The 55,266-nt window shown below is 64.8% G+C and carries 58 protein-coding genes (2 of these 58 running past the window's edge); 25 read left to right on the forward strand and 33 right to left on the reverse strand.

All coding sequences use genetic code 11. The features are described from left to right. On the reverse strand, positions 1-120 hold the 5' portion of the coding sequence (locus tag NKH37_RS04615; RefSeq protein WP_353004012.1) for an ABC transporter ATP-binding protein. The gene continues 1,011 nt to the left of window position 1, outside the view; 120 of the gene's 1,131 nt are visible here — the first part of the coding sequence; its start codon is at positions 118-120; its stop codon lies beyond the left edge, outside the window. 114 nt (positions 121-234) lie between these two features. Here NKH37_RS04615 and NKH37_RS04620 point away from each other — a divergent pair, with 114 nt between their 5' ends. Continuing rightward, positions 235-1,047, forward strand: coding sequence for a response regulator transcription factor (locus tag NKH37_RS04620; protein ID WP_352481005.1), 813 nt, complete (start codon positions 235-237; stop codon positions 1,045-1,047). A gap of 8 nt (positions 1,048-1,055) precedes the next feature. On the opposite strand, the gene NKH37_RS04625 is transcribed toward NKH37_RS04620, so the two are convergent. The 5 genes from NKH37_RS04625 to NKH37_RS04645 all read right to left on the reverse strand — a co-directional run bounded on the left by NKH37_RS04625 (position 1,056) and on the right by NKH37_RS04645 (position 7,750). Continuing rightward, entirely contained in the window at positions 1,056-3,122 is a 2,067-nt protein-coding gene (locus tag NKH37_RS04625) for a 3-hydroxyacyl-CoA dehydrogenase NAD-binding domain-containing protein (RefSeq protein WP_353004014.1), read from the reverse strand. 120 nt (positions 3,123-3,242) lie between these two features. Next, positions 3,243-4,190: an ABC transporter permease gene (locus NKH37_RS04630; protein ID WP_353004016.1), complete on the reverse strand. Its 948-nt coding sequence runs from the start codon at positions 4,188-4,190 to the stop codon at positions 3,243-3,245. A 2-nt stretch (positions 4,191-4,192) separates the two neighbouring features. Further along, positions 4,193-5,167, reverse strand: coding sequence for an ABC transporter permease (locus NKH37_RS04635; RefSeq protein WP_353004019.1), 975 nt, complete (start codon positions 5,165-5,167; stop codon positions 4,193-4,195). A gap of 1 nt (position 5,168) precedes the next feature. Beyond that, entirely contained in the window at positions 5,169-6,623 is a 1,455-nt protein-coding gene (locus tag NKH37_RS04640; RefSeq protein ID WP_352961968.1) for a sugar ABC transporter ATP-binding protein, read from the reverse strand. Between the two features lie 113 nt (positions 6,624-6,736). Beyond that, positions 6,737-7,750, reverse strand: a complete 1,014-nt coding sequence (locus NKH37_RS04645) for an ABC transporter substrate-binding protein (protein ID WP_023721363.1) — start codon at positions 7,748-7,750, stop codon at positions 6,737-6,739. 218 nt (positions 7,751-7,968) lie between these two features. On the opposite strand from NKH37_RS04645, the gene NKH37_RS04650 reads away from it, so the two are divergent. The 6 genes from NKH37_RS04650 to NKH37_RS04675 all read left to right on the forward strand — a co-directional run bounded on the left by NKH37_RS04650 (position 7,969) and on the right by NKH37_RS04675 (position 15,602). Further along, the gene (locus NKH37_RS04650; protein ID WP_353040818.1) at positions 7,969-10,395 is read left to right on the forward strand and encodes a glucan 1,4-alpha-glucosidase; all 2,427 of its coding nucleotides are present in this window, start codon (positions 7,969-7,971) and stop codon (positions 10,393-10,395) included. Between the two features lie 14 nt (positions 10,396-10,409). Continuing rightward, the gene (gnd, locus tag NKH37_RS04655; protein WP_023721366.1) at positions 10,410-11,426 is read left to right on the forward strand and encodes a phosphogluconate dehydrogenase (NAD(+)-dependent, decarboxylating); all 1,017 of its coding nucleotides are present in this window, start codon (positions 10,410-10,412) and stop codon (positions 11,424-11,426) included. Between the two features lie 22 nt (positions 11,427-11,448). Then, entirely contained in the window at positions 11,449-12,825 is a 1,377-nt protein-coding gene (zwf, locus tag NKH37_RS04660) for a glucose-6-phosphate dehydrogenase (protein WP_352857119.1), read from the forward strand. Positions 12,826-12,844: 19 nt separating this feature from the next. After that, positions 12,845-13,549: an ROK family protein gene (locus tag NKH37_RS04665; RefSeq protein WP_023721368.1), complete on the forward strand. Its 705-nt coding sequence runs from the start codon at positions 12,845-12,847 to the stop codon at positions 13,547-13,549. 164 nt (positions 13,550-13,713) lie between these two features. Further along, positions 13,714-14,178, forward strand: a complete 465-nt coding sequence (locus tag NKH37_RS04670) for a Ros/MucR family transcriptional regulator (RefSeq protein WP_023721369.1) — start codon at positions 13,714-13,716, stop codon at positions 14,176-14,178. Between the two features lie 182 nt (positions 14,179-14,360). Continuing rightward, positions 14,361-15,602: an MFS transporter gene (locus NKH37_RS04675; protein ID WP_023721370.1), complete on the forward strand. Its 1,242-nt coding sequence runs from the start codon at positions 14,361-14,363 to the stop codon at positions 15,600-15,602. Between the two features lie 82 nt (positions 15,603-15,684). Here NKH37_RS04675 and NKH37_RS04680 read toward each other — a convergent pair whose 3' ends face one another. The 6 genes from NKH37_RS04680 to hemC form a co-directional block, all read right to left on the reverse strand. Further along, a complete protein-coding gene (locus NKH37_RS04680; protein WP_353040820.1) occupies positions 15,685-16,398 on the reverse strand; it encodes a glutamine amidotransferase in 714 nt (237 codons plus the stop codon). Positions 16,399-16,417: 19 nt separating this feature from the next. Beyond that, positions 16,418-16,897 (reverse strand): tellurite resistance TerB family protein, encoded by a 480-nt coding sequence (locus NKH37_RS04685; RefSeq protein ID WP_352481012.1) that lies wholly within the window; start codon positions 16,895-16,897, stop codon positions 16,418-16,420. Between the two features lie 39 nt (positions 16,898-16,936). After that, positions 16,937-18,553 carry a heme biosynthesis protein HemY gene (locus tag NKH37_RS04690; RefSeq protein WP_352845309.1) on the reverse strand — a complete coding sequence of 539 codons (1,617 nt, stop codon included), beginning with the start codon at positions 18,551-18,553 and terminating at the stop codon, positions 16,937-16,939. 8 nt (positions 18,554-18,561) lie between these two features. Beyond that, entirely contained in the window at positions 18,562-20,067 is a 1,506-nt protein-coding gene (locus tag NKH37_RS04695) for a COG4223 family protein (RefSeq protein WP_353004024.1), read from the reverse strand. Positions 20,068-20,621: 554 nt separating this feature from the next. Then, complete coding sequence (locus NKH37_RS04700; protein WP_353004026.1) at positions 20,622-21,338, reverse strand: uroporphyrinogen-III synthase; 717 nt, start codon at positions 21,336-21,338, stop codon at positions 20,622-20,624. Between the two features lies 1 nt (position 21,339). Beyond that, positions 21,340-22,266: a hydroxymethylbilane synthase gene (gene hemC / locus NKH37_RS04705; protein ID WP_023721376.1), complete on the reverse strand. Its 927-nt coding sequence runs from the start codon at positions 22,264-22,266 to the stop codon at positions 21,340-21,342. A 106-nt stretch (positions 22,267-22,372) separates the two neighbouring features. Between hemC and tsaD the strand changes: the two genes are divergently transcribed. The 6 genes from tsaD to NKH37_RS04735 all read left to right on the forward strand — a co-directional run bounded on the left by tsaD (position 22,373) and on the right by NKH37_RS04735 (position 26,475). After that, positions 22,373-23,458, forward strand: a complete 1,086-nt coding sequence (gene tsaD, locus NKH37_RS04710; protein WP_352588416.1) for a tRNA (adenosine(37)-N6)-threonylcarbamoyltransferase complex transferase subunit TsaD — start codon at positions 22,373-22,375, stop codon at positions 23,456-23,458. Between the two features lie 11 nt (positions 23,459-23,469). Then, on the forward strand, positions 23,470-24,471 hold the full coding sequence (locus NKH37_RS04715; RefSeq protein WP_353004027.1) for an NAD(P)H-dependent glycerol-3-phosphate dehydrogenase: 1,002 nt from the start codon (positions 23,470-23,472) through the stop codon (positions 24,469-24,471). 26 nt (positions 24,472-24,497) lie between these two features. Next, on the forward strand, positions 24,498-24,794 hold the full coding sequence (locus NKH37_RS04720) for a YciI-like protein (RefSeq protein WP_023721379.1): 297 nt from the start codon (positions 24,498-24,500) through the stop codon (positions 24,792-24,794). Positions 24,795-24,928: 134 nt separating this feature from the next. Then, entirely contained in the window at positions 24,929-25,354 is a 426-nt protein-coding gene (locus NKH37_RS04725) for an EVE domain-containing protein (protein WP_352494080.1), read from the forward strand. Beyond that, a complete protein-coding gene (locus NKH37_RS04730; RefSeq protein ID WP_352588413.1) occupies positions 25,351-26,007 on the forward strand; it encodes a class I SAM-dependent methyltransferase in 657 nt (218 codons plus the stop codon). Before NKH37_RS04725 ends, NKH37_RS04730 begins: the two co-directional genes overlap by 4 nt. A 48-nt stretch (positions 26,008-26,055) precedes the next feature. Further along, on the forward strand, positions 26,056-26,475 hold the full coding sequence (locus tag NKH37_RS04735) for a DUF1761 domain-containing protein (RefSeq protein WP_023721382.1): 420 nt from the start codon (positions 26,056-26,058) through the stop codon (positions 26,473-26,475). A 3-nt stretch (positions 26,476-26,478) separates the two neighbouring features. Here the strand turns inward: NKH37_RS04735 and gcvA are convergent, their stop codons facing one another. Beyond that, on the reverse strand, positions 26,479-27,399 hold the full coding sequence (gene gcvA, locus NKH37_RS04740) for a transcriptional regulator GcvA (protein ID WP_353004029.1): 921 nt from the start codon (positions 27,397-27,399) through the stop codon (positions 26,479-26,481). A 162-nt stretch (positions 27,400-27,561) separates the two neighbouring features. Here gcvA and NKH37_RS04745 point away from each other — a divergent pair, with 162 nt between their 5' ends. Next, positions 27,562-27,807: a hypothetical protein gene (locus NKH37_RS04745; RefSeq protein WP_023721384.1), complete on the forward strand. Its 246-nt coding sequence runs from the start codon at positions 27,562-27,564 to the stop codon at positions 27,805-27,807. Positions 27,808-27,907: 100 nt separating this feature from the next. On the opposite strand, the gene NKH37_RS04750 is transcribed toward NKH37_RS04745, so the two are convergent. Further along, positions 27,908-28,444: a L,D-transpeptidase family protein gene (locus NKH37_RS04750; RefSeq protein WP_245278686.1), complete on the reverse strand. Its 537-nt coding sequence runs from the start codon at positions 28,442-28,444 to the stop codon at positions 27,908-27,910. Between the two features lie 144 nt (positions 28,445-28,588). On the opposite strand from NKH37_RS04750, the gene NKH37_RS04755 reads away from it, so the two are divergent. Beyond that, the gene (locus NKH37_RS04755) at positions 28,589-29,272 is read left to right on the forward strand and encodes a response regulator transcription factor (RefSeq protein WP_023721386.1); all 684 of its coding nucleotides are present in this window, start codon (positions 28,589-28,591) and stop codon (positions 29,270-29,272) included. 195 nt (positions 29,273-29,467) lie between these two features. Next, positions 29,468-29,923 (forward strand): Crp/Fnr family transcriptional regulator, encoded by a 456-nt coding sequence (locus NKH37_RS04760; RefSeq protein WP_023680480.1) that lies wholly within the window; start codon positions 29,468-29,470, stop codon positions 29,921-29,923. Between the two features lie 43 nt (positions 29,924-29,966). Here the strand turns inward: NKH37_RS04760 and NKH37_RS04765 are convergent, their stop codons facing one another. The 6 genes from NKH37_RS04765 to NKH37_RS04790 all read right to left on the reverse strand — a co-directional run bounded on the left by NKH37_RS04765 (position 29,967) and on the right by NKH37_RS04790 (position 36,699). Further along, a complete protein-coding gene (locus tag NKH37_RS04765; RefSeq protein ID WP_023721387.1) occupies positions 29,967-30,860 on the reverse strand; it encodes a sugar phosphate isomerase/epimerase family protein in 894 nt (297 codons plus the stop codon). A 117-nt stretch (positions 30,861-30,977) separates the two neighbouring features. Next, complete coding sequence (locus NKH37_RS04770; protein ID WP_023721388.1) at positions 30,978-31,916, reverse strand: ABC transporter substrate-binding protein; 939 nt, start codon at positions 31,914-31,916, stop codon at positions 30,978-30,980. 85 nt (positions 31,917-32,001) lie between these two features. Further along, positions 32,002-32,979: an ABC transporter permease subunit gene (locus NKH37_RS04775; protein ID WP_502895841.1), complete on the reverse strand. Its 978-nt coding sequence runs from the start codon at positions 32,977-32,979 to the stop codon at positions 32,002-32,004. A gap of 20 nt (positions 32,980-32,999) precedes the next feature. Then, the gene (locus NKH37_RS04780; protein ID WP_352643719.1) at positions 33,000-34,544 is read right to left on the reverse strand and encodes a sugar ABC transporter ATP-binding protein; all 1,545 of its coding nucleotides are present in this window, start codon (positions 34,542-34,544) and stop codon (positions 33,000-33,002) included. Beyond that, positions 34,541-35,920 carry an FGGY-family carbohydrate kinase gene (locus NKH37_RS04785; protein WP_352961994.1) on the reverse strand — a complete coding sequence of 460 codons (1,380 nt, stop codon included), beginning with the start codon at positions 35,918-35,920 and terminating at the stop codon, positions 34,541-34,543. Before NKH37_RS04785 ends, NKH37_RS04780 begins: the two co-directional genes overlap by 4 nt. Next, entirely contained in the window at positions 35,917-36,699 is a 783-nt protein-coding gene (locus NKH37_RS04790) for a DeoR/GlpR family DNA-binding transcription regulator (protein WP_023721392.1), read from the reverse strand. Before NKH37_RS04790 ends, NKH37_RS04785 begins: the two co-directional genes overlap by 4 nt. Before the next feature lie 229 nt (positions 36,700-36,928). Between NKH37_RS04790 and NKH37_RS04795 the strand changes: the two genes are divergently transcribed. From NKH37_RS04795 to NKH37_RS04805, 3 genes are read left to right on the forward strand one after another with little or no spacing between them, the layout of a single operon-like run. Further along, positions 36,929-37,972, forward strand: a complete 1,044-nt coding sequence (locus NKH37_RS04795; protein WP_353004034.1) for a class II aldolase/adducin family protein — start codon at positions 36,929-36,931, stop codon at positions 37,970-37,972. A gap of 1 nt (position 37,973) precedes the next feature. Beyond that, on the forward strand, positions 37,974-39,275 hold the full coding sequence (locus tag NKH37_RS04800) for an FGGY-family carbohydrate kinase (RefSeq protein ID WP_353040822.1): 1,302 nt from the start codon (positions 37,974-37,976) through the stop codon (positions 39,273-39,275). Beyond that, positions 39,272-40,123: a TIGR01459 family HAD-type hydrolase gene (locus NKH37_RS04805; RefSeq protein ID WP_023721395.1), complete on the forward strand. Its 852-nt coding sequence runs from the start codon at positions 39,272-39,274 to the stop codon at positions 40,121-40,123. The genes NKH37_RS04800 and NKH37_RS04805 overlap by 4 nt, the downstream gene beginning before the upstream one ends. Before the next feature lie 20 nt (positions 40,124-40,143). Here the strand turns inward: NKH37_RS04805 and NKH37_RS04810 are convergent, their stop codons facing one another. The 6 genes from NKH37_RS04810 to tesB form a co-directional block, all read right to left on the reverse strand. Beyond that, the gene (locus tag NKH37_RS04810) at positions 40,144-40,950 is read right to left on the reverse strand and encodes an exodeoxyribonuclease III (protein WP_353004035.1); all 807 of its coding nucleotides are present in this window, start codon (positions 40,948-40,950) and stop codon (positions 40,144-40,146) included. Positions 40,951-41,336: 386 nt separating this feature from the next. After that, positions 41,337-42,020 (reverse strand): outer membrane lipoprotein carrier protein LolA, encoded by a 684-nt coding sequence (locus NKH37_RS04815; RefSeq protein ID WP_352481025.1) that lies wholly within the window; start codon positions 42,018-42,020, stop codon positions 41,337-41,339. A gap of 133 nt (positions 42,021-42,153) precedes the next feature. After that, positions 42,154-44,811: an FtsK/SpoIIIE family DNA translocase gene (locus tag NKH37_RS04820; protein ID WP_353040824.1), complete on the reverse strand. Its 2,658-nt coding sequence runs from the start codon at positions 44,809-44,811 to the stop codon at positions 42,154-42,156. A gap of 416 nt (positions 44,812-45,227) precedes the next feature. Continuing rightward, the gene (locus NKH37_RS04825; RefSeq protein WP_353004039.1) at positions 45,228-46,649 is read right to left on the reverse strand and encodes an ammonium transporter; all 1,422 of its coding nucleotides are present in this window, start codon (positions 46,647-46,649) and stop codon (positions 45,228-45,230) included. A gap of 31 nt (positions 46,650-46,680) precedes the next feature. Continuing rightward, positions 46,681-47,019 (reverse strand): P-II family nitrogen regulator, encoded by a 339-nt coding sequence (locus tag NKH37_RS04830; RefSeq protein ID WP_023679755.1) that lies wholly within the window; start codon positions 47,017-47,019, stop codon positions 46,681-46,683. Between the two features lie 219 nt (positions 47,020-47,238). After that, a complete protein-coding gene (gene tesB / locus NKH37_RS04835; RefSeq protein ID WP_023722686.1) occupies positions 47,239-48,114 on the reverse strand; it encodes an acyl-CoA thioesterase II in 876 nt (291 codons plus the stop codon). A 64-nt stretch (positions 48,115-48,178) separates the two neighbouring features. Between tesB and NKH37_RS04840 the strand changes: the two genes are divergently transcribed. Further along, a complete protein-coding gene (locus NKH37_RS04840) occupies positions 48,179-49,459 on the forward strand; it encodes a ubiquinone biosynthesis hydroxylase (RefSeq protein ID WP_353004162.1) in 1,281 nt (426 codons plus the stop codon). 187 nt (positions 49,460-49,646) lie between these two features. Here the strand turns inward: NKH37_RS04840 and NKH37_RS04845 are convergent, their stop codons facing one another. The 3 genes from NKH37_RS04845 to NKH37_RS04855 all read right to left on the reverse strand — a co-directional run bounded on the left by NKH37_RS04845 (position 49,647) and on the right by NKH37_RS04855 (position 51,012). Then, positions 49,647-50,174, reverse strand: a complete 528-nt coding sequence (locus NKH37_RS04845; RefSeq protein WP_023722688.1) for a hypothetical protein — start codon at positions 50,172-50,174, stop codon at positions 49,647-49,649. A gap of 116 nt (positions 50,175-50,290) precedes the next feature. Then, positions 50,291-50,647, reverse strand: a complete 357-nt coding sequence (locus NKH37_RS04850) for a YciI family protein (protein WP_353004040.1) — start codon at positions 50,645-50,647, stop codon at positions 50,291-50,293. Positions 50,648-50,649: 2 nt separating this feature from the next. Next, positions 50,650-51,012: a hypothetical protein gene (locus NKH37_RS04855; protein WP_352845337.1), complete on the reverse strand. Its 363-nt coding sequence runs from the start codon at positions 51,010-51,012 to the stop codon at positions 50,650-50,652. 112 nt (positions 51,013-51,124) lie between these two features. Between NKH37_RS04855 and NKH37_RS04860 the strand changes: the two genes are divergently transcribed. Further along, entirely contained in the window at positions 51,125-51,550 is a 426-nt protein-coding gene (locus NKH37_RS04860; protein ID WP_352643715.1) for an OsmC family protein, read from the forward strand. 312 nt (positions 51,551-51,862) lie between these two features. Here NKH37_RS04860 and NKH37_RS04865 read toward each other — a convergent pair whose 3' ends face one another. Together NKH37_RS04865 and NKH37_RS04870 are read right to left on the reverse strand one after the other, a co-directional pair. After that, a complete protein-coding gene (locus NKH37_RS04865) occupies positions 51,863-52,357 on the reverse strand; it encodes a helix-turn-helix transcriptional regulator (RefSeq protein ID WP_353004042.1) in 495 nt (164 codons plus the stop codon). A gap of 24 nt (positions 52,358-52,381) precedes the next feature. Next, entirely contained in the window at positions 52,382-52,504 is a 123-nt protein-coding gene (locus tag NKH37_RS04870) for a hypothetical protein (RefSeq protein ID WP_353004044.1), read from the reverse strand. A gap of 16 nt (positions 52,505-52,520) precedes the next feature. On the opposite strand from NKH37_RS04870, the gene NKH37_RS04875 reads away from it, so the two are divergent. The 4 genes from NKH37_RS04875 to NKH37_RS04890 all read left to right on the forward strand — a co-directional run bounded on the left by NKH37_RS04875 (position 52,521) and on the right by NKH37_RS04890 (position 54,042). Next, positions 52,521-52,901 (forward strand): hypothetical protein, encoded by a 381-nt coding sequence (locus NKH37_RS04875; RefSeq protein WP_353004047.1) that lies wholly within the window; start codon positions 52,521-52,523, stop codon positions 52,899-52,901. Between the two features lie 99 nt (positions 52,902-53,000). After that, on the forward strand, positions 53,001-53,153 hold the full coding sequence (locus tag NKH37_RS04880) for a hypothetical protein (protein WP_352494070.1): 153 nt from the start codon (positions 53,001-53,003) through the stop codon (positions 53,151-53,153). Then, complete coding sequence (locus NKH37_RS04885; RefSeq protein ID WP_353040826.1) at positions 53,150-53,503, forward strand: hypothetical protein; 354 nt, start codon at positions 53,150-53,152, stop codon at positions 53,501-53,503. Before NKH37_RS04880 ends, NKH37_RS04885 begins: the two co-directional genes overlap by 4 nt. Further along, entirely contained in the window at positions 53,497-54,042 is a 546-nt protein-coding gene (locus NKH37_RS04890) for a hypothetical protein (protein ID WP_353004050.1), read from the forward strand. Before NKH37_RS04885 ends, NKH37_RS04890 begins: the two co-directional genes overlap by 7 nt. 9 nt (positions 54,043-54,051) lie before the next feature. On the opposite strand, the gene NKH37_RS04895 is transcribed toward NKH37_RS04890, so the two are convergent. Both NKH37_RS04895 and NKH37_RS04900 read right to left on the reverse strand, forming a co-directional pair. After that, positions 54,052-54,690: a YceH family protein gene (locus tag NKH37_RS04895; protein WP_353004053.1), complete on the reverse strand. Its 639-nt coding sequence runs from the start codon at positions 54,688-54,690 to the stop codon at positions 54,052-54,054. A 237-nt stretch (positions 54,691-54,927) separates the two neighbouring features. After that, on the reverse strand, positions 54,928-55,266 hold the end of the coding sequence (locus tag NKH37_RS04900; protein ID WP_023722699.1) for a succinate dehydrogenase iron-sulfur subunit. It continues 441 nt past the right edge of the window; only the last 339 of its 780 coding nucleotides appear in the window; its start codon lies off the right edge, out of view; it ends in the stop codon at positions 54,928-54,930.

Below are 55,266 nucleotides of genomic sequence, written 5' to 3' on the forward strand. Positions count from 1 at the left end.
CGGCCCGAGCAAGGCGACAAAGGCAGACGGCGGGATGGCAAGATCGATGCCGCTGACCGCGATCACGCTGCCGTAGCGTTTGGTGACCCCGCGAAACTCGATGTCGGGCACTGCGGTCAAAGCTGCGGGCTCCAGCGGCTAGTTGATCTCGAAACGCTATCAGAGCCAATGGCGGCTAGTATATACCTCCCAGGTGGTATATTTTGTCTATTTTCTCGTCTGGAGGGGTATGAATTGGGCGTTTCGCGCAGCGATGAATACAGCCGGCTCGCTGCGCTCATCGCAGCGACGCGGGAGACCAGCGGCGAGCTTTTCGGCAAGGCAATGGTGGCCTGGCTCCGGCAGCATGTCAGCTTCGATCATTGCGTGATCTTCGGCTATCGCGGCGCCTTACGCCCGCCGCTGCTGTTCGAGACATTCTCGCCGGCCGACAGCCACGTCTTCGTCGCGCTCTATCAGGAAGGGCCTTATCTGCTCGATCCGTTCCACCATGCTGCGGTCGAGCGCAAGGAAGGCTTTTGGCGCATGCGCGAATTGGCGCCGGATCGCTTCTATGCCAGCGAATATTACCGCTCCTATTACAGCCAGACCAGACTTGCGGAGGAGGTCGGCTTTTTTGTGCCGCTGCCGGGAAAGGACGCACTGGTGCTCTCGCTGATGCGATTGCGCGCTTCGGGACCTTTCGGAACCGCCGATGCGAGGTTGCTGCGCGACATGGCGCCTGCGGTGATCAATCTCATCAGGCTGCGCTGGCATGATCTTCCGGCCGACAAACCGGCAGAGACGAAGCAGGACGAAACGATTGCTCCAGTCAGCGAGTTCGAACGTGCTCACATCTGGAAGAGCCTCTCGCTCACGCCGCGCGAGCAGCATGTCGTCGATCTGGTGCTTCAGGGCCATTCCACGGAATCAATCGCCAGGGCGATGCGCATCGTGCCGGGAACCGTAAAAGTCCATCGCCGCAACATCTACCGCAAGCTCAAGATAAAGTCGCAGGCGGGTCTGTTCGCGCGTTTTGTCGAGATCATGGACGCACGGATTCGGTAGTCCCAAGTTCAGCCGGCAGCGTCCCAGGAACCGGTTTCGGCCATTTGCCTGAGCAGAGGTGCCGCCCGGAAGACGTCCTCGCCGGTCTGCTGGTGCCAGTGATCCAGCCGCCGGATGATCTTGTCCACGCCTTCGCGGCTTGCCCAGAACATCGGCCCGCCCTTGCCGACCGGGAAGCCATAGCCGTTGACCCAGACGACGTCGATATCGGACGCGCGGGCGGCAATCTGTTCCTCGAGGATTTTGGCGCCCTCGTTGATCATCGGATAGAGCGTGCGCTCGATGATCTCCTCGGCGCCGATTGCCCGCGGTGCAATGCCGCCTTCAGCAGCCTTGTTGTGGATGAGCGCTTCGACCTCCGGATCGGGCAGCGGCGTGCGCGAACCGTTCTCATAGCGATAGAAGCCGCTGCCGGTCTTCTGGCCGAAATGGCCCTGTTCGCACAACGTGTCGGCGATGTCAGCCGTCTGGCCACGCGCCTTGCGGTTGCGCCAGCCTATGTCGAGGCCGGCGAGATCGCTCATCTGGAACGGCCCCATCGGCCAGCCGAAATCGGTGAACACCTGGTCGACCTGGCGCGGCATTGCACCCTCGAGCAGAAGCGCCTCCAGTTCCGCACCCCGCGCCGCCAGCATGCGGTTGCCGACGAAGCCGTGGCAGACGCCGACGACGACCGGCACCTTGCCGATCCGCCGCGCCAGATCGACGATGGTCGTCAGCACGTCCGGCGAGGTCTTGTCGGCGCGGACGATTTCCAGAAGCTTCATGACGTTAGCCGGCGAAAAGAAATGCATGCCAAGGAGATCTTGCGGCCGCGACGTCGAAGCGGCGATCTCGTTGACGTCGAGATAAGAGGTGTTGGTGGCAAGGATCGCGCCCGGTTTGGCCACCGCATCGAGCCTGCCGAATACCTCCTTCTTGACCGCCATTTCCTCGAACACAGCCTCGACGATCAGGTCGCAATCGGCGAGGTCTGCATAGTCGGTGCTGCCCCTGAACAAAGCCAGCCGCTGGCGCTTGGCGTCTTCGCTCAGCGACCCGCGGGTGACGGAAACGGCATAGTTCTTGTCGATCGTCGCCAGCCCGCGTTGCAATGCTTCCTGCGTTGTTTCCAGCAAGGTCACGGGAAGACCGCCATTGGCGAACGCCATGGCGATGCCGCCGCCCATCGTGCCGGCGCCGATGACGCCGACCCGGGCGATCTTGCGCCTGACGACATCCTTGCCGGCAAGCTTTGCCGCCTCACGTTCAGCGAAGAACAAATGCCGCTGCGCGCGTGATTGGTCGCCGGCGACAAGCTTGACGAACAGGTCGCGTTCGGCCGCCAGCGCTTCGTCGAAGGGCAGCGTGAGGGCGTTGCGGACCGACTGCGCACAGGCTATCGGCGCCTCGAGACCGCGCGCTTTGCCCGCAAGCGTTGCCGCCTCCTTGTCGAAGGCCGGCAAGTCGGCCTGGTCGAGGCGATCGTTGCGGTCGCGCACCGGCGTGAACGGACCGCCTTTCGCGGCCGTTTCGCTGGCGAAACTCACCGCTTGCGCGGTCAGGTCGCCATCGAAGACGGCATCCACCAGACCGGCGGCGCGCGCCTCGGCCGCATTGATCGGCGTTCCCGAAACGATCATGCTGAGTGCCTTCAGCGGACCAACCAAGCGCGGCAGGCGAACCGTGCCGCCGCCGCCCGGCAGCAGGCCGAGCTTGACTTCCGGCAGGCCGAGCCTTGCCGCTCGGTCGGCAACACGGAAATGGCAGCCGAGCGCCAGTTCCAGGCCGCCGCCGAGCGCAGTGCCGTGAATGGCGGCGACCGTCGGCTTGGCGATGGTTTCCAGCACGGCGACAATGGCGCGCAATTCCGGCTGCTGCGCCGGTCTGCCGAATTCGGTGATGTCGGCGCCGGCGACGAAGGTCCGCCCGGCGCAGGCTATCACGATTGCTCCCACCAACGGCTCGTCGCGCAGCGAGACAAGCGCCTGCATCAGCGGCTCGCGCACATGGAAGCTCAGCGCGTTGACCGGCGGATTGTCGATGCTCACCAGCGCGACGTTGCCGTGCCTTGTAGTGCTGACGAAATCGGACACGCAAACCTCATACAATGATGTTGGCCAGGAGCCCGACGGGATTTACAGCGCTGGCATGCGGATGGGAACCACATGTTTGCGGGCCGGATCGATATCCTCTCGCCGCCGGGTGGCCTTGCCTTAGCGCAGCGCCTTCTGCCCGCCGGCCGCGGTGATGACGCCGACGATGATCAGCCCGGTCAGCACCAGGCGCACGCCGACGCTTACGCCGAACGTGTTGAGCATGGTCAACAGCAGCACGAGGAACAGCGCCGCGCCCCAGACCCCCGGCACATTGGCCTTGCCGCCGGCTACCGACGTGCCACCGATGACGACAACCGCGATCGACGCCAGCAGATACTCATTGCCGATATCGACATTGGCGCCGCGGAAATAACCGGCGAGCAGTGCACCGTCGAGGCCGCCGAGCGCGCCCGACAGCGTGTAGGTGAGGAAGCGGGTGCGGCCGACATTGACGCCTGCCAGCCAGGCGGCGCGGATGTTCTGGCCGATCGCCAGCACCGAGCGTCCGTAGATCATGCGCTGCAAAACGATGCCGGCGCCGATGGTGAACAGCACGGTCAGGATCGCCAGCACCGGGATGCCGAACACCTGCCAGTTGGTGAAATCGGCAAAGCCCGGCGGCGGCTTGATCTGCAAGCCGCGCCCATAGCTGATGTCGACCGACTGGATGACGAAGCTGGCCGATAGCGTCGCGATGATCGGCGGAATGCGCAGCGCCCATATCAGAAGGTAGTTGACGGCACCGATCGCCATGCCGCAGGCAAGCGCGGCCAGCAGCCCGACCGCGATCATCGCATCATTGCCGTCCATGACCTTCATGGCGACAGCACTGGCAAGGCCGATATTGGCCGGCAGCGACAGGTCGACATTGCCCGGCCCGAGCGTGATGACGAACATCTGGCCGACGCCGACGATGACGGTGAAGACGGCAAGCGACAGCGCCGCCGTGATCATCCCGCCTCCGCCATAGCCGCCGGTGAAGGCGATCGTCGCCAGCCACACCAGCAGCGCCCCGAAGAACGACCAGATCCAGGGTCTGGCGAGCAGTGCCCGCAGCGAGACCATGCTCACCTCTCCCTGCGGCTGATCAGCACCCGGGCCGCCAGCACGATGATCAGGATGGCGCCATTGGCGGCAACCTGCCAGTCGGGCGGAATGTGCATGAACGTCAGCAGTGGCGATGCGGCCAGCGCCAGCGTCAACGCGCCGATGACGGCGCCGATCGGCGACACCCGGCCGCCGACGAACTCACCGCCGCCGAGGATGACGCCGGCGATCGAAAGCAACGTGTAGCCATTGCCGATATTGGCGTCGGCCGAGGTGGTGATGCCGATCAGCGCCATGCCGGACAAAACGCCGAACAGGCCGGTCAGCGCAAACAGCGCGATTTTGGTGCGGAGCAGCGACCAGCCGGCGCGCTTGAGCGCGGCTGAATTGCCGCCCGATCCACGCAGGATGACGCCATAGGAGGTGCGCATCAGGCCATAGTGGACGACGGCTGCGATCAGCAATGCCGCGATGATCGGGAACGGAATGAAGGGCGGCTTGAAGGCCATCAGTGACAGCAGCCAGTCCGGCGCCTTGCCGCCGGGCTTGGGCAGGATGAGGATGGCCAAGCCCTGCCAGACGAAGCTCATGCCGAGCGTCACCACGATCGAGGGCAGGTTGCGCAGATGGATCAGCGCGCCGAGCAGCGCGTAGACGCCGATCGACCCGAGCAGGATGACGACGCCGAGCAGTGGGGCGTCCTTCAGCCATGTCGCCGTGACGCAGCCGACGAAGCCGACAAAGGTGCCGATCGACAGATCGAGCTCGTTGCCGGCGATGACGAACATCTGCGCGATCGTCGCCAGCGCGATCGGGATCGCCAGATTGAGCATCAGGCTGAAGCCGAAATAGCTGATGGCGCGCGGGTTGAGCCAGGCAATAGCGATGAGCACCAGCGCCAGCGACAGTGCCGGCAGCAGGCTGCGCAGCATGCGCGCCCGCCTCGTGGCGCGAGCCGAAGATTTTAGCCCATTCTCGATGGATACCGCTGTCATCTCAGGCCGCGTCGCCAAACGAGGACTGGATGATCTTTTCCTCCGTCAGTTCGTCGCGACGAAGGTTGGCGACGATCCGGCCGTTCTTGAACACATAGATGTGGTCGCAATTGTCGAGCTCTTCGGTTTCGGTGGTGTACCAGAGGAATGTGCGGCCATGGCGAGCCTCTTCGCGCACGAGGTCGTAGACTTCGAGCTTGGTGCCGATGTCGACGCCGCGCATCGGATCGTCCATCAGCACGATCTTGGCGTCGGAGCCGAGCGCCCGCGCGAACAAGGCCTTCTGCTGGTTGCCGCCGGACAGCGAGAAGATGTTGTTGTTCATATCGGGCGTGCGGATGCCGATTTTCCGCTGCCACAGCTGGGCGAGCTCGGCTTCGCGCTGCGGTGAGATCAAGAGGCCGTTGCGCAATCGCGCCAGCGAGCGGATGCCGATGTTCTCGGCGATCGACCATTGCGGAAAAATCCCGTCCGACTGGCGGTCGCCGGCAACCAGCGCCACCGGAGCGGTGACCTCTATGCCGGTCTTGGCGCGGGAAGCCGCGGCGAAGATCGCCAGCAAAAGGTCGGTCTGGCCATGCCCGGCAAGCCCGGCAAGGCCGATGATCTCACCGGCACGGGCGATGAGCTCGTTGCCATCTTGCTGTCGCGCCGGCCGCGCCCGGACCCGCAGCGGACCGGGCTCCGGCTTGCCGCTCGCAATCTCTGCGGCGGCCTTCTCGCGCGCCTCCGCTCCGCCCATCGCCGTCACCAGCCTGTCGCGGTCGAATTGATCGGCCTGTCCGGCGGCGACCACCTTGCCGTCGCGCATCACCACGATGCGGTCGGCATTTCCGAGCACCTCGCCCAGCACATGCGAGATCAGGATGCAGCTCTTGCCGGCGGCGATGAAGCGGCGCACGAACGCCAGCAGCTGGCCGGCCGTATGCGCATCGAGCGAGGATGTCGGCTCGTCGAGGATGACCAGTTCGAGCGGCTCCTGGGTGACCGTGAAGGCGCGCGCCACCTCCACCATCTGCCGGCTGGTGATGGCGAGATCACCGACGATGTCGGATGCCGAGATGCTGTGGCCGGGGAAGATCTCGTCGAGCTTGGCCGCGATCAGATCGGCCGCCTTGCGCCGCCAGCCGAAGCCATTAAGCGAGGCGTGGTTGATCCGCGTATTCTCGGCGACGCTGAGGTTCGGGCAGAGCGACAGTTCCTGGAAAACGCACCGTATGCCGAGCTGCTGTGCGCGCGGCACCGAATAACTTGCCTCGACGCCGCCGCGGACCGCGATCTGCCCGCTGTCGGGGGTAAGCGTGCCGGCCACCATATGCATGAGCGTCGACTTTCCGGCGCCGTTATGGCCGACGAGACCGACGCATTCTCCGGCACGAACGCTGAAATCGACACCGTCGAGCGCCCTGACGGCACCGAAATGTTTTTCGGCGCCGCCCAGTCTTATGATGTCCATACTGACGGCACCGAAATGTTTTTCGGCGCCGTCAGGCCTGATGATGTCTGCACTGGCCTCGGGCATCCCTCAACGATACCCGGTTATCTGTGGCGGCAACAATAGTGCCATGCTCACTTGATGTTGGCCTTGATCGCCGCGACGGCGTCTTCCTGCGTGTATTCGTGGCTGGCGACGCCGCCCTTCGGAATCTTCGGCAACGCTGCCTCGAAATCGTCCTGTGTGAAGGCGAGATAAGGAACCAGCAGGTCGTGCGGCACGTCGGTGCGGCCGTCGAGCACTTGCTGCGCCACCCAGAAGGCAAGCGTCGATACGCCTGGCGCGATCGAAGCCGACCAGGTCTGGTAACCGTCCTTTTCCTTCTGCTCTTTCCACCATTGCAACTCGTCCTGGCGATTGCCCATGATGATGGTCGGGCGCGGCTTGCCGGCGGCGGCAAAGGCCTGCGCCGCGCCGTAGCCGTCACCGCCCTGGTCGACGACACCGACCACATCCGGCAGCGACGGCAGGATCGTCGCTACGGCCTTCTGTGCCGTGGTCTGGTCCCAGTCGCCGGTCACCGAGCCGACGATCTTGAACTCGGGATGGGCGGCGACACCTTCGAGGATGCCGGCATGGATGGCATCGTCGATCGAAGTGCCGGCAAGGCCACGGATTTCCAGCAGATTGCCACCCTTGGGCTGGAACTTGGCCATCTGCTCGACTTCCTGCTTGCCCATGTCCTTGAAGTCGACGACGACGCGGTAGGCGCAGGGTTCGGTGACGATGCCATCGAAGGAGACGACGACAATGCCGGCGTCGCAGGCCTGCTTGATGGCGCCGTTGAGGGCATCCGGAGATGCCGCGTTGATGACGATCGCGTCATAGCCCTGCAGGATCAGGTTCTGCACCTGGGCTGCCTGCGTCGGCACTTCCTTGTCGGCCGTCGTGAAGACGTCGGCGGCGCCGACCACCTTGTCGGCGACTGCCTTCTTGGTGACGATGCCGTAGCTGTCCAGCATCGCCTGCCGCCACGAATTGCCGGCGTAATTGTTGGAGAAAGCGATCTTCTTGCCGCTGGTATCGGCAAGCGCGGTGCCTGCGGCAAGCATCGCTGCAAGGGCGCCCAAAACGAATATTTTCTTCATGTCATACTCCTCCCGTGAGTTGCTGTCTTACTGGTGGCTAATGGCTGGCTGGTGGCTAATGGCTGATACGCTCACAATGCTGTTTTTTATCTATTATCAGACAAATGCAGATAGCCAGCAAGCTGTCAACATCAATCCATGGCCGACGATCAACTTGCGGTGCAATCATTGAAACCGGTTCGACTCCTGGTCTAGGGATGGCGATGGAGACCGATTAAATGGCAGTGAACCTTGCCCCGGGTGCACCCGGCATTCCGGCGCGCTGGACGTCGAGCGCCAAGAGCGGCGTCGGCACCGCGCTGTCGCCGGCCTGCCCGATCTGGTTCACCATCAGCCACGGTATCCTCAACGAGATCTACTATTCCCGCCTCGACAGCGCATGCACCCGCGATCTGGGGCTGATCGTCACCGGACCCGACGGCTATTTCTCCGAAGAGAAGCGCGACGCCGAACATCGCATCGAACCCCTCGAGGACGGGGTGCCTGCCTATCGGCTGGTCAACACCGCAGCCGATGGAAGCTACCGGATCGAGAAGCGCGTCCTCACCGATCCGGAACGTCCCGTCTTGCTGCAGGAGATCATGTTCACGTCGCTCAAGGGTGCCGCCAGCGACTACCGCGTCTACGCGCTGCTGGCGCCGCACCTCGTCAATGCCGGCATGGGCAACACTGCCTGGATCGACGACCATGAAGGACAGCCTGTTCTGTTTGCATCGGGACGCGGCGTCTGCCTGGCGCTCGCCTCGTCGCGGCCGTGGAAGGCGTGCGCGGCCGGCTATGTCGGCGTCTCCGACGGCTGGCAGCAGCTTCGTCAAAGCGGCCGGCTCGATCCGGCCTGCCGCAGGGCCGAGGACGGCAATGTCGCGCTGACCGGTGAGATCGCCTTTTCGGCTGCGAACCCAAAAATGTTGCTGGCGCTGGGCTTCGGCACGACGCCGCAACAGGCGGCGGAAACTGCTTTCGCCAGCCTGAACCAAGGTTTTGGGCCCGCAGCCAGATCCTACATCGACAAATGGCGCCAATGGCAGGCCGGATTGCTGCCGCTGGACCGGCATGCGGTGTCCGCCCTCAATCCCTACCGCCTCAGCACGGCGGTGCTGGCGACACACCGCTCGTCGACCGGAGCAGCCGTGGCCAGCCTGTCGATCCCGTGGGGCTTCAACAAGGGCGACGACGATCTCGGCGGCTATCACCTGGTCTGGCCGCGCGATCTGGTCGAAACCGCCGGCGGATTCCTCGCCGCCGGCGACCCGGCGGAAGCCTTGCGCATCCTTGGCTATCTGCGCTCGATCCAGCAGCCGGACGGCCATTGGCCGCAGAACGCCTGGCTCGACGGGTCGGTCTATTGGCCGGGCATCCAGATGGACGAGTGCGCCTTTCCGCTGCTGCTCGCCGACGCGCTGCGCCGCGCCGGGCATTTGCCGCCTGCGGTACTCTCCTCCTTCATGCCGATGATCGAGCGCGCTGCCGCCTATGTCGTACGCAACGGCCCCGTCACCGGCGAGGACCGCTGGGAGGAAGACGCCGGCTACAGCCCGTTCACGCTTGCCGTCGAGATCGCCGCGCTGCTTGCGGCTGCGGACATGTTCGATGCCGCCGGCAAAACAGAGCCGGCAAACTATCTGCGCGAAACCGCCGATATCTGGAACGATCAGATCGAGCGCTGGACCTACGTCGCCGGCACCGCCGCATGCGACGAAGCCGGCGTCGAAGGCTACTATGTCCGCATCGCCCCGCCCGACACCGCCGGCGCCGCATCGCCGAAGGACGGCTTTGTGCCGATCAAGAACCGCCCGCCCGGTGATGCGGACCGCCCAGCCGAAGCGATCGTCAGCCCGGATGCGCTGGCGCTGGTCCGCTTCGGCCTGAGGGCAGCCGACGATCCGCGCATCCTCGACACGGTCAAGGTCATCGACGCGCAATTACGCTGCGAACTGCCGCAGGGGCCGCTCTGGTACCGCTACAATGGCGACGGCTATGGCGAGCATGCCGACGGCGCACCCTTCGATGGAACCGGCCAGGGCCGGCCCTGGCCGCTGCTGGTCGGCGAGCGCGCCCATTACGAGCTGGCGGCAGGGCGCAGGGACAGTGCGGCACGCCTGCTCGCCACGTTTGAGGGCTCCGCCGGGCCGGGCGGCCTGCTGCCGGAGCAGGTCTGGGACGGTCCCGACATGCCGGAGCGCGAATTGCGGCATGGCGGCCCCTCCGGCAGCGCCAAGCCGCTGGTCTGGGCGCATTCCGAGCACATCAAGCTGCTGCGTTCGCTGCGCGACGGCGCCGTGTTCGACATGCCGCCGCAAGGCGTCAAGCGCTATATCGAGGGCAGGACGGTGTCGTGCCTCAGGGCATGGCGCTTCAACCACATGATCCGTACCGTCCCGGCAGGCAAGGCGCTGCGCATCGAACTTCTGGCCCGGGCGGTGGTTCATTGGAGCAGCGACAATTGGGCAACCGTCCATGACACCGAGACCGCCGCGAACCTTTTCGGTATCCATCTCGCAGAGTTGCCGGTTGCCGACGCCGCTCCGGGCAATAGCATTGTCTTCACATTCTTCTGGTCCGATGCCGGCCGTTGGGAGAATGCTGACTTTTCTGTCGGCATCGGCGATACCGCACAGCCACTAGATCATCGATCCCTCAAGTAAGGCAGGACGAGACCATGCAGATAGGAATGATGGGACTGGGCCGGATGGGCGCCAACATGGTTCGGCGCCTGTTGCGCGATGGCCACGAATGCGTCGTCTACGACATTAACCCGGCGAGCGTCGCGGCGCTTGTGACCGCCGGCGCGGTCGGAGCCGCCTCGATGGAGGAGTTCGTCGGCAAGCTGACCAAGCCGCGCAGCGCCTGGCTGATGCTGCCGGCGGCGATCACCGGCCGGATCGTCGACCAGGTGGCCGCCCTGATGGAGCCGGGCGACATCATCATCGACGGCGGCAATTCCTATTATCATGAGGCCGTCGACCACGCCGCGCGCCTGGCCTTGAAAGGCTTGAGCTATGTCGATGTCGGCACCAGCGGCGGCGTCTGGGGCCTCGAGCGCGGCTACTGCCTGATGATCGGCGGCCCCGACAGCGCGGTGCAGCATCTCGATCCGATTTTCGCAACGCTGGCGCCGGGCGCCGACGCCGCTTCGCCCGCCCCTGCCAAGGACGCCGGAACCGCTCCCTTCGGCTATCTCCACTGCGGACCGAGCGGCGCCGGCCATTTCGTCAAGATGGTCCATAACGGCATCGAATACGGCGTCATGGCCGCCTATGCCGAGGGCATGAACATCCTGAAGTCGGCGAACGCCGGCAAGCGGCAGCGCACCGCCGACGCCGAAACCAGTCCACTCGAGAACCCGCAATATTACCAGTTCGACATCGACATCGCTGAGGTGGCAGAGGTCTGGCGGCACGGCAGCGTCATCGGCTCGTGGCTGCTCGACCTGACGGCCGGCGTGCTGAAGGCCGATTCGTCGCTGACACAGTTCGGCGGGCGGGTCTCGGATTCCGGCGAAGGCCGCTGGACGCTGAAGGCGGCGATCGACACCGGCGTGCCGGCGCCGGTGCTGTCGTCGGCGCTGTTCGACAGGTTCTCCTCGCAAGGCGAGTCCGAATTCGCCGACAAGCTTCTGTCCGCCATGCGCTATGCCTTTGGCGGCCATGTCGAAAAACCCAAGGCCGGCTCGTGACGGGCGACAGGGAGGCACACCCATGAGCCAGGAACGATCGGACACGCTGGTGCTTTTCGGCGCCACCGGCGATCTCGCCCACAAGAAGATCTTCCCCGCCCTCTACGCCATGGTGGCCAAGGGAACGCTGAACGAGCCGGTGATCGGCGTCGCCTTCGATCCGTGGGATATCGCCAAGCTGCAGGCGCGCGCCCGCGACGGCATCGTCAACGCCATCGGCAGCATCGACGAGAAGATCTTCGCAAGGCTCGCGACGCTGCTGCGCTATGTCAGCGGCGACTACCGGGCGCCTGCGACCTTCGATAAACTGAAGACCGCGCTCGGCAGCGCACAGCGGCCGCTGCACTATCTGGCGGTGCCGCCCGCCATGTTCGAGGTCGTCGTCCAGGGACTGGAGCAGTCGGGCGCCGCCCAGGGCGCACGCCTGATGGTGGAAAAGCCGTTCGGCCATGATCTGCAATCGGCGCGCTGGCTGAACCGGGTACTGCATCTGGTCTTCGACGAAAAGTCGATCTTCCGCATCGACCATTATCTCGGCAAGGAGGCGATCCAGAACCTGCTCTATTTCCGCTTCGCCAATTCCTTCCTCGAGCCGATCTGGAACCGCAACTTCGTCGAGAGCGTGCAGATCACCATGGCCGAGGATTTCGGTGTCGAGGGCCGCGGCCGCTTCTATGACGAGGTCGGCTGCATCCGCGACGTCATCGAAAACCATCTGCTCAACATCCTCTTGCTGCTCGCCATGGAGCCGCCGGTCGGCCGCTCGGCCGACGATCTGATCGACGAGAAGGTGCAGGTGCTGCGGGCGATCCGGACGCTGACCAGGGACGATGTCGTGCGCGGCCAGTTCGACGGCTATCTCAACGAGCCGGGCGTGGCGCCGAACTCGCCGGTCGAGACCTTCGCGGCGGTGCGCTTTTTCGTCGATACCTGGCGCTGGCAAGATGTGCCGTTCTTCATCCGCGCCGGCAAATCCCTGCCGGTGCACGCCACCGAGGTCATCGTGCGGCTGAAACGGCCGCCGCTCGACGTCTTCGATCCAATCAAGCCCGGCGACTGCAATCACGTGCGCTTCCGCATCGATCCGCAGGTGGCGATCTCGATCGGAGCCCGGCGCAAGGCGCCCGGCGACGACATGGTCGGCGAGCAGGTCGAGCTCACCGCGCTCGACGATTCGAAGGGCGACATGCCGCCTTACGAGCGGTTGATCGGCGACGCTATGAACGGCAACGGCCAGCTGTTCACCCGCCAGGACGCCAGCGAGCTCGCCTGGCGCATCGTCGGCCCGGTGCTCGGCGACACCACGGCGCCCGCGATCTACGCGCCAAAGACCTGGGGGCCGACCGAAGCGATGACTGGATTCGGCCCGCCGAACGGCTGGATCAATCCATCGAAATGATTTCTGGGAGGCGAAAGCGATGGCCAAAGCGGTGAAGCGACCGGCACCCGACGCCGAAAAGATCGTGCTTGCGATCGATATCGGCGGCTCGCACGTCAAGATCCGCACCAGCGCCGGCGGCGACGAGCGCAAGACCGCTTCCGGACCGGAGCTGACGCCGCAGCAGATGGTCGCGGCGGTGAAGACGCTGGCCGAAGGGCTGCAATACGATGTCGTCTCGATGGGCTATCCGGGTCCGGTGCACCACAACCGGCCGCTCACCGAACCCGCCAATCTCGGCAAGGGCTGGGTCGGCTGCGATTTCGCCGCTGAGTTCGGCAAACCGGTGAAGGTCGTCAACGATGCGCTGATGCAGGCCGTCGGCAGCTATGAAGGCGGCCGCATGCTGTTCCTCGGCCTCGGAACCGGCCTCGGGGCCGCGATGATCGTCGACAACGTCGCCCAACCGATGGAGCTTGCCCATCTTCCCTACAAGAAGCGCGGCAGTTTCGAAGACTATGTCGGCGAACGCGGCCTGCAAAAGCGCGGCAAGAAGAAATGGCGCAAACACGTCTTTGACGTGGTCGACCGGCTTCGCGCCGCCATGCAGCCGGATTACGTGGTCATCGGCGGCGGCAATGTCGAGGAACTCGCCGACTTGCCCGCCGATTGCAGACGCGGCGACAATACACGCGCCTTCGAGGGCGGATTTCGACTGTGGCGCGACAAATCCCTGATTATCTGATATTGCTGATTGTCTGATATTATCGAGCACCGGCTCAGGGTTGTTAATCCCGCGCTGCCGTTAGTATTATTATTCAAAATAATGTGTGACGTGGTGCGGCGTCATTGCATTGCGCAGATTTGCCGACTAGGAATTTCTGCGACCCCCACGGACGGAGAAATAGATTGACCGACGACAACAACAACGCTCGCAAAGACATCGACCTGCTTGAGCTGACCGCCCATATCGTGTCCGCATATGTCGAGAAGAACCGCTTGCCGGCTTCCGGCCTCGGCGATCTCATCGCCAGCGTCAGCGCTTCCATAGGCGGGCTCGGGCAACCGGCAGTGCCGGTCGCCGCGCCGCTGACGCCTGCCGTCAATCCCAAGAAATCGGTGACGCCGGACTACATCATCTGTCTCGAGGACGGCAAGAAGTTCAAATCCTTGAAGCGCCATATCGGCGTCCATTTCGGGCTGACGCCCGACGCCTATCGCGCCAAATGGGGCCTGCCGTCCGACTACCCGATGGTCGCCCCCAACTACGCGGCCTCGCGTTCGCAGCTGGCCAAGGCAATCGGTCTCGGCCGCAAGGCCGCCCCGCCCGCGCCCGTCAAGGGCAGGGGCAGGAAGGCCAAGGCGACGGCCTAAAGCGTTCGGAGCAGGTCCGGTCGCTCCGCCAGCGGCAACGCCCGGCGGAGCGGAAATTGTTGATCCAGGCCGGATTTTTGCGCGCGCCCTGCGCTGAACTGCGCTAAAGGCTCTCTTGGCCGGACCAGCGCCCATCGTGGAAGTGCCCCGCCGGCCGACATCGCCGCCACGGGGCCTGATCCATGACCACAGAATCCCAAGTACCGCCTGACCAGCGTTATGCCGCCTTTCGCCATCGGCCGTTCCTGAGCTACTGGGCGGCGCGCTTCCTCTCGACATTCTCCACCCAGATCGTGTCGGTCGCCGTCGGCTGGCAGATCTACGATCTGACCCGCGACCCGTTCGACCTTGGGCTTGTCGGCATCGTCCAGTTCCTGCCTTCGCTGCTGCTGGTGCTGGTCACTGGCGACGTTGCCGACCGTTTTGGACGCCGCCTGATCATGGCGCTGGCGGTGCTGGTCGAGGCGGGCTGCGCTTTGGCGCTTCTGTTGCTGACGCTGCGCGGCCTCTCCGGGCCGATGCCGGTCTTCATCGTGCTCGCCATGTTCGGCATCGCGCGCGCCTTCTTCGGGCCGGCCTCGTCATCATTGTTCGCCAATCTGGTGCCGCCCGAGGATTTCGCCAACGCCATCGCCTGGAACTCGTCCGCCTGGCAGACGGCAACCATCGTCGGGCCGGTCGCCGGCGGTCTGCTCTACGGGCTTTCGGCCGAAGCCGCCTACACCACCGCGGCCGCGCTGATGCTCATCGCCGCCGTGCTGATCTTCACCATCCCGAAGCCCGCCCAGCGCAGCCGGACCGACAGACCGACGGTACGGACCCTGTTCGCCGGCTTCGGCTATATCTGGAGCGAAAAGATCGTGCTAGGCGCGATTTCGCTCGATCTGTTCGCGGTGCTCCTGTCCGGCGCCTCGGCGCTGCTGCCGGTCTATGCGCGCGATATCCTCGAACTCGGCCCATGGGGGCTCGGCCTGTTGCGCTCGGCGCCCGGCGTCGGCGCCATCTGCGTCGCCATCTGGCTGGCCGGACACCCGATCCGCAACCATGCCGGCCTTGTCATGCTCGGCTTCGTTGCGCTGTTCGGCGCGTTCACCGTCTTGTTCGGCCTCTCGACCATCACCTGGGTGTCGATCGCAGCCCTTGCCCTGCTCGGCGCCACCGACATGTTCAGCGTCTATATCCGCGAGACGCTGATCCAGCTGTGGACGCCGGACGACGTTCGCGGCCGCGTCAACGCCGTCAACCAGGTGTTTGTCGGCGCCTCCAATGAGCTCGGCGAATTCCGCGCCGGCACCATGGCCGCGCTGATCGGCACGGTTCCGGCCGTGGTGGTCGGCGGCGTCGGCGCGATCGCTGTCGCCGGTCTATGGGCGGTGCTGTTCCCACAGCTGCGCAAGGTGCGTCATCTCAGGGGGCGAAACTAAAGCGCGACGCGCTTTAGTTCGTTTGTTTGTGCATGTCGTTTTCCCAAAACCGCTGCACACTTTTGGGCGACATGCACCGACTTCACCGCAGCGCCGGCTTGCCAAAAATCATGGGCAGGAACTCGCCGAGCCAGCGCTTGAGGTGCATGTCCCAGATCAGCCGGCCACCGAGATGGTCGCGGCCGGGCTGCGCGCCGGGCAATTCGAAGCGATGGGCGCCGCGCACCACCCAGCGCTGCATCATCGCCCGGGTCAATCCATGGAACTGGATGCCCCAGGCATTGTCGCCATAGCGGAAGGCCTGGTTGGGATAGGTTTCGGCCGTCGCCAAAAGTGTTGCGTCCTTCGGCAGCGAAAAGCCCTCACGATGGAACTGATAGACCATCTCCGGCCAATGCATCAGCCTGCTGCCTGCTTCAGTCGCCTTTAGCGGATACCAGCCGATTTCGACGAGGCCCTCGCCATGGCCCTCGACCCTGCCGCCGAGATGCTTGACCAGCATTTGCGCGCCGAGGCAGATGCCAAGCAGCGGCCGGTTCTCGTTGAGTGGAATTTTGAGCCAGTCGGTCTCGCGGCGGACGAACTCGTCGCCGTCATTGGCGCTCATCGGCCCGCCGAACACCACGGCGCCGGCATGGCCATCCAGCGTCTGCGGCAAGGCCTCGCCGAGCGGCGGGCGGCGGATGTCGAGATCGAAGCCTTCCTCGATAAGCATATGGCCGACCCGTCCCGCGCTCGAATGCTCCTGATGCAGCACGATCAGGATCTTTGGTCTCGGGCTTGGCTTGGGCGGCATTGGAAGGCGGGATCCTGTTCTATTCGTCGCTTGACGTTCCGGCAGCACCAGGAGCCGCGGCCGCCGCCTTGAGGCGCGCCTCGACGCGGTCGCGGCGTTCGACGCCGATCAGCTCGGCGACCCGCCAGACGGTATTGTCCTCGAGTTCGTGCAGCTCGCCATCGGCATAGACGATCTCCCACATCAGGCCGATAAAGGCCTTTCGCGCCTCGGCGTCGAGATGGCGCTTGAGCACGCTGGTAAAGGCGTAAAGGTCGATCGCCTCATTGTCGGCCCGCTCGCCGGCAGCCGCCAACGCATCGAGTTCGTCGCCGCTGATAGAATAGCTTTCCGCCAGCACCTTCTTGAACCGTTCCCATTCGGTATCCTGGCGCACGCCGTCGGCGTTCATCACGTGGAAAAGGAGGGCGGATGCGGCAACGCGCGGATCGTCGGCGCTGGCGCTGGCGCCACTACCGGACGGCAGGTCCCTTAGAAACGACAGAACGCGTTCGAACATCAAATCATTCCCAATAAGACCGGGTCCACTCGACCCGGATCAGAACAAACGAAACCGGCGCGTCGATTTACCCGCCTCGTCGTCGGGGTCGACGCCGGGGTCGTCGGGCAGCCGCGTCAACTCCTGCGCCGGCTCGACGGCTTCGGCATCGTCCGGCACCGCGGCAAACGCCGCCGCGGCGACCGGTGTCACATGATCCTCGCCGGCACGGTTTTCGGTCTTTGCTTCGGTCGCGGTGCCCGGTGTCTCGGCAGCAACCGCTGTGTGCTCGATCGCCTCGGCTGTTTCCTGTACCGGCTTGGCTGAAGCCGCAATTGCCGGCACCGATGCCTCCTGCGTATCCTCATCGCTGTCGATCAACTGGCCGAGCCGCTCCATCGGCGCTCGCCATTCGAATGCATCGAGCCTGCCGGTGATCGGCGATACCGGAGCCCAGCGGTCGGAGACGACGCCGTCGGCGACCCAGGCCGGGTCGCGCGGCGCTCTCACCGCCTTCGACAGCAACTGCCGCACCTTGCCCTGGTCGCCGGTCTCGGCCTCCTCGATATCGGCCAGCAGCAGATAGGCGCCTTCGCGGCGATCGATGCGGATGGCGGCTTCGGCCTCGCGGCGGGCGGTTGAAAAGTCCTGCGCATCGAGCGCGGCGCGCGCCACGGCAAGCGAGGCCTCGGCATGGTTCTTCTTCAGGTCCTGCAGCTTCTTTGCCCGGTTCAGCCGGTCGAGCACGGCATCGCCGGGCCTGGCATGGGTGTAGAGCTCGGCGATCTCCGGGTGCGGCTCGGCCTTCCACGCCGCCTCGAGGATTTTCGAGCCCTTGCGCACGTCGTTCAGCCGAAACAGCAATTTCGCCGCGGCGACCGCCGCCGGCGCGAAATCCGGCCGCAGCCGGTTGGCTTCGAGAGCCGCCGTCCGGGCGGCATTGGCATCGCTGTCGATCAGCGCCTGCGCCTTGGCGGTCAGCAGCACAGCGCGGCGCCGGTTAGCGGCGTCGCGCTCGATCTGCCGCGTTGACTTCTGGGCGTCGACAAGTTTCAGCGCACCATCCCAGTCGCCACGCCCGGTCAGATCTTCCAGCGTCGATTCGGCCGCCCAGGCCAGCTGCGGCGCCACCGCCGCCGCACGGCCGGCATAGTGGCGGGCTGCGTTGCGGTCGCCGAGCCGCTCGGCTTCGAGATACAGTCCGCGCAGGCCGAGCAGCCGCATTTCGGGATCGTCGAGCATGGTCTCGAACTTTTCGCGGGCGCCCTCATGGTCGCCTTCGAGCAGCGAGGCCTGCGCGTCGAGCAGCTGGATCAGCGGCTCCTGGTCGGAGCGGATCAGCTTTGCCGCTTCCTTGGTCTTCTTGCGGGCGAGCGCGCCGTCACCGGCGCCGGCGGCGATCATGCCGGTCGACAGCGCCTGATAGCCGCGGTCGCGGCGCCGCACGCGGAAATAGCGCGAGATCGTATAGGGGCTGTTCCACAGCGCCTTGACCAGCCACCAGACGATCATCACCGCTGCAACCACGGCAACGATCGCCACCGCCGCGACCATCAGGCTGACCTGGTATTGATAGCCATTGAAGGTGACGAGCATTTCACCCGGCCGGTCGGCCAGCCAGGCGAACCCGAGCCCGAGCGCAAAGACGACGGCAAGGAAGGCGAGGATGCGGATCATCGGGTTCCTCACGCCTTCATCGCGCCAGCGATGAGCGAATCGATCTGCGTCTCGACCTCCATCCGCGCTTTCAGTTTGCCGGCAAAGTCGGCGCCGGCGGCCTTGGCCGCTTCAGGCAGCGTTTCGTATTCGCTGAGCGCCTTGGCGTAGTCGCCCTGATTGACGGCGACCTCCATGCGGGCGACGGTTTCCGGGGCGCCGGCGCCCTCGACCGCACCGATCGGCCTGACCTTGACCAGCGATTCGGCGCTCGACAGCAGCTTTTGCAGGATGCCGGCATTCTGGTCGACAGGCGTCGCGGCAGCGACCATGGCGTTGGCGGTGGCGTCCGCTTCGGCGGCGATCTCGGCGCGCGTTGGGACGCCCTTTTCGGCATAGGCGCGCAGCGTCGCGATCTCGGGTGCATCGGGTGAGATCGCGGCAAAGGTTTCGAGTTCGGTCGCGAACGGCGCACCGCGGTCGAGCGCTGCCTTGAGCGCCGAGGCGGCAATGGCCAGCGCGATCTTCGGCTGCGAAGCCTGTGCATCGACCTTGCCCGAGAGCTGTGAAACCGACTGTTCCAGCGCCGCAAGCCGGCCTTCCTGCGCCTTTGCCGTCTCGCCGGCCGATTTCACCAGCGCGTCGAGCGCGGCCAGCCTTTCGTTGAGCGGCCCGAGATCGACCGGCGCCGTGCCGCCGGCCTTGCCGAGGCCCGCGACCGCCGTCTCGATCTGCCGGACCTTGTCGCCAAGTGCGGCCAGCCCGGCATTGTCGCCGGCGCCGCCTTGCTCGACCGCCGATTTGAGCGCCGTGACGTCCGCCCTGACCTGATCCAGCGCCGACGACAGCCCGTCCACCTTGGCTGATGCGTCATTGTTGGCGTCGGCCTGTCTGAGGTCCGCGACCTCGCGTTTCAGCGAAGCGATCTCACTATTGACGGGGTCGAGCGACACGCCGCCCGACCCCGGCGCCCCGAGCAGGCCGGCAAATTGCAGCCCGCCGGCGGCGGCCAGCGCGATGACGCCGCCGACAATACCGGCGGCGATGCCGTTGATGCCGCTCCGCTTCGGCTGCGCTGCCATATGGTCGTCCCTCGTCTCAGCTGTCTTCTCGCCGGAACCTGGTATCCTCGGTTCGTTGGCCCCGGTTCCGCTGGGTGCATCTTCGAAACTGTAGTCGGAAGCCGTGAAGCGACCGGCCGGCGCATCCGAGCCGGCGGGATAAGGGGTTTCCGCTTCCCGGGAAGCATCGGCGCCGGCGTCCGCCGGCTCTCCCGTGCCGGCCCGCCCGGCAGCGTCGGCATGTTCCCATGGCTCGAGATCGGTCTGGTCGGCATGCACCGGCTCCTCAGGCGGCTCCGGCTGCGATGCGTTCGCCGCTTCCTCGGCCCGCGCCTCGTAGGTCTGCGCCGCGGCCGGCTGCTGCGAGCTGGCATCCTGTTCGTCGGCGACTCGCGAGACGGCGCCGGGCTCGAGATCGATGGTCACCGGCTCACGGCGGCTCTTGGAATGCCGCATCTTCGGCGTCTTGACCATGCTCGGGCTCCGCAAAATTCGCTTCGGGATGGTTTGAAGGGTCTAGCACATCACCAAGCGGTGAAAAGGGGCGGCGTGATGACGCCACGGCTTGGAGTTCAGTTTTGGCAAAACGCCGCAGCGGTTTTGGGAGATACCATGCGGGACCAGAAACAAAAAACCCGCCTCGGCGGCGGGTCATTGGGGCGAATCAGCACCATACTGAAATTATTAGCATAGCTGCCGGCACAAAGCAAGAACAAAATGTGCCCGAGCGCAATTGTCTCAGGTTGGTGGCTGCCCGCCAAGCTGCCGATCTCCCCCCTTGCGGGGGAGATGGCCGGCAGGCCAGAGGGGGGTGTGACAGAGCACCAACGTCTACCTAAACCCATCCCCCAACCGGGAATGGAGGGCTCGATTGGCTGACAGGTCGGAGGGACAGCACCCCCCTCTGCCCTGCCGGGCATCTCCCCCGCAAGGGGGGAGATCGGCAGCTTCGCCGACAGCGCCTGCTGCGGAATAAATTGAGGATGCCGGCAGGAGGTATGCCAACGTCCGGAACAGGCGGATGCCGGTCAGCGCCGCGCCTGCAAAAGCCCCAGCAAGGCATCTTCGCTGGGCTCAGGCGCAATCCGGATCCTTTCGCCAGCGGCATCATCCAAGGCCGCGGCAATACGTCCCGACAATGCGAAAAAGCGCGTGTCCTGAAAAAAACCGCGCACCGCCGGCCGGCTAGCCAGGGCCTGCATCGCCATGGCCGCCTTGGCCGAATAGAGCAGCACCGCCTCGACCGGCCGGGCGGACAGGCGCGCAAGCACGGCCTCGTCGGAGTAATCCAGCACAACGGTGTCGTAGGTCTCGACGGCGCGGACCTGAGCGCCCGCCGCCTGCAGCCGCTCCTCGAAGCCCGGAAAGCGCACCCGCCCGCAGAGATAGACGATCGTCTGCCCCGCGTAACCACCAGCAAGCGCATCGGCCAGCGCCTCGGCATTCCCTGGGCCTTCGCTGACCGACAGAAACCCGGCCGCGCGGGCGGCTTCCGCCGTCTTCCTGCCGACGGTGTGGCACGGCAAGCCGGCGAGCGCCGCGATGACCTCTTTCGGCGCATGGCGAACGCCGTTGGCACTGGTGGCCGCGACCGCCGCAGCCGCATCGGCGACCGCGCCGACGTCGACGGGCAGCGCCACCGTTTCGGTCAGCGGCAGCAGGATCGGCTGAAAGCCGGCATCCGCAAGCCGGCGCGCCGTGCGCAAGGCGCCCGGTTCGGGTCTCGTCACCAGGACGCGGAGCATGTCAGGTCCAGCCGTCGAAGAATGTTTCGCCGGCTTTGGCCCGAACGGTCGCGGCGGCTTCCGCGCCAATGCGCGCCGCCTCCTGCGCTGGCCCTTCCAGCCTGACTTCATGCGACTGCGTGCCATCGGGCGAGATGATCAGCCCGGCAAAGGAAACCGTTGCGCCGGATATCGTCGCATGGCCGGCGATCGGGGTGCGGCAGGAGCCGTCGAGCGCCGCCAGGAAGGCGCGCTCGCAGGCCAGCGCCTGGCCGGTCGGCACGTCGTGGATTGCCGCCAGCATCGCTTCCACGTCGCGGTCGCCGATGCGGCTCTCGATACAGATCGCGCCTTGCCCCGGCGCCGGCGGAAAGACGTCGAGCGGCATCAGGTCGGTGACGACATTTTCGAGCCCGAGCCGCTTCAGCCCGGCATAGGCGAGGATGGTGCCGTCGGCGATGCCTTCGTCGAGCTTGCGCAGCCGCGTCTGCACATTGCCGCGAAACATCACCACGTCGATGTCCGGCCGCATCCGCCGGATCAGTGCCTGGCGCCTGAGCGACGACGAGCCGACCCTGGCGCCTTGCGGCAGGCCGGCAATCGTTCGCGCCGCCTTGCCGATGAAGGCATCGCGTGCGTCCTCGCGCGGCAGGAAGGCGGCCAGTTCCAGCCCCTCGGGCAACAGCGTAGGCATGTCCTTCGACGAATGCACGGCGATGTCGATGCGCCGCGCCAGCAACGCCTCCTCGATCTCCTTGGTGAACAGGCCCTTGCCGCCGGCTTCGGACAGCGGCCGGTCCTGGATGCGGTCGCCGCTGGTCGAGATGACGACCACCTCGAACGCCTCGGCCGGCATGCCATGCGCCGTCATCAGCCGCGCCTGCGTTTCATGCGCCTGCGCCAGTGCCAGCGGGCTGCCGCGTGTTCCGATTTTCAAGGTTGTTTGCATGGCGCGCCGTCCGTGATAACCCCCGGCAGGATCGAGGTCCGTCTTCCCGGCTTTCTCCTATCGGGGAAAGGCAGGCCGTACAATCCTTGGAGACAGCGACGAATTGATCCGCGTTCTGGGCATCGAGACGAGTTGCGACGAGACCGCCGCCAGCGTGGTGGCGCTGGACGATCGCAGCGCGCCGCAAATCCTGTCGAACATCGTGCTCAGCCAGATCGAGGAGCATGCCGCTTTCGGCGGCGTCGTGCCGGAGATCGCCGCGCGTGCCCATGTCGAGGCGCTGGACGGCATCATCGAGGCAGCGCTTGCTGATTCCGGCGTCGATCTCGCCGACATCGATGCGATTGCTGCCACCGCCGGTCCCGGTCTTGTCGGCGGGCTGATCGTCGGCCTGATGACGGCAAAAGCCATCGCCGCGGCAGCCAAAAAACCGCTGATCGCCATCAACCATCTCGAAGGCCACGCGCTCACCGCCAGGCTGACCGACGGGCTCGACTTTCCCTACCTCTTGCTGCTGGTCTCCGGCGGCCATACCCAGATCGTCGCCGTGCGCGGCGTCGGCGACTACCAGCGCTGGGCGACGACCATCGACGACGCGCTTGGCGAAGCCTTCGACAAGACGGCTAAGATGCTCGGCCTGCCCTATCCCGGCGGACCGAATGTCGAGAAGGCGGCGGCAAATGGCGACGCGGCCCGTTTTGCGTTTCCGCGCCCGATGAAGGGCTCGGTGCAGCCCGATTTTTCTTTCTCCGGCCTCAAGACCGCGGTGCGCCAGGCGGCAACCGCGATTGCCCCGCTGAGCGACCAGGACGTCGCCGATATCTGCGCCTCGTTCCAGGCGGCGGTGGCGGATGCGCTCGGCGACCGTGTTTCGCGGGCGCTGACCAGGTTCCGTCAGCAATTCCCGGACAAGGCTGAGCCTGCGCTGGTTGTCGCCGGCGGCGTCGCCGCCAACCGGACGATCAAGGCGACATTGCAAGCGCTGTGCGAGCAGGCCGGGTTCAGCTTCGTCGCCCCGCCGCTTAATCTCTGCACCGACAACGCGGCGATGATCGCCTGGGCCGGCATCGAGCGCCTGCGCGCCGGCATATCAGGCGAAAACGCCGCCGATTTCGTGCCGCGCTCGCGCTGGCCGCTGGACAGCGTCTCGGCCCCGATGGTTGGCTCTGGCCGGCGCGGGGCCAAGGCGTGACGAGCAAAGCCATGACGCGCAAAGCCAGCGCCGGCTGGCGTGTCGCCGTGCTTGGCGGCGGTGCCTGGGGCACGGCGCTGGCGCTGGCCATGCTGCGCGCCGGCCATTCGGTCCGGCTGTTCGCGCGCGACCCGGAGACCGTCGCGGCGATCGACCGTGGCGAAAATCCGCGCTATCTGCCCGGCATCGCGCTCGATCCCGGCATCGCGGCGACAAGTGACATCAAACTGGCTCTCGCCGACGCCGACTGCGTGCTGGCGGTGGCGCCGGCGCAATCGTTGCGCGCCATGCTGACGGCCGCGTCCAGCCATGTGCCGAAAGGCGTCCCGCTGGTGCTCTGCGCCAAGGGCATCGAGCGCGACACCGGCGCGCTGCTGTCGTCCATTGCCGAGGAAATCCTGCCGGCAAATCCGGTCGCCGCTTTGTCCGGCCCAAGCTTTGCCACCGACGTCGCCAGGGGCCTGCCCACGGCCGTGGTGGTCGCCGCCCGCGACGAGGCTCTGGCCACCGACCTTGCCGCCCGTTTCTCGGCTGAAAACCTGCGTTGTTATTGGAGCGACGACCTGATCGGCGTCGAGATCGGCGGCGCGCTGAAGAACGTCTTTGCCATCGCCGCGGGTGCCGTCACCGGCGCCGGGCTCGGCGCCAGCGCCCAGGCCGCAATGGTGACGCGCGGCTTCGTCGAATTGCGCCGCATCGGTGCCGCCTTCGGCGCAAAGCCGGAGACGCTGATGGGGCTTTCCGGCCTCGGCGACCTGCTGCTCACCTGCTCGTCCGCCCAGTCGCGCAATTTCGCCTATGGGCTGGCGCTCGGGCAAGGCAAGCCGCTTGCCGGCCTGCCTCTGGCTGAAGGCGTGCCGACGGCGGCGATCGCCGCCCGCATCGCCGGCGAGCGCCGGATCGACGCGCCGATCATGGCCGCCGTCGCCGCCATACTGGACGGCACCGTCACCATAGACCAGGCTGTGTCGGCGTTGATGACCAGGCCGCTCAAAACCGAAACCGACATGTAATCCCGAACGATTGCGGAGATGGAAAGATGCTGTTTGCGTTGATTTGCAAGGACAAGCCAGGAAGCCTGCAGGTGCGGCTCGATACGCGGCCTAAGCACCTTGCCTTCCTGGAAGGGCTGAACGGCGACAAGAAACTGGCCTTCGCCGGCCCGTTCCTCGACGCAGACGGCAAGCCGAACGGCACTCTCGCCGTTGTCGAGGCGCCCGATCTGGCTGCGGCAAAAGCCCTGTCGGCGGCCGATCCCTATACCAAGGCAGGGCTGTTCGAAAGCGTCGAAATCCGGCAGTGGAACTGGAGCTTCAACAAACCGGCGGGTATCTAAATGCATGTCGCGCAAAAGTGTGCAGCGGTTTTGTGATAACGACATGCATAAACAAGAACCTGAAGCGCGTCGCATGACGCCGGTCGAACGCGACGCGCTTTTAGTCGCGACGGCACCTGAGGAGGAGCAAGACAATGAACTACTGGCTGTTCAAATCCGAACCCTCGGTCTTCTCCTTCGAGGACCTCAAGGCCAAGGGCAAGGCCGGCACGCAATGGGACGGCGTGCGCAATTATGCGGCGCGCAACAACATGAAGGCGATGCAGATCGGCGATCTCGGCTTTTTCTACCATTCCAATGATGGGCTCGACATAGTCGGCATCGCCGAAATCTGCGCTCTGGCCCATCAGGACAGCACGACCGACGATCCCCGCTGGGAGTGCGTCGATATCCGCGCCTTCAAGGACATGCCGAAGCCGGTGACGCTGGAACAGGCCAAGGCCAATCCAAAGCTGGCCGACATGGCGCTGGTGCGGCTCGGGCGGCTGTCCGTGCAGCCGGTGACGCCTGCCGAATGGCAGGAGGTCTGCCGCATGAGCGGACTGACGCCGGCGCCATGACGGCGCTGACGCCGGACAGCGCCAAGAAATTCATCCTCGACAACACGGCGCTGATGGCGCCGCCGCATGTGCCGGAGATACGCCTGCAGCTGGCCGACGAGGCGCATGAATTGTGGCAGCGGACCGAGGATGAGCTGACCGAAATCGGCCTGCCGCCGCCCTTCTGGGCCTTCGCCTGGGCCGGCGGCCAAGGCCTTGCCCGCTACATCCTCGACAATCCGGCGGCGGTGCGCGGCAGGCGCGTGCTCGACTTCGCCTCCGGCTCCGGCCTTGTCGCCATTGCAGCAGTGATGGCCGGATCTGCCGAGGTGATCGCCGCCGATATCGACCCGTTCTGCGCGACCGCGATCCGCCTCAATGCAGAGGCCAATGGCGTCGAGATAGAATTCCTCGCCGGCGACTGCATCGGCACCGATGCGGGCTGGGATCTGGTGCTGGCCGGCGACGTCTTCTACGACAAAGCTTTCGCCGACAGGCTGATGCCGTGGTTCGCGGCGTTGAAGGCGCGCGGCGCCGACATCCTCGTCGGCGATCCCGGCCGCTCCTATCTGCCGAATGCCGGGCTGGAACCGCTTGCCGTCTACGAAGTGGCGGTGACCCGCGCGCTGGAGGACGCCGAGGTCAAGCGCACCACCGTCTGGTGCCTTGCTTGACGGCATCGCCGAACAGGCGTTCCATCGCGCAATCGACCGGAGGGAATTATGGATTTTTCAGCAATCAATTGGCTGGCGGTAATCGTCGCCGCCGTGGTGGCGTGGCTGTTCGGCGCGGCCTGGTATATGGGCTTGAGCAAGCCGTGGCTGAAGGCCGCCAAGCTTGATCCGGCGACGATGAGCAAGTCGATGCTGCCCTTCGTCGTCTCCTTCGTCGCGGAGCTTGTCATGGCGCTGGTCATGTCGCTGATCATCGGCGCAGTGACCGGCGGCGAACCGAGCCTGCTTGCCGGGGTGATCTTCGGCTTCGTTCTCTGGCTGGGGTTCGTCGCCACGACGCTTTCGGTCAACCATCGCTACGAAGGTTTCGGCTGGGATCTGACGCTCATCGATGTCGGCCATTGGCTCGGCGTGATGCTTCTCATCGGCGCGGTGATCGGCTGGTTCGGCGCGGCGGCGACAGGCTGACCTTTAGGTTGGGGTCTTGGCGACTTCCTCGAGAAGCCAATCGCGAAAGGCGACGATGCGCGGATCGTTCGCCGCACTTTCGGGATAGACCAGGAAATAGGCGAATTCGGGCGCGACCTTGATGCCGAGTTCAAAGGGCCGGATCAGCCGGCCTTCCGAAAGGTCGTTTGCCACCATGGCGAAATCGGCGAGCGCAACCGCGTTGCCGTCGAGCGCGGCCTGCACGGCATCCGTCGAATTGCCGAACACGATGGTCCGGCTGTCGTCGAAATCGTCGACGCCCGCCGCCGCCATCCACATGCTCCAGTTCGGCCAGGTGACGCCCTGGCGCGACCACTCGATATGCGCCAGCGTATGATGGAACAGGTCGCGTGGCTCCTTGAGCGGCGGCCCTGACCGCAGCAAGGCCGGACTGCAGACGGGAATGATGACGTTTTCGAACAGCCGGTGCGAGCGAAGCCCCGAATATTTGCCGGCGCCGAAACGGATGCCGACATCGACATCGTCGCGGTCGAAATCGCGCACCTCATAGCTGATATCGAAGCGCAGCTCGATTGCCGGATGCTGTTTGCGAAAATCGTCGACGCGCCGCATCAGCCACTTCGTCGCGAATTGCGCATCGAGGGTGACCTTCAGCAGCGCCGATCCGCGCGCCGTCTTCTGCGCCCGTGAGACCGCGCGGCCAAGCAGGTCGAGCGCGTCGGTCGAGGCCTCGAACAGCACCGCACCCGCCTCGGTGAGCCGGATTGTGCGGCTGGTGCGTGTGAACAGCATGATGCCGAGCTGATCCTCGATTTCCTTGATCTGGTGGCTGACCGCTGCCGGCGTCAGGCCGAGCTCGTCGGCGGCGCGGGTGAAATTGAGGTGCCGGGCCGCCGCCTCCAGCGTCCGCAGCGCACGGGTTCCAGGCAGCAGGCGCGCCATCAGGGCCAGACGAGGAGGGTTCGGTCGAGCATTCCAATCCTCAAACAAAACTTGAAGATGCAGAAAAAACTACTCGTTTCCCGTTTGAATTTCAATCCGCCATGATCTGAGCATCGAAGAAACATCAAACCGGATTTGATGTCCGGAGAAGCGGATTGCACCATGTCTGACATCGCCCTGCGCTCGGTAACCCTCCGCCCGGCCTGGCTGCGCGCCGTGCTCGACTGGCTTCGGCACGCGAGAATCGCGGCCAATCTTCCCTACGAGAATGTCGAGGATCTCTCCGATCGCCAGCTGCGCGACATCGGTAGCGAACGCAAGGACATCGCACGCGCCATGGACCGCGAACTCGGCCGGCTCGGCCTTCTCGACATAGGGTGGCAAAGGAGTAGGGGAGTAGGGGAGTAGGGGAGTAGGGGAGTAGGGGAGTAGGGGAGCTAAGCGGCGCGCCCGCCCCTGTCTCTACTTTTACTGCCCTATTCCCCTACTCCCTTATTCCCCTATTCCCTTACCTTACCACCCTCACCACCGTCCGCTCCGACAGCAGCGGCAGCAGCCGTGCCATGGTGCGGGCTGTTACCGCGACGCAGCCTTGCGTCGGCGTGAAGCCGGGGCGCGCCAGGTGGAAGAAGATGGCGCTGCCGCGCCCGCGCCGGCGCGGCACAATGTTCCAGTCCAGCACCAGGCAGGCATCGTAGAGATCGTCGGCCCGCTGCATCCGCTCATGGCTGGCGCCATAGGGGATTTTGACCGGGCGGTTGTAGTTGCGGTCCCCAGGCACTTCGCACCAGCCGAGGTCGCGGCCGATCGGCGTCATCGCCAGCCGCGTCCGGCGGCCGCTGGAAAAACGGTCGCCGCGAAAATATCCCGACAATATCCGCATCGAGGCGAGCGGCGTGGCGCCATCGCCCTCGCGCTTGCCGGCCGAGATGCCGCCATGCCCCAGCGCACATGGAAACACGAGTTTGCCGGCCTGTAGAAAGCCCTGGCTGGCATGGCCGGGCCGCGCGCGCACGGTGAGCACGGTAAGCCCTTTCGGCAAAATTGCGCCGACTGCATTGCGATCGTGTTTTTTCTTGTATGATCGTGCCACGGAACAAATCACTGTGAACGGCTGTTGTGCCGGTCAGCTTCCGCATAAACAGGCAGCGGTCAACTGAAATCTCTTTTCAAAACAACGGATTGATCCATGACTTCACGCACCATTCTGATCGTCGACGACGATGACGACCTGCGCGGCACCCTTGTCGAGCAATTGTCGCTTTATGAGGAATTCGATGTCCTGCAGGAAGCGACCGCCGCCAAAGGCGTCGCCGCGGCGCGCGGCGGGCTTATCGACCTGCTCATCATGGATGTCGGCCTGCCCGACATGGATGGCCGCGAGGCGGTGAAGATATTGCGCAAGGGCGGCTACAAGGCGCCGATCATCATGCTGACCGGCCACGACACCGATTCCGACACGATCCTTGGTCTCGAGGCCGGCGCCAACGACTATGTGACCAAGCCGTTCCGCTTTGCCGTGCTGCTGGCCCGCATTCGCGCCCAGCTGCGCCAGCACGAGCAGAGCGAGGACGCCACTTTCTCGGTCGGCCCCTACACGTTCAAGCCCAGCCAGAAGCTTCTGATCGACCCGCGCGGCGCCAAGGTGCGGCTGACCGAAAAGGAAGCCTCGATCATCAAATATCTCTACCGCGCCGACCAGAAGGTGGTGACCCGCGACGTGCTGCTGGAGGAAGTATGGGGCTACAATTCCGGCGTCACCACGCATACGCTCGAAACCCACGTCTACCGGCTGCGCCAGAAGATCGAGCGCGATCCTTCCAACGCGGAAATTCTCGTGACAGAAAGCGGCGGCTACAAGCTGGTTCCTTAAACATTTCATTATTCAAATAAGCGATCCGGGCGGGGCGCTTTTCGGGTACGGTCCTGAGCTGGAGGTGGGTCTGGATCGAACTCGCGGAGGCATCGGGTCCAAGGAGCGGAACCGATTTTTGAAACGCCTTGCGCGTCCGGGGGACGCGCGGCGCTCTAGGGAGGAGTGGGACTGACGGTTCGGGGACATAGCTAGATGGCGCTGGATGACGACATCCGCATCCTGTCCACCGTGAGGCTCTTCGAGGGCTTTACGCAGGAACAGCTGCGTCTGCTCGCCTTCGGCGCCGAAACCACCATGCTGAAAGCCGACCACAAGCTTTATCGCGAGGACGACGAAGCTGATTCGGCCTACATCGTGGTCAGCGGCCGCATCGTGCTCTATCGCGAGCACGACGGGGAGCGCATCCCGATCGGCACCGCCGGTCCCGGCACCATACTCAGCGAACTGGCGCTGATCGCCGACACCAACCGGCTCACCAGCGCCTCCGCCGAAATCGATTCGGAAGTGCTGCGGCTCAGCCGCAAGATGTTCCGCCGCATCCTCGAGGAATACCCGGAGCTGGCGGTTCACTTGCACCAGCGCATATTGGAGGATTTCCAGGCGATGATCCGCCGGATCGAGGAACTTGGGCCGCGTTTTGCCGGCTAATGTAGCGCCTCTGGTTTAACCAGATTTCGGAATTTGCGAGTTCTCAAGGCCGGTGCGTTGCGGAAACAAGCTCGGCCTTGCGCCGCGCCGTCTCCAGTCCGAGCGCAATGAAGCGGCGCGCATGTTTGGCCAGCTCCATATTGTCGGTCCACAGATTGCGCCAGATCGCGGTTTTCCGCGACAGGTTCTCGTCGACGATTTCCGACGAGAAGGATTCGAAGCTGAGGTCGTCGCTGTAGCCGATAGCGGTCAGCGCATCGAATATCCCGGCGAAATCGATATTGCCGGTGCCGAGGAAGCCGCGATGGCTCTCGCCGATATGGACATAGCCGATTTTCTTTGCGGCGTTGCGGATGGCCAATCCGACATCGGCCTCCTCGATGTTCATGTGGAACGTGTCGAGATGCAGGAAGATGTTGTCGGAGCCGCTGTCCTCGAGAAAGGCCATGCCTTGCGCGGCGGTGTTGAGCAGGTTGCTTTCGAAGCGGTTGACGATCTCGAGGTTGAGGGTGACGCCGGCTGACTTTGCCGTCTCCGCCACCTCGGCAAGCGTGCCGGCGCTGCGGTTCCACTGGTCGCGCGTCGGCGCCTCGCTCTGCAAACCGTGGCTGGTGCTGAGGATGCCGGCAACCTTCTGGCCGCCGAGATCGCGAGTCAGCGCGATCGTACGTTTCAGGATTTCGACGCCGTGCGCCGCAATCGTTTTGTCGGCGCTCGAAATATCGCCGTCGGCCGGCAGTCCGATGCTGATCGCGACGCCGAGGCCGAGATCGGCTATCCGCTTGGCCAAGCCGTCAATGTCGACATTGGCGGGGTCGAGATAGGAGAATTCGATCAGGTCGAAGCCGGCTTCGCTGGTGTTGGCCAGCGTCCGCTCGAGATCGCTCTGCGTCGAGCTCGCCGACCAGACGAATGAGTGGATTCCGATGCGCGACATGATTGTCTCCGGTTATTCCAGCAGTAGCGGACCCAAGTCCAAATCGGTGTTTGGCAATCCGTTGCTCAGACAAAAAAGGTGCGGCCCTTCACCCCGCCCCCACCAGGCTTGGGAGGTTTAGCGAGCTGCGGTCCAGCCCTTGTAATCCTTCAAATTGTCGGCCGTGATCAGCTTCGGGTCGAGCAGCACCGTCGGCTCGGCCGGCTTCTTGCCGGCAAGCAGGTCAGCCGCCATCGTCAGCGACTGGCCGGCCATCACATAGGGATCCTGCGAGGCCGAGGCCTTGATCATCGACGTGCCGGAAGCGAGTTCCTTCTCGATATCGGGCGCGCCGTCGACCGCCGTGAAGATGAACTCCGAGCGGTTGAGCTGCTTGGCCGCAAGCTGGGCGCCGATCGCCGTCGGATCGTTGATGGCGAACACCGCGTCGATCTTGTCGAAACGGGTCAGCAGCGACTGAAACACTTTCAAGCCGCCGTCACGTGAGCCTTCGGCGTTCTGGTCGTCTGAAAGGACCTTGATGTCGGGGTGTTTTGCCAGCACGTCCTTGCAGCCCTTGACCCTCTCCAGGATCGACGACGAGGCCGGGCCGTTGAGGATGACGTAGTCGCCCTTGCCGCCGGTATGGTCGACCAGATACTGGCACGCCTCTTCGCCGGCCTTGACATTGTTGGTCATCACGGTGACGTCGGCGCCCGGCGCCGAAACGTCAAAAGCGGCAACGACGATGCCGGCCGCCTGTGCCTTCTTCACCGCCGGTGCGATCGCCTTGGCATCGACGGCATTGAGCATGATGACGTCGACGCCGGCGGCGATGAAGGAATCGACCTGCGAGACCTGCTTGTTGAGATCGTAGTCGGCCGATACCGATGTCACCTGCACATTCGGGTTGATTTTCTTGGCCGCGTCCTCGATGCCCTTGATGGTGGCGACGAAGAACGGGTTGCCGAGCAGGCCGACCGAGATGCCGACCTTGTTCAGGTCCTTGGCCGATGCCGGCGCGATGACGGCGGCTGCAAGGGCGACGCCGCAGAGCAGTTTAGCGATGATCTTCATAGTTTTATTTTCCTCCTGATGCCCGCGCCTCTCACGGTGCGTTACACATGAAACCGGCTCGATGGACGCCGGCGACTAAGGGCCATCACGTTCTTGCTCCTGCCTGGAGCCGGTAACGGTCGAGGGCGACCGCCACGATGATGACCAATCCCTTGATGATGTACTGCCAGATGTCGGAAACACCGGCGAGGATGAGCCCATTTGACAGCACGGCGATGATCAGGCCGCCGATCAGCGTGCCCCAGATCGAGCCGACGCCGCCGACGAAGCTGGTGCCGCCGAGGATGACCGCGGCAATGGCGTCGAGTTCGTAGGACTGGCCGAGCTGCAGCCCGTTGGCGGCATAGAGCCGGGCCGCCGACATGGCGCCGCCAAGGCCGGCCAGAAGGCCGGAAACGCCGTAGACGAAGAGCAGCACCAGCGGCACCTTGATGCCGGTCAGTCTGGCGGCCTCGGCGTTGCCGCCGACGGCGTAGATCCAGGTGCCAAGCACGGTGCGCTTGAGCACCAGCCAGGACAGCACCACGACCGCCAGCGCGATGATGACCAGCCATGGAACGCCGAACTGCGAACCGTTGCCGATGAAGTCGAACGGCAGGTCCGAGTTGAACACCGTCGTGTCCTGGCCAAGCAACCGGGCGACGCCGCGCACGGCGGTCAGTGATCCCAGCGTGACGATGAAGGGCGGCAGCTTGATGTAGGCGATCAGCAGGCCGTTGATGACGCCGAAGCCGAGCCCGACGAGAATGGCCGCCGGCACGCCCAGCAGTCCCCAATCGGGCACCAGCGACACCATCACCGCCACCATCGCCGAGGCGGCAAGGATCGAGCCGACGGACAGGTCGATGCCGCCGGTCAGGATGACGAAGGTCATGCCGGCCGCCAACACGATGTTGATCGACGATTGCTGCATGACGATCAGCAGATTGGTCTGGGTGAAAAAGCGCGGGTTGATGAACTGGAAGCCGACCGCCAGCAGAATCAGGATCGGCAGCATGCCGAGCGCAGCGATGGCGGTGCGCCACCTTGTGCTCCTGCCGACCGCCCGGTCGTCCGCTTTCATCGTGTCGGCCACTTTGTCGGTCATCGCTGAGCCGCTCCCGTTGCAAGTTCCATGATCGCTTCCTGCCGCAGTGGCTCGCCCTCCGACGCCGTTACCTCGCCGGCAATGGTGCCGTCGCGCATCACCAGCACGCGGTCGGCGATGCCGATCACCTCCGGCAGTTCGCTGGAGATCATCAGGATGGCGATGCCTTTCTTGGCCAGATTGTCGATCAGCCGGTAGATTTCCGACTTCGCCCCGACGTCGACGCCGCGGGTCGGCTCATCGAGGATGACGACCTGCGGCTCTGTTTCCAGCAGGCGGGCGAGCAGCACCTTCTGCTGGTTGCCACCCGACAGCGAGCCGGCATTGGCCTGCACCGAGCTGGTGCGGATGGAGAGCTCGGACACCGCCTTGGCGGCGCGCTTTTCGGCAGCCGCGAAGTCGCGCAGACCGCCGGCCTTCGCGTCCCTTGCCAGCACGCCCATGCTGATGTTGTCGGAGATCGACATGTCGAGGAACAGGCCAAGTTGCTTGCGGTCCTCGGTCAGGTAGGCGATGCCGGCATCCAGCGCCTCGCTTGGCGAACCGATGGATATCGGTTTGCCGCCGAGCTCCAGCGTGCCCGATATGTGCCTGTCGGCGCCGAAGATCAGTCGTGCCAGTTCGGTGCGGCCCGAGCCGACCAGGCCGGCCAGCGCCAGCACCTCGCCTTTGTGGAGGTCGAAGGAGCAATTCCTTATGAAATTGCCGTCCGACATGCCGCGCACCGACAGCGCGACGGCGCGCTTGCTGTCCGGCGGGCGGTGATCCTTCTTGTAGAACGTCGACAGATCGCGTCCGACCATCATCGATACCAGGCGCGAGGCGTTCAGATCGGCGCGGTCGAGCGTGCCGACATAGCCGCTGTCGCGCAGCACGCTGACGCGGTCGGCGAGCTGGTAGACCTCTTCCATGCGGTGGCTGATGTAGATGATGGCGATACCTTGCGACTTCAGCGTCGCGATCACCTCGAACAGCCGGTCGGTCTCACGCGAGGTCAGCGAGGTGGTCGGCTCGTCCATGACGATGATGCGCGCATTGGTCGACAGCGCGCGGGCGATTTCGACCAACTGGCGTTCGCCGAGCGACAGGCTGCTGACCGGGGTGCGCGCTGAAAAAGTCACGCCGAGCCGCGCGATGATGTCGCTGGCGCGCCGGTTACACTGCTCGCGATCGACGATGCCGAACCGTCGCGGCTCGTTGCCGAGGAAAATGTTCTGCGCCACCGACAGATTGGGCGCCAGCGACAGCTCCTGGTAGATGACCGCAATGCCGGCGGCGCGTGCCTTGATCGGGTCGCCGGTGGCGGCCGGCATGCCGTCGATCAGGATTTCGCCGCCGGGATCCGGCCGGTAGGCACCGGACAGCACCTTCATCAGCGTCGACTTGCCGGCACCGTTCTCACCCATCAGCGCGTGCAGCTCGCCGGCATGGACGGTCAGCGACACATCGTGCAGGGCGCGGATCGGGCCGAATGTCTTCGAGATGTGGCGCATCTCCAGCACCGGCTGGCGCACCGTCTCGATCCGGGCGATGGCGCTCATCGCGCACCTCCCGCAGCTGCTCTGGGGGCACCCCGATCGGCGGCAAGGCCGCGCCAGTCGTTGCGGTAGCCGGCAAGGCCGCTGAAGCTTGCCGCATGCACCGCCTCCGGCGCCTCGATGGCAAACTCGCGTCCGACGCTTTCGAAGGCAAGTGCTGCGGCACCGGTGGCGCTGCCCTCCAGCGTTGCGCCCTGCAGGAAGGCCTGCCCGGGACGCACTTGCGCCAGCAGCGCGGCAAGCAGCCCGCCATTGTTCAGGCCGCCGTCGACGATGACGGTATTATCGGAATGGATCAGCTCGAGGCACAAATCGACCATCAGCGCGACATAGAGCAGCGCCATGGCCGCGCGTTCGTCGGCGTTGGGCGTGCGCCCGACCAGTTCGCCGCGCCGGTGTGCCATCGGGCCGCCGGGCGCGAAGCTCGGCAGCGCCATGATGCCGGCGTCGATCACCCGCTGTATCGATGACGGCGCGATGGCGCCCTGCCAGCCGGCGCTGATCGTCGCGAATTCGCGGCCGCCCATGAAGCGGATGGTTGGCACCGGGCCGCCATCGACATCGACGTTGACCAGCATGTCGCGCTCGCCGTCGAGTGCGTCGAGCGGGCAGTCCGGATTGAGAACGACGACCCAGGTGCCGGTCGAGACCACGGTCACCGGCCCGAGCTGCTGCCGGCGGTAGGCATGGAGCGCGGCATTGCTGTCGTGGACGCCATTATGGATGGCGACCGGCTTCGCGGCTCGGCCGAAGCGCTGCTCGCCGATCACCGCGCCGGCACGCTCGAAGGCGGGCATCTGGCCGCGCCAGCCCTCGCCATCGACCAGCGAGCTGAAATCGCGTTTGCGCGGCGCCCATAAATGCGAGTGGCAGCCGAGATAGGACACTTCCGATACCGGCCGGCCACCAAGGCGCCAGCTCCAGTATTGGGGGTAGCCGAGGATCGATTTCGCTGCGGCGAAGGCACCGGGCTCCACCTCCTTCAGCCACAACATGTGGCGGCCGTAGTTGAAGCCAAGCGGCAGGCGCGGCGAAAAGGTCTCGGCAAAATCCGGAATGCGGCGATCGATTTGCGCGGCGATCTCGGCCGGCGGTTCCTGCTCGTAATCGAGGATCGGATGCGTCAGCGCGGCGTCGTCGACCAACGCGAAGGTGCAGCCATGGCCGGATACCATCAGCCCTTCCACGCCATGCGTGTCGACGGCGTCATCGATGGCGCGGGCCGCCCAGTCGTGCAGCGTTGCCTCGTCGAGCACGCTGAAGCCGTTTTTGCGGATCCAGCTCGGCTGGGTGCGGCGCTCGTCGAGGATGCGTCCGTCCTGGCCGAAGACGAACAGCTTCGAATTGGTCTTGCCGAAATCGAGGACGGCTACTTTCACTGGGCGCCTCCCGAGGACGCGGCGATGCGCACCATGACGCCGGCATCTTCGAGCATGCGCGCGTCGGTGTCGGACAGGCCCTCATCGGTGACCAGCGTACCGATCCGCGACAGCGGCAGCGCCACGTTGCGGGCGTGGATCGACAGTTTGCGGCTGTCGGCCAGCACGACGATCTGGTCGGCGCAGAGGCTGAGCTCGACGATCGAGCGGACCAGCAGCGGGTGCGATTCCAGAAGGCCTTCCTGGCCGATGCCTTGCGCGCCGAGAAAGAACTTCGAGGCGTAGAACGGCACCGTCTGGGTCAGCGAATGGATGATACCCGGCTCGCGGTGCAGTTCGCCGCCGGCGACGGTCAGGCTGCAATGGCCGTGATCGCTGAGATAGGCCGCGAGCGGCATCGAGTTGGTGTAGAGCCGGATGTTGCGGTCGGCGAGCTTGACGCCGAGATGGAAGCAGGTCGAACCGCCATGCACGATGACCGCGTCGCCGTCGCGCACCATGGTGGCGGCGAGAGCGGCGATCTGCCGCTTGGCCTCGACGGCGAGGTCGCGGTTCTCGTCATAGGGCCTGGCATAGGCGACGCCAACTTGCGAAGCGCCATCGAGCGCCGAGATGCCGCCATAGACCTTGCGCGCTTCGCCGGCCTCGTCGATCTTGTCGATGTCGCGCCGCACCGTCGCCGCCGACACGCCAAGCCGCTCCTGCAGCTCGCGCACCGATGCGAAAGGCCGGTCTCGCAAAAGCTCGACAATCTGGCGCTGGCGGCCGGAGTCGCTCAACCCTTACCTCCCAATGCGCTTGCCTCCCAAGCCATTTTGCACGGCATTGCCATTTTGCACGGCAATTGGTGCAACTTACTCAACGGGCCTCGGATTGCAAGCGTGATTTGACGCGATAACATCACTGTTGACGTAACTCACTCGCATCTGCGATACCAGCGTCGGTCTTAGTCCCGGCAACGGGCCGTCCAAAGCCGTGGCCACGCGGCCGGTTTGTGGAGGAATTTCGATGACGATCAGTGCGGATGCGCAGGAATTGGCAGCGCTGCGGTCGCTTTCGGCCGTCATCGGCAGCGACCCGCATCTGACCCAGGCCGCCGGCGGCAATACCTCGCTGAAAGCCGGCGACACGCTCTGGATCAAGGCCTCCGGTACCTGGCTGAAGGACGCGCTTACCGCAGACATCATGGTGCCGGTCAGCATCCCGCCATTGCTTGAAGCCATCGAACGGCGCGACCCGGCCGCCGAACAGCCGCAGGCCTTTGCCATCGGCGCCCTCAATCCACGCGGCTTGCGCCCGTCGATCGAGACCACGGTGCATGCGCTGATGCCGCAGCGTATCGTCCTGCATGTCCACTGCGTCGAGACCATTTCGCTGGCCGTGCAGGCCGATTGCGAGGCCGAGGTCGCCAGGCGGCTCGATGGCCACCAATGGACCTATGTTCCTTATCGCCGGCCGGGGCTGCCGCTTGCCCAAGGGATCGCCGAGCGCTTGCGGCCAGGCGTAGACATCCTGATCCTCGGCAATCACGGTCTGGTCGTTGCAGCCGAGACCGTCGCCGCGGCCGACATGCTGCTGCGCCGCGTAACCCGGCTCCTGGCGCGGCCGCCGCGCCAGGTGGCAGAACCGGACATCGTGGCGCTGACGGCGCTCGCCGGCGGCAGCGGCTACAGACTGCCGGCCGACGTCGAGGCGCATGCGGTGGCGATCGACCCCGAATGCTGCCGCATGGCGGCAGGGGGCAGCCTCTACCCCGACCACGTCATCTTTCTCGGCGAGGGTTCGGTCGTGGCGAGACCGGACGAGGATGTGAAGCGCGTGATCGAGCGCTGCGGCGCCGCACCCGTGGCGATCCTGTTTCCCGGCCTTGGCGTGCTGATGCGCGGCGACGCCGGCGCCGGCGCCGACGCCATGCAGCGCTGCCTCGCCGACGTGACGGCGCGGGTCGATGTCGCTGCGAAGCTGAATTATCTGACAGCGGCGGAGAATGACGAACTGATCAACTGGGACGCCGAAAAATATCGCCAGAAACTCAATGCCGGAGGCAGCTGACATGCCGCGTTCGTCAAGCCCGCTATCAACTGGCCCGCTTGCCATCGGCATCGACATCGGCACATCCGGCGCGCGCGCCGTCGCAATGCGCCCGGACTTTTCCATCGCCGCGCATTCCGCAATTGCCCTTGAGCGATTTGGGCTGAACGGCCGCGACCCCGCCGTATGGTGGGAGGCGGTCGGCGCGACGTTGGCGGAAGTGCTCAAATGTATCGATCGCGCGGCAGTGCTCTCGATCGCCGTCGACGGTACGTCGGGCACGCTGCTGCCGGTCGACGGCTCCGGGCGGCCGCTGGCCGAACCGCTGATGTACAACGACAAGGTCGCCGACGACATTATTCTGACTGCAATAGCCGGCGCGGCACCGGCAACGAGCGCTGCACTTGGGGCGACGTCCGGTCTCGCCAAGGCGCTGTCTTTCCAGCACCTGCCCGGCGTCGCCACTGTGCTGCACCAGGCCGACTGGATCGCCGGACAGTTTTCCGGCCGCTTCGATGTCAGTGACGAGAACAACGCGCTGAAAACCGGCTACGACGTCGAGGCCCGGCGCTGGCCGGACTGGATCGCGGCGACCGGCATGCGCATGGAATTCCTGCCCCGAATCGTGCGGCCGGGCGATGTCACGGGCACGCTCACCGCCAGCGCTGCGAAAATGTTCGGCCTGCCGCGCGACGTGGTTGTCGTCGCCGGCACCACCGATGGATGCGCGTCGTTCCTGGCGACCGGTGCGACTGCCGCGGGCGCCGGCGTCACCGCGCTCGGCTCATCGCTGACCATCAAGATCCTCTCCGACCGGCCGATCTCGGCGCCGCAATTCGGCATCTACAGCCATAGGCTGGGAGACACCTATCTGGCGGGCGGCGCCTCGAACTCCGGCGGCAAGGTGCTGGCCCAGCATTTCCCCGTCGCCCGCATTGTCGAGCTCAGCAAAAAGATCGACCCGGCGACCGAGACCGGCCTCGATTATTACCCGCTGCCGGCGCCGGGCGAACGCTTCCCCGCAGCCGATCCGGCGCTGCCGTCCCGCCTCGAGCCGCGGCCCGCCGACGACGCCGACTATCTGAAAGCGATGTTCGAGGGTATTGCGGCGATCGAAGCGCTCGGCTATCGCCGGCTTGCCGAACTCGGTGCCCCCCGGCTGACGTCGGTCAGGAGCGTCGGCGGTGGTGCGGCCAATCCGGCCTGGACGGCGATCCGGCAGCGCAAGCTCGGCGTCGCCCTCTTGCCGGCTCTGTCGGACGAGGCCGCCGCCGGTACGGCGCGGCTGGCGCTGATGGGCGCAGGCGCAGCGGGGCTTTTATGACGGCCAAGATAATTCAGCACCTCGACGGCATCGCCGCGCTGGCCGAGCGCTATCAGGTGTTCCTGCTCGACCAATTTGGTGTGCTGCACGACGGCACCAGCGCCTATCCAGGCGCTATCGAAGCCTTGTCGGCACTCAAGCGCGCCGGCAAGACCATCGTGCTGATCTCGAATTCCGGCAAGCGGGCGCAACCCAATGAGCGCCGCCTGCTGAAGCTCGGCTTCGCACCGGGAAGCTGGGACCATTTTGTCTCCTCCGGCGAGGTGGCGTGGCGCTCCTTCCACGAAATGGCGGCATCGGGGACCCTGCGCCCGCAGACAAAATGCCTGCTGATCAGCCGCGATAATGACCGTTCGGCTGTCGACGGCCTGCCCTTCGTCCTGGCCAAGGACGGCGACGATGCAGAACTGGTACTGATTTCCGCCAGCGAGGGCGATCGCTACGACCTCGACCATTATCGCCGGCTTCTCGGTCCGGCGGCGAAGCGCCAGGTGCCGTGCTTCTGCACCAACCCCGACAAGATCATGCTGACTGCCGTCGGGCCTTGCTTCGGCGCTGGCCGGCTGGCCGATCTCTATGAGAACCTCGGCGGCAGCGTCACCCGCATCGGCAAGCCCTATCCGCAGATATTCGAGGCAGCGCTGGCGCTGGCGGGCAACCCGGAGCGCGGCAACGCGGTCTGCGTCGGCGACAGCGTGGAGCACGACATCGCCGGCGGCAACGGCGTCGGCGTCGCGACGACGCTGGTCCTGTCCGGCATATTGGCGGAGACACCTGATCTGGAGACTGTTTTCGCCACGCTGAACGCCCGCCCCGACTACATCGCGGATAGCTTCAGGTTTCGCTGAATTGTTAAGGCGAGACAAAGCTAATCGAGGTTGAAACGCCCGATCACCGGCACATGGTCGGAGGGCCGCTCCCAGCCGCGCGCCGGCCGCAGGATTTCATAGCCGGCAAACTGCGGCACCAGGTTTGGCGACGACCAGATATGGTCGAGGCGGCGGCCGCGATTTGACGCCTGCCAATCCTGTGCACGATAGCTCCACCAGGTGTAGAGCTTCTCCTCGTAAGGCACATTGAGCCGCATCAGGTCGACCCAGTCGCCGGCGAGCCGCATCGCTTCGAAATTTTCCGTCTCGACCGGCGTATGGCTGACGACGTTGAGCAGCTGCTTGTGCGACCAGACATCGTGCTCGAGCGGCGCGATGTTAAGATCGCCGACCAGGATCGAGCCGGAAGCCTCGTCATGCTCGGCGCGGACGGCGTTCATCTCGGCAACAAAATCGAGCTTGTGCTTGAACTTCCGGTTGACGGCCGGGTCGGGCTCGTCGCCGCCGGCCGGCACGTAGAAATTGTGCAGCAGGATCGCCTTGCCGCCAGCCTTGACGGTGACCGACAGATGCCGGCTGTCGTCGATCTCGCAGAAGCGGCGCTTTTCGACCACCTCGATCGGCCGCCGTGCCACCGTCGCAACGCCGTGGTAGCCCTTCTGGCCATGGAAGGCGATGTGCTCGTAGCCAAGCTTGCGGAACGCCTTCTCCGGAAACAATTCGTCAGGAACCTTGGTTTCCTGCAGGCAGAGCACGTCCGGCGCCTGCTCGACCAGCAGACGCTCGACGATCGGCATGCGCAGCCGGACGGAGTTGATGTTCCAGGTAGCGACGGAAAACGGCATGTGGGGTTCCGGACAACGCAAGATCCGCCGGATGGCCCGACGGAAGTCAATCGCGCAAACTACTGCCAGCCGCGCACCGCAAAAACAAGCCGGCCGCGCCTTGGGGGGCGCGGCCCACGACTTTCCAGAAATATCAATACAGGAACCAAGCCCAAGGTGTGCTGAGATTCAGGTCAGGCCGAGTCGGAGTCGAAGACGGGCGCGAAGCGACCAGAATGGTGGATTCCGAGAACCGGAGCGGAGCGTACTTTTGGGTACGTGAGCACCGGCCTACGCCGGCCGTAGCGTTAACTGCCACGACCGCTCATGAGTGCTTTGGCCGGCGAAGGCGGGAAGCGCAGGAAACCGCCGTTTGCAGGCCGGCATCACCTGAATATCGACACACCTTAGCGCGACTTGGTGTTCAGTTCCCGGTTGGCCGTATAGTCGATGGCAAAGGTGTCGGGCGCGAAACTGACGCCCTCCTTGGTGTTGAAGATCATCACCGTCGTGTCCTTGCCTTGCGCATCGGTGATGGTCCACTGCCGCAATTCATAGGATTTCGGATCGAACATCATGGTGATCTTCGAATTGCCGAACACCGATTTGTCGGCAAGCTGGATGGTGGTGAGATCGTTTTCTTCCTTGACGCTTCTGACGCGTCCGCCCGACAGATCGATCTTGTCGTCGAGCAGCAGCTTCAGCGGTGTCTTCGACAGCGGGTAGAGGTCGGAGGTCCGCAGCTTCTTGTTGAGGATGACCACCGACTTGCCGTCGGAAATCACCCTGAAATTCGAGGCGCCGTCATAGTTGAAGCGGATCTTGCCCGGCCGTTCCAGAAAGAACTTGCCGCCGGTCTGCTCGCCCTTTGGCCCGAACTGCACGAACTCGCCGCTCATCGATTTGACCGAGGAGAAATGATCGGCGATCTTCTGCGCCGTCGCCGGAACCGCTGCTTGCGCCGACGCCAGCAGCTGGAAGCCGGGCACGACGTTGACGGCCGCGGCACCGGCCAGGACCAGACCGAGGCCGAGCACCTGTCGGCGGGTTGGGGCGAAATCCCTGCTTGGGGCGAAAGATGCGTTTTTCATGCCGGTCACCATCATCTGATTGCTTGCTCGTTATATTGGTCTGGCCCCCCAGTTGGGCTTAAGTTTGGCGGGCGCGCAGCGCTCATCCGTTGCAACGCGCCGAGAGGTTCAAAGTTGCCGGCGCGGATGCGCTCTAGAACTTGTCGTCCTCCGTCGGCACCAGGATTTCGCGTTTTCCGGCATGGTTGGCCGGGCCGACAATGCCTTCCTTCTCCATCTTCTCGATGATCGAGGCGGCGCGGTTGTAGCCGATGCCGAGCCGGCGCTGGATGTAGCTGGTCGAGGCCTTGCCGTCGCGCAGCACCACCGCGACCGCCTGGTCGTAGGGATCGTCGGAATCCTCGAAATTGCCGCCGTCGCCGCCGCCATTGCCTTTGCCCGATGGCTCATCATCATCCTTGTCGTCGTCCTCGGTGATGGCGTCGAGATATTCCGGCACGCCTTGCAATTTCAGATGCGCGACGATCCTCTCCACCTCGTCGTCGGAAACGAAGGGACCGTGCACGCGCTGGATGCGGCCGCCGCCGGCCATGTAGAGCATATCGCCCATGCCGAGCAGCTGTTCGGCGCCCTGCTCGCCCAGGATGGTGCGGCTGTCGATTTTCGATGTCACCTGGAAGGAGATGCGGGTCGGGAAGTTGGCCTTGATGGTGCCGGTGATGACGTCGACCGACGGCCGCTGCGTTGCCATGATGACATGGATGCCGGCGGCGCGCGCCATCTGCGCCAGGCGCTGCACTGCGCCTTCGATGTCCTTGCCGGCGACCATCATCAGATCGGCCATCTCGTCGATGATGACGACGATGTAGGGCATCGGCTCGAGGTCGAGGTTCTCGGTCTCGTAGATCGCCTCGCCGGTCTGGCGGTCGAAGCCGGTCTGCACGGTGCGCGAGATCCTTTCGCCTTTTTTCTCGGCCTGCTGCACGCGCGCGTTGAAACCGTCGATGTTGCGGACGCCGACCTTCGACATCTTGCGGTAGCGGTCCTCCATCTCTCGCACGGTCCATTTCAGCGCCACCACCGCCTTCTTCGGATCGGTGACCACCGGCGTCAGAAGATGCGGGATGCCGTCGTAGACCGAGAGCTCCAGCATCTTTGGATCGATCATGATCAGCCGGCAGTCCTGCGGCGTCAGCCGATAGAGCAGCGACAGGATCATGGTGTTGATGGCGACGGACTTGCCCGAGCCGGTGGTGCCGGCGACCAGCACGTGCGGCATCTTGGCGATGTCGACGATGACCGCCTCGCCATTGATGGTCTTGCCCAGCGCCAGCGCCAGCTTGGCCTTGGTGGTCTCGAAATCGCGGCTGGCCATGATCTCGCGCAAATAGACGGTCTCGCGCCTGGCGTTCGGCAATTCGATGCCGATGGCGTTGCGGCCAGGCACCACGGCGACACGGCAGGCGATGGCGCTCATCGAGCGGGCGATGTCGTCGGACAGGCCGATCACCCGCGACGATTTGATGCCGGGCGCGGGTTCCAGCTCGTAAAGCGTGACGACCGGACCCGGGCGCACATGGATGATTTCGCCCTTGACGCCGAAATCCTCCAGCACGCCCTCGAGCAGGCGGGCGTTCTGCTCCAGCGCGTCCTTCGACAGGCTGGCGTCGCGCACCACGTTCTTCGGTTCCGACAGGAAATGCAGTGACGGCATCTCGAATTTTTCCGAGCCGATCAGCGAGGTCTGCGCCTCGCGCTGGACCCGGGCGCCGGGTGCCGGCCGCGGCGCCGGCGCCTCGACGCGTGTCGCCGCATCGGAACGGAAGTTCTGCACCTTCGCCGTCGGCGCGGCGCGGCGTTGGCCGGCCGGCTCGGGCGCGAAATCCATGTCGTCGTCATTGTCGTCGTTATCGAAGACATCGGCATCGTCGGGGTCGATCGAGGCACTGCGGTCGTTGACCATGGCGGCGAAGAATTCCGGCTCGACGCGGGCGCGCCCGCCCGGGCTCATCCGCGCCTCGGCGAACTCGGCCGATTCGACCCGTTCTGCCGCCCGCCGCCAGGCGCTGGCCCGCGGCTCCATCTCCGGCTCGAAATCGTCGCGCTCGCGCCGGCGCGCGGCGCGGCGACGCAGATAGGCCCGCAGCGACAGCCACCAATGGGTGATGGCGCCAAGCGCCAATATGCCTTCGTCGCCCTCGTCCTCTTCATTGTCGAAAAGCAGGTCGTCCTGCGGATCGGCAGCAGTGGGCTGATCAAGCACGGCAAAGCCGTTCTTGCGTGAAATCAGCGCCGAACCATACAGAAACAGCCCCAGCGCCGGTGCTGCAAGGAGCACGGCAAGCACGCTGGCGACGAGGCCGGTCGGATAGCCGCCGATGACCAGGCCGGGAATGTTGAGCACCATGTCGCCAAAGACGCCGCCGAGGCCGGTCGGCAGCGGCCAGGTCTTGGGCGGCACCACGCAGCCGGCAATTGCCGCGCCAAGCAGCGAAAACCCGAACCAGGCCAGCGCCCGTTTCGGCAGCCGGTCGACGCCGCGCGCGGTAAACAGCAGAAATCCCCAGATCACCGCCGGCACCAGCGCCGCAACGGCGGCAAGTCCGAAGAACTGCATGGCAATGTCGGAAAAGACGGCGCCGGCATAACCCATTGCATTGGTGACGATATTATCGGTGGCGTGCGAGAAGCTCGGATCGGCGACGTTCCAGGTGGCAAGGGCGGCGACGCCGAAGCCAACCAGAGCAAACAGCCCGGCACCGACCAGCCGCCCGACCTGGCGCCTCGCGAACGCCCGGATGCCGTGCCCCGTATCGGCCAGCGCAAGCGGTGCTGAAGCCCCTGAACGCATGCTCTTCCTCGTCTGTCGTTGCCCGGCCGGGCGCGGACGCGCAACACGGCAGATTCGGCTGTCAGACTAGCGGCGGGAAGGTTAAGGGCGCATTAACCATGGGCAGTCTGCGTCTGCGGAACGGGCGCAGGATGTCACGCCTGACTTCCTGTTCAAACGCGGCGGTGATCCTGCGACAGGCATTGGCAACCACGCTGACTCGGCGAAAATGGCGGGCACGCTGGAGCCGCTGCGGCCGATGTTTCACGCCGCCGACGGATCGAGCACCTGATCAGGCGATTGTGATCGAGCCGTCACGGCCATCCGCGCACAAAAAAGAGGCCCGGAAGATTTCCGGGCCTCAAGGCGTGAGCCCTTGCGGGAGCATCACGACGGGATGGGACGTCGCGAGGCGGCCGAGGCCGCCCCGGACGAGCTTACGGGTGATAGGCCACTTCGCCGTGCGAGGTGAGATCGAGCCCTTCGCGCTCTGCATCGGCTGTCGGACGCAGGCCGACGATCAGGTCGACGATCTTGTAGAGGATCGCGCTGCCGATACCCGACCACAGGATTGTCACCAGCACACCCTTGAACTGCGACAACAACTGGGTGGCCGTGCCGGCGTAGCCGGCGGCGAAGTCGGCTGTCGAGTAATCGACGATGCCGGCGCCACCGAGAGCGGGATTGACCAGGATACCGGTGCCGAGCGCGCCGATGATGCCGCCGATGCAGTGGATGCCGAAAACATCGAGGCTGTCGTCGTAGCCGAACTTGTTCTTCACCACCGAGACGAAGAAGTAGCAGACGCAAGTGGCGACGAGACCGAGCACGATGGCGCCCATCGGTCCGGCAAAGCCGGCGGCAGGTGTCACGGCGACGAGGCCGGTGACAGCACCCGAAACGGCGCCAAGCATGGATGCTTTGCCGCGCAGCAGCGTTTCAAGCACGATCCAGGTCACTGCCGCCGCCGCCGTGGCGACAAACGTATTGACCATGGCCAGCACGGCATAGGCGTTCGCTTCCAGGTTCGAACCGGCATTGAAGCCGAACCAGCCGACCCACAGCAGCGAGGCGCCGACCATGGTCAGCGTCATCGAGTGCGGCGCCATGACGTCCTTCTGGTAGCCGATACGCTTGCCGATCATCAGCGCGCCGACAAGGCCGGCAATGCCTGCATTGATGTGAACGACGGTGCCGCCGGCGAAGTCGATGGCGCCGAAGCCGAAGATGAGACCCGACGGATCGCTATAAGCGCTCGGGCCGCCCCAGAACCACACCATGTGCGCGATCGGGAAATATACGAAGGTGACCCAGAGGATGGTGAAAAGGATCACGGCGGAGAACTTGATGCGTTCGGCGAAAGCGCCGACGATCAGGGCAGGCGTGATGCAGGCGAAGGTCATCTGGAAGAGAACGAACACCAGTTCGGGAATGGCCACGCCCTTGGTGAAGGTTTCGGACACCGTCGTCACGTCGACGCCGGCCAGAAACATCTTGGAAAGGCCACCGACGAAGGCGTTGCCGGGGGTGAAGGCCAGGCTGTAGCCGTAGAAAACCCAGACGATCATGACCACGCTGGTGATGGTGAAGACCTGCATCAGCACCGACAGCATATTCTTGGCGCGAACCAGGCCACCGTAGAAAAGGGCAAGGCCGGGAATGGTCATCAGCAGCACCAGAATAGTGGAGATCATCATCCACGTCGTGTCGCCCTTGTCGACGGTGAATGCCGGCGCCGCTGCCGGTGCTGCCGGAGCCGCTTCCTGCGCGAACGCAGCAACCGTGCCCAGTGCAGCGAGAGCGAGCGAGCCCAAAACGGCCGCGCGTCCCGTTAACTTCAAGGTGGAAGGAATATTCATTGAACTCTCCATTGGAATACGTGTCCGCGGCTCAAAGCGCGTCGGTGTCTGTTTCGCCGGTGCGAATGCGCACCGCCTGGTCGATGCCGAAGACGAAGATCTTGCCGTCGCCGATCTGACCGGTCTTGGCCGCCGCGGTGATGGCTTCGACGGCCTTGTCGACCATGTCGACGGCGACCGCGACTTCGATCTTGATCTTCGGCAGGAAGCTGACCGCGTATTCCGCCCCGCGATAGATTTCCGTGTGCCCCTTCTGACGTCCGTAGCCTTTTACTTCGGTGACGGTCAGGCCTTGGATGCCGACTGCGGTGAGCGCCTCGCGCACCTCGTCGAGCTTGAACGGCTTTATGATTGCCATCACGATCTTCATAAGGTTTCACCCTTTGCTGTTGCGGGTCCCCGCGTTTGCACGACTTCGCCGATCCCCATGAGAGCCGGAGAGTGCCCGCTAGGATTCAAGCTCCGTGCCAATTGCCGAAGCAGGGTGTTAAGCTGTTGTTAAACAACGAAATCGGGAAGGTTTGTCGGCTGCCTGTTCACAGTTGCGTCAATGCAAATGATTAAAAAATAGGCAAAATTCGAAAAATGCCTACTCGGCAGGCGGCCGCTTCAGCCGGATGAGTCCTTCTTGGGCAACCGAGGCGATCAACGTGCCGTCGCGGGCAAATAGCGAGCCGCGGGTAAAGCCACGCGATCCTTGCGTCGACGGGCTGTCCTGCGTGTACAGCATCCAGTCGTCGAGCGGGTGGCTGCGATGGAACCACATGGCGTGGTCGAGGCTCGCTGCCTGGATGTCGCGATCGAAAATGGCGCGGCCGTGGGCAAAAGTCGAGGTGTCGAGCAACGTCATATCGGAGAGGTAAGCGAGCACGGCCGCCTGCGTGGCGCGGTCGGCCGGCACCGGGCCGGTGGTGCGGATCCAGATGTTCTGCTTCGGCTCGAGCTTTTCCCGGCTCGTGTAATGCTTCAGCATCACCGGCTTCATCTCGATCGGCCGGTCGCGCTCCCAATAGCGCTTGATGCCGTCGGGCACGGCTTCGCCGAACTTGCCCAGCAATTCGCGCTGCGACAGCAATGTGTCGGGCGCCGGCACGTCCTGCGGCATCGGCACCTGATGTTCCAGGCCGACCTCATCCTGCTGGAATGAGGCTTCCAGCGAAAAGATCGCCTGGCCGTGCTGGATCGCGACGACGCGGCGCGTGGTGAAGGAGCCGCCGTCACGGATGCGGTCGACCTCGTAGATGATCGGCACCTTGGTGTCGCCCGGTCGCATGAAATAGCCATGCAGCGAGTGCACATGGCGCTCGGCCTCGACCGTTCGCTGCGCGGCGACAAGCGCCTGGGCGATGGTCTGGCCGCCGAAGATGCGCTGCCAGTCGAGCTTGGGGCTGCGACCGCGATACAGGTTGTGTTCCAGCTGCTCGAGGTCGAGAATGCCGAGAAGCTCGTCCATGGCTGCCGTCATCTTGACCTCGCCGCAAAATTACCATGGCGGTTTCCGACAGGAACAGCGGGCAGTCAAGGGCGGAATGCCCGGCGACAGTCAGGCTGCGAAAGGAATTGCCATCGTGGACAGCAAGAATTCGCTCGACGTTCTGGTCGCCGGCGCCGGCTATATCGGCCTGGCCGCCGCCGTGTCTCTGAAGCAGGCGCGGCCGAGCCTCGCCGTTGCCGTCGTCGACGCAGCACCCGCCGGCGTCTGGCAGAAGGACGGCCGCGCCTCGGCGATTGCAGCCGCCGCGTGCCGCATGCTCGACCAGCTCGGCGTCTGGAACGAGATCGCGCCGGAGGCGCAGGCGATCACCGAAATGATCGTCACCGATTCGCGCACAACGGATCCGGTCCGTCCGGTGTTCCTCACCTTCGATGGCGAGGTCGCGCCCGGCGAACCCTTTGCGCATATGGTCGCCAACAAGGATTTGAACGGCGCCTTGCGCCGGCGCGCCGAACAGCTCGGCATCGGCATCATCGAGGGCGTCGCCGTCAGCGCCTTCGATACCAACGGCGCCGGCATCACCGTGCATCTTGCCGATGGCGCGACGCTTAAGGCGCGGCTGCTGGTCGCCGCCGACGGCGTCAACTCGAAGCTGCGCGACATGGCCGGCATCAAAACGGTGAAATGGGAGTATGGCCAGTCCGGCATCGTCTGCACGGTGGCGCATGAGCGGCCGCACAACGGCCGCGCCGAAGAGCATTTTCTTCCGGCCGGCCCCTTTGCCACGCTGCCACTCAAGCCGGGCAAGGACGGCACCAACCGTTCGTCGATCGTCTGGGTCGAACGGTCGCAGGATGCCGAAAAGCTGGTCGCAGGCGACACCCTGGTCCTGGAGTATGAGCTCGAGCACCGCTTTGGCCTCAAGCTCGGCGAAATCCATATCGCCGACAAGCCCCGCGCCTGGCCGCTCGGGCTGACCATTGCGCGCGCCTTCGTCGCGCCGCGCATCGCCTTGGCCGGCGACGCCGCCCACGGCATCCACCCGATCGCCGGCCAGGGCCTCAATCTGGGCTTCAAGGACGTGGCGGCACTTGCTGAGGTGGTGGTCGAGGCCGACCGGCTCGGCCAGGACATCGGCGCGCTCGACGTGCTTGAGCGCTACCAGCAATGGCGGCGCTTCGACACGGTGCAGATGGGCATCACCACCGATGTGCTGAACCGGCTGTTTTCCAACGATTTCGGCCCGCTGCGTACGTTGCGCGACGTCGGTCTTGGCCTTGTCGAACGCATGCCGCGGCTGAAGGGGTTCTTCATCCGCCAGGCGTCAGGTCTGTCCGGCGACACGCCGAAGCTGTTGAAGGGTGAGGCGATCTGATCCATCTCACAGACATGCCAGGATGTGTTGAGATTCAGGTCAGGCCGAGCCGGAGTCGAAGACGGGGCGCGAAGCGACCAACAGTGGCTTCCGAGAACCGGAGCGGAGCGTGCGTTTGGGTACGTGAGAATAGGAAGCGCAGGAAGCCACCCTTTGCAGGCCGGCATCACCTGAATATCAGCACACCCTAATTGACCTCGAAACCGAGCTTCTGGCGCAGCCGGAGCATGCGCTGGTCGGAAATCTGCTGGCTTTGCCCGCCGACTTCCGTGACACGGCTGACCATCTGTAGCAGATCGTTCCTTTCAGCCGCGTCGAGGCGTTCGCGCAGAAACGGTGCCAGCTTGTCGATGACGACCGTGGCATCGTCGATTTGCGAGGCCGCCCATTTGGCGTAGATCACCGCTTCATCGGTCTGCTTTTTGTCGGCAATCTCCGAGATCACCGATCGAATGGCAGCTTCGCGTTGCGGCAGCACCGGACCATGCTCGGAAACAATGGCGGTGATCAGCGTCGCCGCCGCCACGACCGGATCGTCGATCGCCGTCAACGGCGAGAGCGCCGCCTGCTTGCGCAGTTTCTTGCGGCGGACATTGCCCTGGACGCGGCCAACGACGTCGGCAACCTCACGCGCCGCGTCGTTCATGGTCTTCAGCCGGTACCACCAGAACGCCGCTGCCCCCAGCAGGCCGATTGCAGCAATCAATATATGCATGCCCAAGATCCCCAATCTCAGGCGACGATAAGAGAAGTGTCGTTTCGCTTCAACACGCAAAAGTTGCGTCAATTGAAGAAATGAAAGCCTGCGCCAGTCGCCGGCCGCCGACATCTCTACGACCCCGGCACATTGTAGATCGCCCGCACCTCGATCGTGCCGATTTCTGCCAGCGGAATGCCGCCGGCGATCTCCAGCGCCTCGTCGAGGTCCCCGGCCTCGATCATGACGAAACCGAGCAACTGCTCCTTGGTCTCGGCGAAGGGGCCGTCCGTGACCAGCCGCTTGCCTTTGCGCCGGCGCACGGTCTTCGACGTCTGCACCGATTGCAGCGCCTGCGCGATGATCAGCCGGCCGCTTTGCGCCACCGACCTGTCATAGGCCAGCGAATCGGCGTCGAGCTTGGCCAGCCTCGCAGGCGTCATTGCGTAGAGATCGTTTTCTTCGCCGTAGACCAGGCAAACGTATTTCATCTTTACCTCCATTCCTGGGTTGAAGCGGCAGCCGAGGCTAAGGAAATCTCGGCCGGGCCTTTGCCCGCTGTATGATCGAGCCCCGCTGCATAATCCAGAAAGGACACCGCAATCCCGATAATGGCAATCGCCGCAAGCAGCCGGCCGAAGCCGGAAGGCGGCAGGCGCGACCAGTCGGCTTGTTGTTCACCGGCCCTGTGGCTGGTGTTTGTCCAGTGAGCAGAAAACAGATTGTTCATGTGATCCTCCATCCAGCCACCAATTCCATGGCCGCCCGCAGGACGGCCGGGACAGATGGAAGTCGACATTTTTGCACGCATATTTTTTTCGCGATTTTTTTCCCGAGCGATTTTTTGCTTGACCATGATGTGTCACGCTGCCGCCGATACGAAAGCGCGGGTGGCCTTCGCTCCAGCGCGCGCTATAGTCGACTGGATGCCGATCACGGGCTCAATCACGACAATCAAGGAGGAATTGATGGACCGCACCGCCAACGCCGTTTGGAAAGGCAGTTTCAAGGAAGGCAAAGGCACGCTCGAAACCCAGAGCGGGACGCTGAAAGGTACGCCCTATTCTGCCAAGATGCGTTTCGAGGACGAGAGCGGCAAATCCGGCACCAACCCGGAAGAGCTGATCGCCGCCGCCCATGCCGGCTGCTACGCCATGCAGCTTTCGCATTTCCTCGCCGAGAACGGCACTCCGGCTGCCGAGCTCGACGCCAAGGCCGTGGTAACGCTGGTCCCCGGCACCGGCATCACCGGCAGCGCGATCACGCTGGTCGGCAAGGTGCCGGGCATCGATGCCGCCAAGTTCAAGGAACTGGCCGAAAAGGCCAAGGCCGAATGCCCAGTCTCGAAAGCGCTCGGCGCCATCAAAGTATCGCTCGACGCCAGGCTCGGGTGAGCCGTAAGCAAACCTGCATCGAACAGCCGGTCGATGATTGGCGACAGCATAGCGGCCATCCGATCTCCCTTGCGGGGGGCTGGCAGGATAGAGGGAAGATCGCGGCTTTATTCCAGCTTGGGTTGCTCGCCCCACGACAGTGGGGAGAGGTGTCTCGGCGAAGCCGAGACGGAGAGGGGAACCGCGCTCTATGAAGGCCCCCTCTCCGGCCGCTTCGCGGCCACCTCTCCCCCGCTTCGCGGTGGGCGAGGAACCCAGTCTTGAGAGTCGGGGGCCTCATGGGCTCCCATCATGCCCGGGCGTAACCCAATGTCAGTTCTTTAAGGCCGCAGCGCGCACGTCCGACGGCGTCGCGTCATAGCGCCGGCGGAACGCCCGGTTGAAATAGGAAAGGTCGTTGAAGCCGGCATCGAAGGCGATTGCCGTGATGCTGCGGTCGGCATGAGAAGGATCGCCCAGCATGCGATGCGCGCGCACTAGCCGCTGGCGTAGCATGAAGTCCGACAGCGACGTGCCTTCGCTCTCGAACAGCTTTCGCACATAGCGGGCGCAGAGATGGTGGCGGGCGGCGATGTCTTCCGCCGACAGCTCGCCGTGCCCGCCATGGGCGAGGATATCGGCCTTGATGGCGCGCAATCGCGCCACCCGCACGCCGCGGCCACGCGCGATTTCGGCCGCATCCCTGGTCGCCCCCATGGCAAGCGCGGCAAGGTCGAAAATGTGAGTCGCGGCCAACTGCCAGGTTTCCGGCGTCAGCGCATCGTCTGCATCCTGGATCGACTGGACATAGTCGAGCAGCAGCCGCATCGCCCCGCTCGTGGTCGGCAACGGCTACATAAGCACCGAAGCCGGATCGCCGATCAGCGGCGAAAGCTGCCTCAGCGAGAAGCTCATATTGACGAAGCGCATGCCGCCCGGCTGGATGAGGTTGAGGCCGACCTCTTCGCCGCTCATCATCAGCGCCCGGCCGTTGCCGATCGTCCTCGCGGCCGCGATGCTTCATGACGCTCGCGCCATCGAGCGCCGCCAACAGGATGAGGTCGTCGCTGTCGATCAGCGGCATCGAGTGATGCGCCCGGAATTCCGAGGAAGTGCCGGTGGCAATGCCGAGGCCGGGCAGCGCACGCACTTTCATGTCGACACGCGTCGGTGCGAGTGGATCGAGCTCGACCTTGAGGACCGTGCGGCCGTAGACCTCGCGCATCACCTCGACGCGATCCTGCTCCGGAAACGCGTCCGTCATCAGCCTGAACGAGGTCGTCGCATTCATCGGCATCCCCAGCCCGAGAGCGCGCTGATATGCGCCGAGCCCCCTAAAACGTCAATACAGGGCCGTTTAGGCCGTTTTTAGGGCCGTCTCGTCCAAGCCGGCTTGTTCTCATCGGACGTAGTTTGCAGCCCGTTTCCAAAACCGGAAATCCATCGGCAATGACCACCACAAGGGGGTTCGATGTATCACCTGCAACTGCTCAGGACGCTGTCGGCGCTCGCCTCGGCGGGCTTCAATCCGCGCGTCTATCTCCTGTCGCTTGCGCTCGGAAAAACCGCCACCGATCATCGCGACCTGAAGCTGCCGCCGCGCATCAGGGAGCGTCAGCCATGAGCCTGCGATATGCTTTTTTGGCGGCGCCGATGCTGTGCCTTGGCCTTTCCGGCTGCGTCGGCCTCAATCCGATTTCCGCGGCTGTCTGCCTCGGCGGCATGGCGGCGGCAAACTCCATCGGCATGGCGCAATCGGGTGTCATCAGCCCGCAGGAGCAGGCGAAATATGCCGGCATGTCCTGTGCCGAGTTGCGGCAACAGACCGCCGGCTACGAGGAGGCCAGGAACCATGGGCCTTCGCCGAAGAAATATGGCAGCATGGCACCCCCCGGCAAGATGGCGATCGTCAACAATGTCATAGCCACGCGGCTTGCCCATCTGCACAAGCTTATCGCGAACAAGGAATGCTGACCGGCTCCTCACCCGCGCGCCTGGCGGTTTTTGTCACACTGGCGGGCCTGACCGGTTGCCTGGCCGTCGGCCCGGTCGATGCCGCCGGCCAAGGCAAGGGGCGGACAGCCCGTTCGCGCCAGGGCTCGATACCACCAGCACTTGTCGGCAAATGGGGCTTTGCAGTCGCCAGCGGCGATTATTGCACGACGCTCGGCCATTGTGCGCCGGGCAGCGGCGGCAGCATCTCCTTCACCTTCAGCGCCAACGGGCGCACGCAATATGCGCTGTTCGAATCCTCGCTGGTCGACGGCTGCGGCCAGATCCAGTCGCTGACGCTGAAGACGGGCACGACGACCGTGCACGGCTCGACGCTGGTCTTCACGCCTAAGGCCGGAACCTACAAATCCGTCAATGGCTGCCGGCCCGATCTGACCGGCACCTGGAAGTTCGGCGCCGGCGACCTGAAGCCGGTCTCGCTGAGTTGGCAGCTGAATGGCCGGCAGTTGCGGCTGGTCGATCCGGGGGGCGAGGCGAGCGGCGTCTACAGCAGGAGGTGAGGTCGCGATTCAGTGCCCCTCGCCGGCCAGCGCGTCGAGGCGGGCGCGCAATGCCGCGACCTCCTGCTCGAGGGCCTGCACGCGCATTTCCAGATCCGAGGCCGGCAAGGGCAATTGCTGGGGCGCCGCGGCAGCCGACAGCTGCACCGGCCCGCTGAGCAGTTGGACATAACGGTCCTCGCGCTGGCCCGGGCCGCGGTCAATCTGCTGCACCAGCGGCGGCCTGCGGCCGATCAGCAGGTCGAGATTGCCGCGAAGCTCCTCGATCGACGGCAACCGCGCCAGGCGCTCGCTTCGCGCCAGCAATTCATAGGCGGTCTGCGGGCCGCGCAGCAACAACAGGCCGAGCAGCGCGATCTGCGCCGAGGTCAGGGAAAAGCGCTGTGCCACGACATGCTCATAGCGCTCGACGCGCGACGCGAACACCTGCCTGACGAGGCCCTTCTGCTCAAGCTGGCCAAGCGCCCGTCTGACCTCGGCAAGCTCGACCGACATCACCGGCTCGCGCGCCGTCTTCTGGTTGGCCGCCGCATGTGCCGCATTGAGCGTCAGCGGATAGACGTCGGGCGTCAGCTCCTTCTTCTCGATCAGGCAGCCGAGCACACGCGCCTCGATGGGGGAGAGGATGGGAAGGTCGGAATCGGTCATTGGAGCGGCTATCCTTCTGAGGCCGGAGGAACAGCACCCCCCTCTGTCCTGCCGGACATCTCCCCCGCAAGGGGGGAGATCGGCAGCTTCAACGCTGTGCGTCCATTCTTGCAATGGTGGAGATTAGCGAAAGCCAAGATGACGGCCAATCTCCCCCCTTGCGGGGGAGATGTCCGGCAAGACAGAGGGGGGCGCGAGGATCGCTACGGACAACACGATCGGCAAAGCCGATCCCCCCTATACCCGTCGCTCCACCATCATCTTCTTGATCTCGGCGATCGCCTTGGCCGGGTTGAGCCCCTTGGGGCAGGTCTGGGCGCAGTTCATGATCGTGTGGCAGCGATAGAGCCGGAACGGGTCTTCGAGATTGTCGAGCCGCTCGCCCGTCGCCTCGTCCCTGGAATCGATCAGCCAGCGATAGGCCTGCAGCAGCGTCGCCGGGCCGAGATAGCGCTCGCCGTTCCACCAGTAGCTCGGGCAGGAGGTCGAGCAGCAGGCGCACAATATGCACTCGTAGAGCCCGTCGAGCTTTTCGCGGTCCTCATGGCTCTGCAGCCATTCCTTGGCCGGCTCGGG

Source organism: Mesorhizobium sp. M1217 (assembly GCF_040318275.1).
In the GTDB taxonomy this organism is placed as follows: domain Bacteria; phylum Pseudomonadota; class Alphaproteobacteria; order Rhizobiales; family Rhizobiaceae; genus Mesorhizobium.

Excerpts from the sequence above, each read along its gene's own strand:
- NKH37_RS04815 (WP_352481025.1), bottom strand. The coding sequence starts at position 42,020 with ATGAAAAACGCATCTTTCGCCCCAAGCAGGGATTTCGCCCCAACCCGC.
- NKH37_RS04690 (WP_352845309.1), bottom strand. The coding sequence starts at position 18,553 with ATGATCCGCATCCTCGCCTTCCTTGCCGTCGTCTTTGCGCTCGGGCTC.
- NKH37_RS04775 (WP_502895841.1), bottom strand. The coding sequence starts at position 32,979 with ATGAAAGCGGACGACCGGGCGGTCGGCAGGAGCACAAGGTGGCGCACC.
- NKH37_RS04800 (WP_353040822.1), top strand. The coding sequence starts at position 37,974 with ATGCCGCGTTCGTCAAGCCCGCTATCAACTGGCCCGCTTGCCATCGGC.
- NKH37_RS04870 (WP_353004044.1), bottom strand. The coding sequence starts at position 52,504 with ATGAGCGGCGAAGAGGTCGGCCTCAACCTCATCCAGCCGGGCGGCATG.
- NKH37_RS04700 (WP_353004026.1), bottom strand. The coding sequence starts at position 21,338 with ATGCTCCGCGTCCTGGTGACGAGACCCGAACCGGGCGCCTTGCGCACG.
- NKH37_RS04765 (WP_023721387.1), bottom strand. The coding sequence starts at position 30,860 with ATGTCGCGCATCGGAATCCACTCATTCGTCTGGTCGGCGAGCTCGACG.
- NKH37_RS04850 (WP_353004040.1), bottom strand. The coding sequence starts at position 50,647 with ATGAAATACGTTTGCCTGGTCTACGGCGAAGAAAACGATCTCTACGCA.
- NKH37_RS04745 (WP_023721384.1), top strand. The coding sequence starts at position 27,562 with ATGTCTGACATCGCCCTGCGCTCGGTAACCCTCCGCCCGGCCTGGCTG.
- hemC (WP_023721376.1), bottom strand. The coding sequence starts at position 22,266 with ATGCAAACAACCTTGAAAATCGGAACACGCGGCAGCCCGCTGGCACTG.
- NKH37_RS04805 (WP_023721395.1), top strand. The coding sequence starts at position 39,272 with ATGACGGCCAAGATAATTCAGCACCTCGACGGCATCGCCGCGCTGGCC.
- NKH37_RS04825 (WP_353004039.1), bottom strand. The coding sequence starts at position 46,649 with ATGAATATTCCTTCCACCTTGAAGTTAACGGGACGCGCGGCCGTTTTG.
- NKH37_RS04735 (WP_023721382.1), top strand. The coding sequence starts at position 26,056 with ATGGATTTTTCAGCAATCAATTGGCTGGCGGTAATCGTCGCCGCCGTG.
- NKH37_RS04645 (WP_023721363.1), bottom strand. The coding sequence starts at position 7,750 with ATGAAGAAAATATTCGTTTTGGGCGCCCTTGCAGCGATGCTTGCCGCA.
- NKH37_RS04720 (WP_023721379.1), top strand. The coding sequence starts at position 24,498 with ATGCTGTTTGCGTTGATTTGCAAGGACAAGCCAGGAAGCCTGCAGGTG.
- NKH37_RS04635 (WP_353004019.1), bottom strand. The coding sequence starts at position 5,167 with ATGACAGCGGTATCCATCGAGAATGGGCTAAAATCTTCGGCTCGCGCC.
- NKH37_RS04845 (WP_023722688.1), bottom strand. The coding sequence starts at position 50,174 with ATGCATATATTGATTGCTGCAATCGGCCTGCTGGGGGCAGCGGCGTTC.
- NKH37_RS04630 (WP_353004016.1), bottom strand. The coding sequence starts at position 4,190 with ATGGTCTCGCTGCGGGCACTGCTCGCCAGACCCTGGATCTGGTCGTTC.
- NKH37_RS04830 (WP_023679755.1), bottom strand. The coding sequence starts at position 47,019 with ATGAAGATCGTGATGGCAATCATAAAGCCGTTCAAGCTCGACGAGGTG.
- NKH37_RS04855 (WP_352845337.1), bottom strand. The coding sequence starts at position 51,012 with ATGGTCAAGCAAAAAATCGCTCGGGAAAAAAATCGCGAAAAAAATATG.
- NKH37_RS04755 (WP_023721386.1), top strand. The coding sequence starts at position 28,589 with ATGACTTCACGCACCATTCTGATCGTCGACGACGATGACGACCTGCGC.
- tesB (WP_023722686.1), bottom strand. The coding sequence starts at position 48,114 with ATGACGGCAGCCATGGACGAGCTTCTCGGCATTCTCGACCTCGAGCAG.
- NKH37_RS04860 (WP_352643715.1), top strand. The coding sequence starts at position 51,125 with ATGGACCGCACCGCCAACGCCGTTTGGAAAGGCAGTTTCAAGGAAGGC.
- NKH37_RS04725 (WP_352494080.1), top strand. The coding sequence starts at position 24,929 with ATGAACTACTGGCTGTTCAAATCCGAACCCTCGGTCTTCTCCTTCGAG.
- NKH37_RS04715 (WP_353004027.1), top strand. The coding sequence starts at position 23,470 with ATGACGCGCAAAGCCAGCGCCGGCTGGCGTGTCGCCGTGCTTGGCGGC.
- NKH37_RS04760 (WP_023680480.1), top strand. The coding sequence starts at position 29,468 with ATGGCGCTGGATGACGACATCCGCATCCTGTCCACCGTGAGGCTCTTC.
- NKH37_RS04890 (WP_353004050.1), top strand. The coding sequence starts at position 53,497 with ATGCTGACCGGCTCCTCACCCGCGCGCCTGGCGGTTTTTGTCACACTG.
- gcvA (WP_353004029.1), bottom strand. The coding sequence starts at position 27,399 with ATGGCGCGCCTGCTGCCTGGAACCCGTGCGCTGCGGACGCTGGAGGCG.
- NKH37_RS04880 (WP_352494070.1), top strand. The coding sequence starts at position 53,001 with ATGTATCACCTGCAACTGCTCAGGACGCTGTCGGCGCTCGCCTCGGCG.
- NKH37_RS04665 (WP_023721368.1), top strand. The coding sequence starts at position 12,845 with ATGGCCAAAGCGGTGAAGCGACCGGCACCCGACGCCGAAAAGATCGTG.
- NKH37_RS04810 (WP_353004035.1), bottom strand. The coding sequence starts at position 40,950 with ATGCCGTTTTCCGTCGCTACCTGGAACATCAACTCCGTCCGGCTGCGC.
- NKH37_RS04730 (WP_352588413.1), top strand. The coding sequence starts at position 25,351 with ATGACGGCGCTGACGCCGGACAGCGCCAAGAAATTCATCCTCGACAAC.
- NKH37_RS04770 (WP_023721388.1), bottom strand. The coding sequence starts at position 31,916 with ATGAAGATCATCGCTAAACTGCTCTGCGGCGTCGCCCTTGCAGCCGCC.
- NKH37_RS04685 (WP_352481012.1), bottom strand. The coding sequence starts at position 16,897 with ATGTTCGAACGCGTTCTGTCGTTTCTAAGGGACCTGCCGTCCGGTAGT.
- NKH37_RS04780 (WP_352643719.1), bottom strand. The coding sequence starts at position 34,544 with ATGAGCGCCATCGCCCGGATCGAGACGGTGCGCCAGCCGGTGCTGGAG.
- NKH37_RS04695 (WP_353004024.1), bottom strand. The coding sequence starts at position 20,067 with ATGGTCAAGACGCCGAAGATGCGGCATTCCAAGAGCCGCCGTGAGCCG.
- NKH37_RS04840 (WP_353004162.1), top strand. The coding sequence starts at position 48,179 with ATGCCCGGCGACAGTCAGGCTGCGAAAGGAATTGCCATCGTGGACAGC.
- zwf (WP_352857119.1), top strand. The coding sequence starts at position 11,449 with ATGAGCCAGGAACGATCGGACACGCTGGTGCTTTTCGGCGCCACCGGC.
- NKH37_RS04865 (WP_353004042.1), bottom strand. The coding sequence starts at position 52,357 with ATGCGGCTGCTGCTCGACTATGTCCAGTCGATCCAGGATGCAGACGAT.
- NKH37_RS04885 (WP_353040826.1), top strand. The coding sequence starts at position 53,150 with ATGAGCCTGCGATATGCTTTTTTGGCGGCGCCGATGCTGTGCCTTGGC.
- NKH37_RS04675 (WP_023721370.1), top strand. The coding sequence starts at position 14,361 with ATGACCACAGAATCCCAAGTACCGCCTGACCAGCGTTATGCCGCCTTT.
- NKH37_RS04795 (WP_353004034.1), top strand. The coding sequence starts at position 36,929 with ATGACGATCAGTGCGGATGCGCAGGAATTGGCAGCGCTGCGGTCGCTT.
- NKH37_RS04895 (WP_353004053.1), bottom strand. The coding sequence starts at position 54,690 with ATGACCGATTCCGACCTTCCCATCCTCTCCCCCATCGAGGCGCGTGTG.
- gnd (WP_023721366.1), top strand. The coding sequence starts at position 10,410 with ATGCAGATAGGAATGATGGGACTGGGCCGGATGGGCGCCAACATGGTT.
- NKH37_RS04680 (WP_353040820.1), bottom strand. The coding sequence starts at position 16,398 with ATGCCGCCCAAGCCAAGCCCGAGACCAAAGATCCTGATCGTGCTGCAT.
- NKH37_RS04650 (WP_353040818.1), top strand. The coding sequence starts at position 7,969 with ATGGCAGTGAACCTTGCCCCGGGTGCACCCGGCATTCCGGCGCGCTGG.
- NKH37_RS04820 (WP_353040824.1), bottom strand. The coding sequence starts at position 44,811 with ATGCGTTCAGGGGCTTCAGCACCGCTTGCGCTGGCCGATACGGGGCAC.
- NKH37_RS04640 (WP_352961968.1), bottom strand. The coding sequence starts at position 6,623 with ATGGACATCATAAGACTGGGCGGCGCCGAAAAACATTTCGGTGCCGTC.